This window comes from Pseudomonas sp. NFACC13-1, assembly GCF_900104425.1.
In the GTDB taxonomy this organism is placed as follows: Bacteria; Pseudomonadota; Gammaproteobacteria; order Pseudomonadales; family Pseudomonadaceae; genus Aquipseudomonas; species Aquipseudomonas fluorescens_AA.
Map to the genome: position 1 here is coordinate 1 of NZ_FMXV01000009.1, position 56176 is coordinate 56176.

Consider the following 56176-nt stretch of genomic DNA (forward strand, 5'->3'; position numbering starts at 1 on the left):
CAGCAACATTGAAATTGCCTGGCACACTGTCATCGCGAGCAAGCTCGCTCCCACATTCGCTTTTTGGGGATGAGCTATTCGCCCTTCGCCACGCCCCGCTGGGGATCATTGATCCATTCACTCCACGAGCCGGCATACAGCCGCCCCAAGGGGTACCCGGCCAGGCACAGGGCGAACAGGTTATGGCACGCCGTCACGCCGGAGCCGCAGTACGCCACCAGTTCGGTGGGCGAGCGCTCGCCCAGTTTTTCGGCGAAGCGTTGCTTGAGCTGGGCGGTCGGCAAGAAGCGTCCATCGGCGCTCAGGTTGTCGGTGAACGCGGCGCACTGGGCGCCAGGGATATGCCCGGCCACAGGGTCGATCGGCTCGACTTCGCCCTTGAAGCGCGGCAACGCCCGGGCATCCAGCAGGGTCATGGCCGACTCGCCGAGGCGTTGTTGCAGCGCTTGCGCATCGATTAACAAGCTCGCATCCGGCGCCCCCGTGAAAGTCCCACGACTGTGCTGCGGCGGATCCAGGCTCAAAGGCAAGCTGGCGGCATGCCAGGCCTTGAGCCCACCGTCGAGGATGAACACGCCATCGCGCTTGCCCAGCCAGGCCAGCAACCACCAGGCCCGCGCGGCATAAGCGCCGGGGCCGTCGTCGTACAGCACGACGTCGCTGTCGTTATCGAGCCCCCAAGCCCTGAGGCGCTCGATCAAGGCCTCGGGCTCGGGCAGCGGATGGCGCCCGGTCACGCCTTTGGTCACCGGCCCGCTCAGGTCGCGCTCAAGGTCCGCGAACGACGCCCCGGCAATGTGGCCCTCGGCATAACTGCGTTGGCCGTAATCCGAATCTTCCAGGGCAAAACGACAGTCGAGGATAACCAGCCCGGGCCGTGATCGCCGCTGTTCGAGGGTTGGGGGGCTGATGAGTTGCGCGATGGGCATGGTGAGCTCCTTTGGCTAAGTCGGGGATCGGTCCTACTGCCCTTCCTCCAGGGTCTGGGCCAGGGGGACGTAATATTCCTTGAACAGCGCATCCACCGCTTCGCGGGCCTGATCGGTCACGAAACCGGCTTCCAGCACCAGCACCTGATAGACGCCGCGCTTGATGGCCTGTTCGCTCAGGTGGCTGAAATTTTCCCGTGTGGTGCACAGGAACCGTACCCAGGACGTGAGGATGATCCAGGCATTGAGAGTCAGGGATTCGATCTGCACCCGGTCCATCTTCAGGATGCCGGCGGCAACGAAACCTTCGTAGATCGCGGTGCCGTGGATCAGGCAGCGCTGGGAAAACCGACGATAGCGGGCCGCAAGGTCCGGATCGCTGTCGAGCAGATGCTCCAGGTCCCGGTGCAGGAAGCGATAACGCCACATGGCCGCCAGCAGCTCCTGCAGGTAGAAGCGCTTGTCATCCACCGTGGCCGCCCGGCCCTGGGGCGGACGCAGGAAGCTGTCCACCAGGTTCTCGTATTCACTGAACAGCACGGCGATGATCGCCTGCTTGTTGGGGAAGTGGTAATAGAGATTGCCCGGGGACATGTCCATGTGGGCGGCGATGTGATTGGTGCTGACGCTGCGCTCACCCTGTTGGTTGAACAGCTCGAGGCTGTTCTGCACGATGCGCTCGCTGGTTTTCATTCGTGGGGCCATGGTTTGGGCTTTAATTCGACGAAGGCATTGATCGGCATCTTACGACCTATCGGTCACAGGAAAAACCCACAGCCGTTGCGGATGCCATTGACTTTCTAGAGTATAAGCTCTAGAAAACCCTCATTCTAATAACATCCGGTGCCTGACGATGCCTGCCGACGTTGCCTACCTGCACGAGTCTCAACAACAACTGGACGAACTGCGGTCGCTCTTCGATGCCCAGCGCCAGGCCTACGCTGCCCACCCAATGCCACCGGCCGAACAGCGCCGGCAATGGCTCAAGGCGCTGCGCGAGGTATTGAGCAACGAACGGCAAGCCTTGATCGACGCCATCAGCCAGGATTTCAGCCACCGCAGCGCCGACGAAACACTGTTGGCCGAGCTGATGCCGAGCCTGCACGGCATCCATTACGCCAGCCGGCACCTCCAGGGCTGGATGAAACCCTCCCGGCGCACGGTGGGCATGGCCTTTCAACCGGCCTCAGCCAAAGTGATCTATCAGCCAGTGGGCGTGGTCGGGGTCATCGTGCCGTGGAACTACCCGCTGTTCCTGGCCATCGGGCCGCTGGTCGGGGCGTTGGCGGCGGGCAACCGGGTGATGCTCAAGCTCAGCGAATCGACACCGGCCACCGGCTTGCTGCTCAAGCAATTGCTCGCCCGGGTCTTCCCCCAGGACCTGGTGTGCGTGGTGCTCGGCGAGGCAGAGGTCGGCATGGCGTTTTCCAAGTTGCCCTTCGATCACCTGTTGTTCACCGGCGCCACCAGCATCGGCAAGCATGTCATGCGGGCCGCCGCCGAAAACCTGACCCCGGTCACCCTGGAGCTGGGTGGCAAATCACCGGCCATCGTGTCGGTCGATGTCCCCATCAAGGACGCCGCCGAACGCATTGCCTTCGGCAAAACCCTGAATGCCGGGCAAACCTGTGTCGCCCCGGACTATGTGCTGGTGCCGCAGAACCGCGTCGGTGAGTTCGTCGAGGCGTATCGCGAGGCGGTGCGCAGGTTTTATCCGACCCTGGCGGACAACCCGGACTACACCGCCATCATCAACGAACGACAACTGGCGCGGCTCAATGGCTACATCAGCGACGCCACCGGCAAGGGCGCGTTGCTGATCGAGCTGTTCGAGCAAGGCCAGGGCCGCCGCATGGCCCACAGCCTGCTGCTCAACGTCAACGATGAGATGACCGTCATGCAAGACGAAATCTTCGGCCCGCTGCTGCCCATCGTGCCTTATGACCATCTGGACCAGGCGTTTGCCTACATCAATCAGCGTCCCCGCCCGCTGGCGCTCTACTACTTCGGCTACGACAAGGCCGAACAGCATCGCGTGCTCCATGAAACCCATTCCGGCGGCGTCTGCCTGAACGACACGCTGTTGCATGTCGCCCAGGATGACCTGCCGTTCGGCGGCATCGGGCCCTCGGGAATGGGGCATTACCACGGGCATGAGGGCTTCCTGACCTTCAGCAAGGCCAAGGGCGTGCTGACCAAACAGCGATTCAACGCGGCGAAGCTGATTTATCCGCCCTACGGCAAACCCTTGCAGAAACTGATTCAGAAGCTGTTTGTCCGCTGACGCGTGCCTGCCCGGGTGATCACAATCATGAACGCCAGCCTCACCGATACCCCCCCGCTGTCACGGCGCGGCCTGCTGAAATTCAGCCTCGGCGCCAGCGCCTTCCTGGCCACCGTCGGGCTGGGCGCCAGCCTGAGCGGCTGCTCGCCAAGCCAGCCGGCCGCCGGCCTGACGGCCCTGCGCGACAGCGACCTGGCGTTTTTACGCGCCGTCATCCCTGTGATGCTGGACGGCGCAGTGACCGTCGGGCAGATCCCTGCCGCCATTGACGCGACCCTGGGCAGCCTGGACAGAAGCCTGGCCCACCTGTCCCCCGCCATGCTCAAGCTCCTGCACCAGCTGTTCGATGTGCTCACGCTGGGCGTGACCCGCGGGCCACTGACCGGAGTCTGGGGCGCGTGGGAAAACGCCAGCGCCGATGACATCCGCCAGTTCCTCGCGCGATGGGAAAACAGTTCACTGGATCTGCTACAGCAAGGTCACTGCTCGTTGCTGCAATTGGTGATGATGGCCTGGTACACCCAATCCGAAGCCTGGGCGCATTGCGGGTATCCGGGGCCGCCAACGGTTTGACCAATTCAGAACCAACCCCTGTGGGAGCGAGCTTGCTCGCGATAGCGTCACATCAGCTACCGATCGATTGACTGACACACCGCTATCGCGAGCAAGCTCGCCCCCACAAGGGCCTATCGCACCCTCATAACAATAAGAGAGCCCAGAACATGCCTGTACCCGATCCCTTCCGCGAAGGCCTGGCCCGTGGCTGGACCACCTACAACGGCGCGCAGTTGACCGAGGACCTGACCCTGGAAGCCGACGTGGCCATCGTCGGCAGCGGTGCCGGTGGCGGCACCACGGCGGAAATCCTCAGTGCTGCCGGCTACCGGGTGCTACTGATCGAGGAAGGGCCGCTCAAGACCAGCCATGACTTCAAACTGCTCGAAGACCAGGCCTATAGCAGCCTGTACCAGGAAGGCCTCGGACGCATGAGCAAGGACGGCGCCATCACCATTCTCCAGGGCCGGGCCGTCGGTGGCACGACGCTGATCAATTGGACCTCCAGCTTCCGCACGCCCGACCAGACCCTCGATCACTGGGCCGCCGAGCACAACGTCAAGGGCCACAGCCGTGCTGAAATGGCGCCCTGGTTTGCACAGATGGAACAACGCCTGGGCGTGGCGCCGTGGCTGGTTCCGCCCAACGCCAACAACGACGTGATCCGCAAAGGCTGTGAACAATTGGGCTACGCCTGGCACGTCATCCCGCGCAACGTGCGCGGCTGCTGGAACCTGGGCTATTGCGGCATGGGTTGCCCGACCAACGCCAAGCAGTCGATGCTGGTCACCACCATCCCGGCCACACTGGACAAGGGTGGCGCGCTGCTTTACCTGGCGCGGGCCGAGCGCCTGACGATCAAGAACGATGCCGTCGTCGGCCTCGAGTGCCAGGCCATGGATGAGCGCTGCGTGGCGCCCAGCGGGCGGCGCATCACCGTCAAGGCGCGGCACTACGTGCTGGCGGGCGGCGGTATCAACAGCCCCGGCCTGCTGTTGCGCTCCGCTGCGCCAGACCCGCACGAACGTGTGGGCAAACGCACCTTCCTGCACTTGGTGAACATGTCCGCCGGGCAATTCGACGAGGTCATCAACCCGTTCTACGGTGCGCCGCAATCGATTTATTCGGATCACTTCCAATGGCAGGACGGAACCACCGGCAAGATGTCCTACAAGCTCGAAGTCCCGCCCTTGCACCCGGCGCTCGCCGCCACGCTGCTGGGCGGGCTCGGCCCCGAGAACGCCTTGCACATGTCCCGGCTGCCTCACACCCACGCCATGCTCGCGCTGCTGCGCGACGGCTTTCACCCGGACAGCCCCGGCGGCCGCGTCGAGTTGCGCAGCGACGGCACGCCGGTACTCGACTACCCCGTTTCGCCGTATGCCTGGGACGGCTTGCGCCGGGCCTTCCACAGCATGGCCGAAATACAATTCGCTGGCGGCGCCAAGGCGGTGATGCCCCTGCACAGCGACGCCCGCTACGTGAAGACCCTGGCCGAGGCCCGCACGCTGATCGACGGGCTTGACCTGGCCTTGTACCGCACGCGCCTGGGCAGCGCCCACGTGATGGGTGGCTGCGCCATGGGTGAAGACCCGAGAACCGCCGTCACCGACAGCCTGGGGCGCCATCACCAACTGGGCAACCTGTCGATCCATGACGGCTCGCTGTTCCCCACCAGCATCGGCGCCAACCCGCAATTATCGGTGTACGGGCTGACCGCACAATTGGCGACAGCCCTGGCCGAACGCCTGAAAAACCCATGAATATCCGGATTATTCGCAGCGTCTATAGTGCTTTCTTATCCAACAGCCGACTTGGCCGACCGAGAAGGCTGCGATACCATCCGACTCCCCAACGGACTCCCGCCAGGACGACGCGATGAACCGAGTGTTGTACCCAGGTACCTTCGACCCTATTACCAAGGGCCATGGCGATCTGGTCGAACGCGCCGCGCGCCTGTTCGACCACGTGATCATTGCCGTCGCCGCCAGCCCGAAGAAGAACCCGCTGTTCCCGCTGGAGCAACGTGTGGAACTGGCCCGCGAGGTCACCAAGCACCTGCCCAACGTCGAAGTGGTCGGCTTCTCGACGCTGTTGGCCCACTTCGCCAAGGAAAAGAACGCCAATGTGTTCCTGCGTGGCCTGCGTGCGGTCTCGGACTTCGAGTACGAGTTCCAACTGGCCAACATGAACCGCCAATTGGCACCGGACGTCGAGAGCCTGTTCCTGACGCCGTCGGAGCGCTACTCCTTCATTTCCTCGACCCTGGTCCGGGAAATCGCGGCGTTGGGCGGTGATATCACCAAGTTTGTCCACCCGGCCGTGGCCGATGCGCTGACCCTGCGCTTCAAGAAATGACCGGCAGGCGCTGCGAGCCACCTCGCAGCGCAACGCAGTCCATCGCGCCCGCGTGCACTGCGCTCGCCAATGCGGCACAATTGCGCCCATACGTTTTCAGATGCCCGGGCCCAACGCCCCGGCAGGAGCCTGCATGTCCCTGATCATCACCGACGACTGCATCAATTGCGACGTCTGCGAACCCGAATGCCCGAACGAGGCCATTTCCCAAGGCGAGGAGATCTACGTCATCGACCCGAACCTGTGCACCCAGTGCGTCGGCCACTACGACGAACCCCAGTGCCAGCAGGTTTGCCCGGTGGATTGCATCCCGCTGGACGAGGCTCATCCGGAGACTGAAGAGCAGTTGATGGCGAAATATCGCAGGATTACTGGCAAGGCTTGAGCCAGAGTATTTCGTAGGGTCTGTGCCGGCCCTATCGCGAGCAAGCTCGCTCCCACAGGAGCTTTGCTTCAGGCACTAAACACAGCAGATCCCTGTGGGAGCGAGCTTGCTCACGATGAGGCCAGCAGCAATACCCAAGATCCAGCTGCCCGCCTCACTCCTGCCGCTCAAACCCCTCCCCCACACACCCCAGGCACCGCACGAACGTGGCCCTGGCCGGGTCCACCACCAACGCCTTCCCCGCATCGCCGACCCCGCCGCCCAACGCGGTAAAGGGCAACGACACCACGAATGCCCCAGCCCCGATCACCGTAGCGGCGAGCAGCAGCGGGCGGGCGATCAGCAGGTCGCCGAGCATGGCGAAGGCCGGCGGATTCTGGATGGTGTAGCGCGGGTCGCCGCTGCCGCTGTTTGCCAGGGCAGGCAAACCGACACTCAGCAGCAGCGCTAGAACGACAGGTCGAAGCGGTTTCATCGGGCGATCCTTCGGCTAAATCAATATGACTACTGACTATAGACCGTCGGACGAATCAGCTCTGGCAGCGTGGACACCAGACACTGGCGCGCTGGCCCAGGCGGATTTCCCGCAGCCCCGTGCCACAGACCTTGCACAATTCCCCGCCCCGGCCGTAGACGAACAGCTCCTGCTGGAAATAGCCGGGCTGGCCGTCCCCACCGATGAAATCCCGCAACGTGGTGCCACCGCGCTCAATGGCATGGGCGAGGATGCGCTTGATCTCGGTCGCCAGCTTCAGGTAACGCGCCCGGGAAATGCCTCCGGCGGCCCGGCGCGGATCGATCCCGGCGGCGAACAGCGCCTCGGTCGCATAGATATTGCCCACGCCCACCACCACCGCGTTGTCCATGATGAACGGCTTGACCGCCATGGAACGCCCCCGCGACAGCTGGAACAACCGTTCGCCATCGAACAGGTCGGTCAGTGGCTCGGGGCCGAGGCGAATCAACAGCTCGTGATTGAGCGGGTCGAGGCTCCAGAGCATCGCGCCGAAACGCCGAGGGTCGGTGTAGCGCAAGGCCAGGCCGGATTCCAGTTCGATGTCCACGTGCTCGTGCTTGAGGGCGGGCATGCCAACCTCCACCAGGCGCAGGTTGCCGGACATGCCCAGATGGCTGATCAACGTGCCGACCTCGGCATTGATCAGCAGGTACTTGGCCCGCCGCTCCACCTGCATGATGCGCTGGCCCGAGAGTCGCACATCGAGATCTTCCGGAATCGGCCAGCGCAGGCGGCGGTCACGGACCACCACGCGACTGACCCGCTGGCCTTCAAGATGGGGCGCGATGCCGCGACGGGTGGTTTCGACTTCCGGCAGTTCTGGCATGAGGTTCTCGCGTCAGGCGACGCCACGCACTCAACGAGAGGCGAGGTCGCGAATTTCCTGTTTCTGGGTCTGGAAGTCGTATTCCGACAAACCGATGTAGTCGAGCACCAGGCTCCCGACGCTATCCCACTCGTGGTCTTCGGCCTGGTTGCCCAGCACCCGGTGGGACGCACAGATGTTCTCGGACATCTTCAGGATCGCCAGCAGGTTTTTCAGCTGGCTGTTGTTGCGTGAAGACTCGTCGCTGAAGACCGCCAGGGCGTTGTGGTGGTTGGCGATCGCCTGGCTGACGTGATCCGGCAGGCGCCAGGATTTGGAAGTGTAGTAACCGACCACCGCGTGGTTGGTGTTGAACGCGCGGTTCTCGGTGTCCACCACCCGGCACTCGGCGCTGGCATTGGCATAGGCCTCCTCCAGCACGCTCATGTAGTTGGGGAACTGCTTGAGCATCAACGGCACGCCGCAGTCGTGGAACAACCCCAGGGCATAGGCTTCGTCACCGTTCTCCAGGCCGACGCGCTTGGCCAGGGTCAGGCAGGTCATCGCCACGTCCTGGGCCGTATCCCAGAAGCGGTTCAGGGTGACGATGGCGTCGTCGTGCAACTCGCCCTTGATCGACTGCGCATTGATCAGGTTGATGATCGAACGGCTGCCCAGCAGGTTCACCGCGCGCTGGATCGAGGTGATCTTGTTGCGCAGGCCGTAATAGGGCGAGTTGACGATCTTGAGCAAGGCTCCCGAGAGCCCCGGATCCTGGGAGATCAACTTGGCGATGGTCTCCAGGTCCGGGTCGGGCATGTACTGCTCCATCTGCAGATCCACCATGATCTGCGGCTGGGGCGGCACACTGATCCCTTGCAGGGACTGTTGGATCTGTTCGGCGGAAAGTTCTTTGGACATGAGTACACACTCTGGGTCAGGCGGGGATTCTAACCCTTAAAGATGGATCCGATATACCGCCGGGTAGATCGGCGGAACTTTCCTTCAGGCATCGGCTTCGGACTTTACAGGGCCGACAGCCAAGCCTGCATACAGGCTTGAGTCGGCAGCCCGACCACTCAGCTTGAGGAGATTTTTCCATGCCTGGTTTCCTGAACAACAAACGTGTCGCCATCCTGGTGACGGACGGTTTTGAACAGGCCGAACTGACCGGCCCCCAGCAGGCGCTGGAACAGGCCGGCGTCAAGGTGGACATCGTTTCGGCCCGCGAAGGCCAGGTCAAAGGCTGGAACCATGACCAGCCGGCCGACGACTTCCCGATCGACCTGACCTTCAAGGCCGCCAATGTCGAGCAGTACGACGCCGTGGTGCTGCCCGGTGGCGTGCAGAACTCCGACACCATCCGCATCGATCCCGACGCCCAGAAACTGGTCAAGGGCTTCGAGGCGGCGGGCAAACCCATTGCGGTGATTTGCCATGGCGGCTGGTTGCTGGCGTCGAGCGGGCTGGTCAAGGGCAAGACCATGACCAGCTACAAGACCCTCAAGGATGACCTGGTCAACGCCGGCGCGAACTGGGTCGATCAGGAAGTGGTCAAGGACGGCACGTTGATCAGCAGTCGCCAGCCCGATGACATCCCGGCGTTCAACCGCGAGTTGCTCAGCGCGTTGTCCGCCTGAAGCCTGGGACGCTCTGCTCTGTAGGAGCTGGCGAAGCCTGCGATCTTCTGATCTTTCGCTTGGGAATTGTCCGGGGAAAGATCGCAGCCTCGTTGCACTCGACAGCTCCTACATCGCCACATGTCCAGCGCAAGCCCCGCCAAGGTTGCAACACGGTATACTCCCGCTCTTTTTTCCGGAGCGACGTCATGTCCCTGCCTAGCCTGCGCCTCAAAGCCAACGCCGACCGTCGCCTGCGCGCCGGCCACCTGTGGGTCTACAGCAACGAAATCGATGTGGCCGCCACGCCCCTGCACGGCTTCAAGGCCGGCGACCAGGCCATCCTCGAAGCTGCCGGCGGCAAGCCGTTGGGCATCGTTGCGATGAGCCCCAACAACCTGATCTGCGCCCGGCTGCTGTCCCGTGACGTGAAGCTGCCGCTGGACAAGTCCCTGCTGGTGCATCGCCTCAACGTGGCGTTGTCCCTGCGCGAGCGGCTGTTCGACAAGCCGTTCTATCGCCTGGTCTACGGTGATTCCGACCTGTTGCCAGGCCTGGTGGTCGACCGTTTCGGCGACATCCTGGTGGTGCAGATCGCCTCGGCCACCATGGAAGCCCACAAGGACGACGTGATCGCCGCCCTGACCCAGGTGCTCAAGCCCAGCGGCATCCTGTTCAAGAACGACTCCGCGGCCCGTGACGCCGAGGGCCTGAACCGCTACGTCGAGACCGTGTTCGGCCTGGTGCCGGAATGGGTGGCCCTGGAAGAGAACGGCGTGAAGTTCGAAGCGCCAGTCATGGAAGGCCAGAAAACCGGCTGGTTCTACGACCACCGCATGAACCGCGCACGCCTGGCCCCGTACGCCAAGGGCAAGCGCGTGCTGGACCTGTTCAGCTACATCGGCGGCTGGGGCGTGCAAGCCGCCGCGTTCGGCGCCAGTGAAGTATTCTGCGTCGATGCCTCGGCCTTCGCCCTCGACGGTGTCGAGCGCAACGCCGCGTTGAACGGCTTCGCCGAGAAGCTGACCTGCATCGAAGGCGACGTGTTCGAGGCCCTGAAGGAACTCAAGGCCAGCGAAGAACGTTTCGATGTGATCGTGGCCGACCCACCGGCCTTCATCAAGCGCAAGAAAGACCTGAAGAACGGCGAAGGCGCCTATCGCCGTCTCAATGAGCAAGCCATGCGCCTGCTCAGCAAGGACGGCATCCTGGTCAGCGCGTCGTGCTCGATGCACCTGCCCGAAGACGACCTGCAAAACATCCTGCTGACCAGCGCCCGTCATCTGGACCGCAACATCCAACTGCTCGAACGCGGCGGCCAGGGGCCAGACCACCCGGTACACCCGGCCATCGCCGAGACCCGCTACATCAAGAGCATCACCTGCCGGTTGTTGCCCAACAGCTGACGCCGGGCGGGGCCAGCGCCGCAGCGCTGCGCCCCGCGCACTCGAATCGCATTCTGATCGCGGCCTCGGCTGCGATTTTTTTTGCAGGCCGAATAGGTTCGCAGGAGAACTCCCACGCAATTACCAGAACCTTCCTACTCAATCTCCCCCGCGCCCAGCGGGCATGACGCATTAGGATTGAAAGCGCCCCCAGGTACGCCTTGGACCTCGTCAATGACTGATCCGCAAAATCGCCTGTCTGCCCGCAAACCGGCCACCGTCGGCTTGTTGCTGACACTGACACTGCTCGGCGTCTTTCCCATCGATGTCGTGCTGCCCTCGTTCCCCGCCCTGTCCGAGCATTTCGAACGCTCATCCGCGGACATTGCCCTGTCTGTCAGCCTGTTCGCGATAGGGATTGCCCTTTCCCAACTGCTGGTCGGCCCGCTCTCCGACGTCATGGGACGAAAAACCCTGCTATTGATCGGGATCGCCGTTTCCGCCGTGGGAGCCGCCGGTTGCGTGTTCGCCGACGGTTACGGGGCCTTTCTGTTCTCGCGTGTCGTCCAGGCCCTGGGATGCGGTTGCTTCGTGCTGTCCCAAGCGCTGATCCAAGACCTGTTCACCGGCCGGGAACAGCAGCGCCTGCGGATCTTTCTGGTCACCTGCGGGGGGATTTTCATTTCCGTTTCGCCCCTGGCAGGCACCGGGCTGCAAAGCTGGATGGGCTGGCGAGGCAGCTTCCTGGTGTTCATTGCCCTGGCAATCGGTGCATTCATCAGCGCCAGTCGTTTACTTCAACGCCCTGTGGCAGACAGCCAACCCAGGCGCCTGGATTTCATCGCATCCTATCGAAAGGTCTGCGGCGACTTCAGCTTCATGGCCTATTGGCTAACCTCGGCGCTGGCTTTTTCCTGCCACTTTTCGTTCATCGTCATTTCGCCGCTGGTCCTGATCGACCAGTTGCGCCTCTCCCCCGAGGCTTTTTCCCTGGCGCTGCTGGGCTATGGGCTGGCCTACATCGGCGGGGGCGCGGTAGCGTCCGTGCTGAGCAATCGAATCGATCCACAGACGCAAATCATCACCGGGCTGGCCCTGATCCTCGCCGCAGGCCTCCTGATGCTGGGGCTTGCCAATCAACTGGGTTTGTCAGTCACCTCCCTGTTGCTGCCCATGATCGTGTGCACCACCGGGACGACCATCGCCCGCGCAGCCGCCCACACCCAAGCCATGAACAGATTTCCCGGGCGGGCCGGCACATCCGCCTCCGCCGGCAGTGTGCTGATCTTCATCGTCGGCGGGCTGACCAGTGCCGCGATCAGCCTCACCCCGCTGGACTTGCAACTCACCCTGGCCCTGTGCCTGGTCTTGCTCAGCCTGCTGGGGCTGGCGCTCAATGCCCTGGTCCGGCAGCGTGACAGGGGGCTGTTGGCCGGCTGAACCCTGCCAGTCGTCATCCCGTGCACGACATTGGCGCCCGATCAGCGCTTTGCGTCATGTCATCCTGGCGCCAGCGGTGTAGAATCGTGGCATTCATCGCCATTCATCCCCGGCGGGTTTATGAGCTCATGCCGAGGCGCGCAGTGATCCTGCAAAGTCATCGGCCACTTCCGGACACACGGCCAAACCCGGGTGCTCCAGACGTCGACAGAAGCTCACTTCCCCATTGATACCTGATAAGTACCTGATTAGCCGCCCGGAGTGCTCCATGCCTGATTACCGCTCGAAAACATCCACCCATGGCCGCAACATGGCCGGCGCCCGTGCCTTGTGGCGCGCCACGGGGATGAAGGATGACGACTTCAAGAAGCCGATCATCGCCATTGCCAACTCCTTCACCCAGTTCGTGCCCGGCCACGTCCACCTCAAGGACCTCGGCCAACTGGTCGCCCGGGAAATCGAACGCGTCGGCGGCGTTGCCAAGGAATTCAACACCATCGCCGTGGACGACGGCATCGCCATGGGCCACGACGGCATGCTCTATTCGCTGCCGAGCCGCGAGATCATCGCCGACTCCGTCGAATACATGGTCAATGCCCACTGCGCCGACGCCATCGTGTGCATTTCCAACTGCGACAAGATCACCCCGGGCATGCTCATGGCCGCCCTGCGCCTGAACATCCCGGTGATCTTCGTTTCCGGTGGCCCGATGGAAGCCGGCAAGACCAAGCTCGCCAGCCACGGCCTCGACCTGGTCGATGCCATGGTGATCGCCGCCGACTCCAGCGCCTCTGACGAGAAGGTTGCCGAATACGAGCGCAGCGCCTGCCCGACCTGCGGTTCGTGCTCCGGCATGTTCACCGCCAACTCGATGAACTGCCTGACCGAAGCCCTGGGCCTGGCCCTGCCGGGCAACGGTTCGACCCTGGCCACCCACAGCGACCGCGAACAGTTGTTCCTGCAGGCCGGCCGGACCATCGTCGAGCTGTGCAAGCGCTACTACGGCGAAAACGACGAGTCGGTGTTGCCGCGCAACATCGCCAACTTCAAGGCGTTCGAGAACGCCATGACCCTGGACATCGCCATGGGCGGTTCCACCAACACCATCCTGCACTTGCTGGCCGCCGCCCAGGAAGCCGAGATCGATTTCGACCTGCGCGACATCGACCGCCTGTCCCGTCACGTGCCGCAACTGTGCAAGGTCGCGCCGAACATCCAGAAATACCACATGGAAGATGTGCACCGCGCCGGCGGGATCTTCAGCATCCTCGGCTCCCTGGCCCGTGGCGGCCTGTTGCACACCGACCTGCCGACCGTGCACAGCAAGAGCATGGCCGAGGCCATCGCCAAGTGGGACATCACCCAGACCACCGACGAGGCCGTGCATCACTTCTTCAAGGCCGGCCCGGCGGGCATTCCGACACAAACCGCGTTCAGCCAGTCGACCCGCTGGGAGACGCTGGACGACGACCGTGAAAACGGCTGCATCCGCAGCGTCGAGCACGCGTACTCCAAGGAAGGCGGCCTGGCCGTGCTCTACGGCAACATCGCCCTGGACGGCTGCGTGGTGAAAACCGCCGGCGTCGACGAGTCGATCCATGTCTTCGAAGGCAACGCCAAGATTTTCGAAAGCCAGGACAGCGCGGTGCGCGGCATCCTCGCCGACGAAGTGAAGGCCGGCGACATCGTGATCATTCGCTACGAAGGCCCGAAAGGCGGCCCGGGCATGCAGGAAATGCTCTACCCGACGTCCTACCTGAAGTCCAAAGGCCTGGGCAAAGCCTGCGCCTTGCTGACCGATGGCCGGTTCTCCGGCGGCACCTCGGGCCTGTCCATCGGCCACGCTTCGCCGGAAGCGGCGGCTGGCGGTGCCATCGGCCTGGTGCGCGATGGCGACAAGGTCCTGATCGACATTCCGAACCGCTCGATCAACCTGTTGATCAGCGACGAAGAACTGGCCGGGCGCCGCATCGAACAGGACAACAAGGGCTGGAAGCCGGTGGAAGTGCGCCCGCGCAAAGTCACCACGGCCCTCAAGGCCTACGCCCTGCTCGCCACCAGCGCCGACAAGGGTGCGGTGCGTAACAAGGCGATGCTTGACGGCCTGTAAGCGTCGTTCGTCGCAATAAAAAATGCCCCGCCAAGTGCGGGGCATTTTTTTGCGATGAGCGCAAATCCTGAGCACACCGACAATCGAATGTGGGAGCGAGCTTGCTCGCCATGGCGGTGTGTCAGCCAACAAGGATGCTGCTGAGCCGACGCCATCGCGAGCAAGCTCGCTCCCACAAGGGGGTGGGGCTTACTGGATATCTTCCGGCTTGACGATCACCCAGTTCTTGTCCGCCGTCACCGGCAGTCCTTCCTTGGCCTGGGCCGCGGCGTGCTTGGCCATCATGCCGTTGATCTGGGTCATGTACTTGTCCTTGCGGTTGACCCACAGGTGGATGCCGCCCTTGGCCACGTCCACATCGTGAAATAGCATGTAGCCGTCACTGCTCGGCGTGTCGCCGCCCACCAGTACCGGTTTTTTCCATTCGTCGATGTACGTCAGGATCGCCGCGTGCTTGCCGGCCATCCAGGTCGCCGGGGTCCACAGGTAAGGCGTGTATTCCAGATCAAGGTTGGCCTTCTCGTCATATTTGCCCGCGGTGATCTGCTTGCGGGCAGTGGTCAGTTCGCCGGTCTTGCGGTCCTTGAGCAACGTGGTCACGCCGATCACGTTCTGCGGCTTGAGGTTGTAGCCGTATTTCGGGTCCGCGGCGACCATGCGTACCAGCTCTTCGGAAGCGGCGGTCATGACATAGACCTCAATGCCGTTTTCCATCAGTTTGTTGTACAGCTCGGCCTGGCCGGTGAAGACTTTCGGCGGGTTGACGTTGTACTGCACCACCTTGTCGCCATCGTAATAGGTGGTCGGCACCGGCTTGCCGGACGCCATCAGCTCATCGACATAGCCCTTGAGCTCCTTGAGCGTGAAGCCCGAGAACACCTGGGCCACCCACGGATAGCAGACCATGTCGTCCACTTCGCACAGGCGGTAGTAGTAGCTGAACAGGCTTTCCTTGTGATCGGCCGTGTCCTTGAACGGCATCAGCTTCAAGGACGGGTCCAGGCTTTCGCGGGTGATGAGGCCCTTGTTCTCCATGAACGGCAGCAACGATTCCTCAAGGTCGTAGCGGTAACTGGTGTTGTCCATGTCGAACACCGCATAGTTACCCTTGTTGGCATTGGCCGCGATCATCGCGTCCAGGGCCTTGGCCTGTTCCGCCGGCCAGTGCTTGAGTTCGGTGGCGAGCACCTGGCCGGCCAGGCCAAGACTCAAGGCGACAGCGAGAAAACGAGGTGCGAGTTTCATCGGCATTTCTCCCGGGTTCAAAGAATCCGACGCTAACAAATGCTTGTGACAGTCCTCGCCTGTGGGCGACCGCTTACATCTTGATCACGCCAGTCGCGTATCCGTAAACGTCACTGCCTTATTCCATAAACGACAATCTACATGCTTTTTTAGTATTAATTCATTAGTTATCAGGCTGTTAGGCTCCCCGGCTCGCAGTCGCGGCTTCAGGCGACTGGCTAAAGTCTGATGGAGCTCTTTTGATGAATCTGCCGCTGATCCTCAATCTGCTGGTATTCCTCGCCCTGCTGTTCGGCCTGGCGCAAACCCGTCATAGCACTTGGAGCCTGGCCAGGAAAGTGCTGCTGGCACTGGTGCTGGGCGTGGTGTTCGGTATCGCCCTTCACACGATTTATGGCGCCGGCAACCCGGTGCTCAAGGCCTCGATCGGCTGGTTCGACCTGGTGGGCAACGGCTACGTGCAATTGCTGCAAATGATCGTGATCCCGCTGGTCTTCGCGTCGATCCTCAGCGCCGTGGCCCGCCTGCATAACGCCTCGTCCCTGGGCAAGATCAGCTTCCTGACCATTGGCACGCTATTGTTCACCACCGCCATCGCCGCGCTGATCGGCATCGGCCTGACCAACCTGTTCGGCCTCACCGCCGAAGGCCTGGTGGCCGGCACCCAGGAATTGGCGCGCCTGCAAGTGATTCAGAGCGACTACGCCGGCAAGGTCGCCGACCTGAACATCCCGCAACTGCTGCTTTCGTTCATTCCGCAGAACCCCTTTGCCGACCTGGCGCGGGCCAAGCCGACGTCGATCATCAGCGTGGTGATCTTCGCCGCGTTCCTCGGTGTCGCGGCGTTGCAGTTGCTCAAGGATGACGTAGAGAAAGGCCAGAAAGTGATCAACGCCATCGACACCCTGCAAAGCTGGGTGACGCGCCTGGTGCGCCTGGTGATGAAGCTGACGCCGTACGGTGTGCTGGCGCTGATGACCAAGGTAGTGGCCGGCTCCAACCTGCAGGACATCATCAAGCTCGGCAGCTTTGTCGTGGTGTCGTACCTCGGCCTGGGGCTGATGTTCGTGGTCCATGGCCTATTGGTGTCCGCTGCCGGGATCAACCCGCTGCGCTTCTTCCGCAAGATCTGGCCAGTGCTGACCTTCGCCTTCACCAGCCGCTCCAGCGCGGCCACCATCCCGTTGAGCATCGAAGCCCAGACCAGCCGCCTCGGCATCCCACGGGCGATTGCCAGCTTCAGCGCCTCGTTCGGCGCCACCATCGGCCAGAACGGTTGCGCCGGCCTTTATCCAGCCATGCTGGCGGTGATGGTCGCGCCGACCGTGGGCATCAACCCGCTGGATCCGGTCTGGATCGCGACGCTGGTGGCGATCGTGACGTTGAGTTCAGCCGGGGTGGCCGGGGTCGGTGGCGGCGCGACGTTCGCCGCGCTGATCGTGCTGCCGGCCATGGGCTTGCCGGTCGCGCTGGTGGCCTTGCTGATTTCCGTCGAGCCCTTGATCGACATGGGTCGTACGGCGTTGAACGTCAGTGGCTCGATCACCGCCGGGGCGATTACCAGCCAGGTGATGCAGCAGACTGACAAGGCCCTGCTCGATGCCGAGGAGCATGGGGAGTTGGTGCACGCTTGATGGGTGGCACCTGAACGATCGCTATCGCGAGCAAGCTCGCTCCCACACTGAATCTTCAGTGGACACAGTATTGGTGATCACTGGCAATCCATGTGGGAGCGAGCTTGCTCACGATGCTTTTAAAGCTTTTCCCACACTTCGAAGCTGTAGGCCGGCTTGTCCCCTTCCGCCGGGTTCGGCTGGTTCGAGACCAGCTCCCACTGGGTCGAATCAAATTCCGGAAACCAGGCATCCCCCTCCGGACTCAGCGCCACGCGGGTCAGGTACAGTCGATCCGCCTGTGCCAGTGCCTGGGCGTACAGCTGGGCGCCGCCGATCAACATCAGTTCATCGACGCCCTGCTCCAGGGCCCACGCCTCGGCCCGCGCCACCGCGGCCTCCAGGGTGGAAAACACTTCCGCGCCCTCCAGCACTAGGTCCGGCTGGCGACTGACCACGATGTTCAGGCGCCCGGGCAGCGGTCGGCCAAGGGAATCCCAGGTCTTGCGCCCCATGATGATCGGCTTGCCCAAGGTGGTGGCCTTGAAGTATTTGAAATCCCCCGGCAGGTGCCAGGGCATGCTGTTGTCGACGCCGATCACGCGGTTTTCACCGAGGGCCGCGATCAGACTTAAGGGGAGAGTTTTTTTCATGGCCGCGAGGATACCAGAGGCCCGGCGTACCCCGACAGGCATCACAGCGGTTATGCTCAACCCTCATTCGAGCAACGGAAGCCCCCGTGACAGCACTGCAGAACCTCTGGTTGACCGAGACGATCCGCCTGCGTGAAGAACACGCCGGCCCCCTCGAGGACCAGGAAGCCAATCGCCTGGCCCGCGCGGCGGGCGGCGATCTCTCCACCCGCATCCGCCACCGCGCCCGCTGGCTGGCCGAGCGCGATGGCCTCACCCAAGCCCTGCGCCATTGGCTGCAAGGGGCGCGCCTGGCGCTGATCGTGCTGGCGGTGCTCGCTATCGTCAGCGGTGCCGGCCTCGGGTTCGCCGCCCTCGGCGATGGGCAAACACCGGTCAATGTGTTCTGGGCACTGGGCAGTCTTCTGGGACTGAACCTGATCCTGCTCGTCGGTTGGGTCCTGGGCCTGATCTTCGCGGGCGAGCAAGGTGCAGCGCTGGGGCGCCTGTGGCTGTGGCTCAGCGAAAAACTCGCCCGCGATGCCAAGGCCGCCCAACTGGCACCGGCCCTGCTGCTGTTGTTGCAACGGCACAAACTCAATCGCTGGGCCCTCGGTGCGCTGGTCAATGGCGTGTGGCTGCTGGCGATGCTCAGCGCGCTGGTCATCCTGCTGATGCTGATGGCGACCCGGCGCTATGGCTTTGTCTGGGAAACCACCCTCCTCGGCAGCGAGACCTTCGTCGCCATGACCCGAGGCCTCGGCGCGCTGCCAGCCCTGTTGGGCTTCAGTGTGCCGTCCGTGGAGATGATCCGCGCCAGCGGCGACGGCGCCCTGGACATCGAGAGCGCCCGCCAGGCCTGGGCCGCCTGGCTGGTCGGCGTGCTGCTGGTCTATGGCGTGCTGCCGCGCCTGGGCCTGGCGTTGCTGTGCCTGTGGCGCTGGCGACGCGGTCGCGCCACATTGCACCTGGATTTGAACCTGCCGGGCTACGCCCAATTGCGTGAACGGCTGATGCCCAGCAGCGAACGCCTGGGCATCAACGACGCCGCGCCCGCGCAGCTGCACCCCATCGAAAGTGCCGTCGGTGCGATGGACAGCGACGGCGCGCTGCTGGTGGCGATCGAACTGGACGATCGGCCCTGGCCGCCCAAACTGCCCGACACCGTGAAAAGCGCCGGCATCCTCGACAGCCGCGAGTCGCGCCACAAACTCCTGGAGCAACTGTCGCGCTTTCCACCCGCACGCCTGGCCATTGCCTGTGACCCCCGCCGTTCACCGGACCGCGGCAGCCTGGCGTTGATCGCCGAGCTGGCCCGCAGCGCCAGCGCCACCCGCGTCTGGCTGTTGCAGGCCCCGCTCGGCGAAGCCCTGGACGCCGAACGCCTGGGCGACTGGCACAACGCACTGCAACAGTTGCAACTGCCCTTCGCCGACTGCATGCCCTTGAACTGGCTGGAGACCGGCCATGACTGAACCCATGAAGCCGCTGAAGCTGGCCGTGGTCGGCCACACCAACGTGGGCAAGACTTCGCTGCTGCGTACCTTGACCCGCGACGTCGGCTTCGGTGAGGTGTCCCACCGTCCGAGCACCACCCGGCACGTCGAGGGCGCACGTTTGTCGGTGGACGGCGAAGCGCTGCTGGAACTGTACGACACGCCGGGCCTGGAAGACGCCATCGCCCTGCTCGATTACCTCGAGCGCCTGGAGCGCCCTGGCGAACGCCTGGACGGCCCGGCGCGCCTGGCTCGCTTCCTCGAGGGCAGCGAGGCGCGGCAACGCTTCGAACAGGAAGCCAAGGTGCTGCGGCAACTGCTCGCCAGCGACGCCGGGCTGTATGTGATCGACGCCCGTGAGCCGGTGCTGGCCAAGTACCGCGATGAATTGGAAGTCCTCGCCAGTTGTGGCAAACCGCTGCTGCCGGTGTTGAATTTCGTCAGCAGCGCCCACCATCGCGAGCCCGACTGGCGTGAAGCCCTGGCGCGATTGGGGCTGCACGCCCTGGTGCGCTTTGACAGCGTCGCCCCGCCCGAGGACGGCGAGCGGCGCCTGTATGAAAGCCTCGCGTTGTTGCTGGAAAGCGCCCGTGGGCAACTGGAACGACTGGTCGCCGATCAACAGGCCCAACGCCTGGCCCGCCAGCAGAGCGCGGCGCGCTTGATCGCCGAATTGCTGATCGACTGCGCCGCCTGCCGACGCAGCGTGGCCAGTGATGCCGAGCTGGAACGCGAGGCCATCAGTGAGCTGCGCAACGCGGTGCGTCAGCGTGAACAGCGCTGCGTCGAAGCCCTGCTCAAGCTCTACGCGTTCCGCTCCCAGGACGCTGCCGCCAGCGACCTGCCGCTGCTCGACGGACGCTGGGGCGATGATTTGTTCAACCCCGAAACCCTCAAGCAGCTGGGCGTACGCGTCGGCGGCGGAATCGCGGCAGGCGCGGCGGCCGGGGCCGGCGTGGACTTGCTGGTGGGTGGCCTGACCCTCGGTGCCGCTGCCTTGGCCGGGGCCATTGTCGGCGGCACCCTGCAAACCGCCCGCAGCTACGGCAACCGGCTGATGGGCAAGCTCAAGGGGCAACGGGAACTGACGGTGGACGATGGCGTGCTGCGCCTGCTGGCCCTGCGCCAACGACAATTGCTGCAAGCCCTCAACCTGCGCGGCCACGCGGCGATGGACAGCATCCGCATCGCCACGCCCCAGGACAAGACCTGGCGCGAGGGCAAGCTGCCCGACGCCTTGAACAAGGCCCGGGCGCATCCACAGTGGTCGTCGCTGAACCCTCATGCGCGGTTGAGCCAGGCGGAACGGCAGGAGCGGATCGAGCAGTTGGCCGAGGAGCTCTAGATTTCCCCTGTCTGAACCGAGGATAAGGTGGACACAGTTTGTGGCGAGGGGATTTATCCCCGCTGGGCTGCGAAGCAGCTCCAAAACCTGACACCTCGGTTCCTCAGATTAATAGCGCTCAACCATTTTGGGGGCGCTTCGCACCCCAGCGGGGATAAATCCCCTCGCCACAAAAGGCTGCGCCGACAATCGTCAGCCGTTGTTCAAGGCCTTGAGGGCCGCCGCCGCTTCAGCCAACTCCAGCTCACTGAACACTTGCACCCCATGGCGCTTGAGCAATGCCGCCGTCACGCCTTCGCCACTGACCTTCACACCGCTGAAGGTTCCGTCATAGGCCAGCAGATTGCCGCACGACGGGCTGTTGGCCTTGAGCACAGCGATACGGATGCCGTGTTCACGCACCTGTTCCAGCGCTTGATACGCGCCCGACAAAAACTGCGCACTGACATCTTCACCGTCGGTAGTGATCACGGCTGCGTGGCCGTCGAGCACTTGCCCGCCCTGCCCGCCGGGAATCTCCGCCGCCGCCCGGGGCGTGGGCAGGCCGCCGGCGACTTCCGGGCACAGCGCCACGATCCGGCCTTCGTCGAGCCAGTGCCGGAGTTGATCGTACGGCCCGCTGGCACCGCCGTCGTAGCGCACGCGATGGCCGAGCAGGCAGCGACTGACCAGGATCTTTTCCATCGTCAGAACAACTCGTTGCCGCGGCGTCGGAACCACCCCGTCAAGGACAGGCGATCCCGGGTGGCCGGCAGTACTTCATGGGGGATGTCGCCCGACAGGAACACCACCAGGCAACCGCCGGTGGGCACCACGTCACGCTCCACGCCATCCTCCAGATACATGCGCAACTGGCCGCCATGCTCCGGCAGCCAATCGTCATTGAGGTAGAGCACCGCAGACACCGCGCGTCGGTCGTCATCGCGGAAGCGGTCGACGTGCTTGAGGTAGAACGCACCGGGCGGGTACAGGGCGAAATGGCTTTCGAAATCCTCCAACCCCAGGAACAACCCGCGATTCATCGCCTCGCGCAGGCTGTCCATCAGCCCCAGGTAACGGTCGCAGGCTTGCGCCTGGCCGGGTTCGATCCACTGGATGCGATCACCGCGAATGCCTTCGCGAATCTCCGAGAACGGCCCGCGTCCGACCGCTGCCGGAGCCAGCTCACCCTCGGCGGCACGCTGGCGGCATTCGGCCGCCAAGGCACGGGTCAGCGCGTCCGGCAGGAAGAGGTTCTGCTGCGACCAGCCGCGCTCGGCCAGGTCGTCGACGATACGTAACAGCAGCGGGTGATCAGAAGGTATTCGCATGGCGCGCATAGTATGCCTGTGCCTGCAAAACCGACAGCGCCACGCAGCGGCTTCGCTGCGTCGGATAGCACCACCGTAGGAACTTGATACGAATTCTCGACAAGACCCCACACCCCACGGAGAATAGTCGGCTGCTGACAGGAGTCCCTATGCGCCGTTTGCTTTTCTCACTGTTGATGTTCTGCGTTTTGCCCGCCTGGGCAGACAGCTACGACCAGTTGTACAAGGTCGCCGGCTGGCCGGAACAGCGGGCGCATTTCAATGATGCCTTGAGCGCCGCCCAGCAGCGCTATCAGAGCAGCCTGCCGCCGGCGGTGTTCCAGGCGCTGGTCAACAACAGCAATCAACGTTTCGCCCCCCAGGCCATGGACCAGCGGGCCGAGGCGCAATTACGCAGCAAGCTTCGAGACCCGAACCCGGCCCTGGCCTTTTTCCAGTCGCCCTTGGGTCGCAAGGTCGTGGCGGCCGAGTTGCTGGCGACACGGCGCGATCAATTGGCGAAAAACGCCAAGGGCCTGCCGAAGATGCAAGCCAGCGACAACCGTCTGTTGATCATCGGCCACCTGGCCCAGGCCCTGCCCGCCCGCGAAGCCGGCGCCGAAGTCAGCCTGGCGATCGCCGGCGTGGCGGCCGACAGCCTGAGTTCGATGATCCCCGGCCTGCTGGGGGCCGGCCAGGCCCAAGGCATGCTCAACGGCCAGCGCCAGCGACTGATGGAGCAGATCGGCGCGGACCTCAACAACACGTTGTTATACGTCTACCGTGACTTGTCGGATACCGAGCTGGAAGAGTTCGCCACCTTCGCCGAATCGGCCGAGGGCCAGGCTTACTATCAGGCCGCCCTGGCGGCGATTCGGGCGGGGTTGGCGGTGGGGCAGAATCTGGGGCAGTAGATAGAACTCCAGTGCCTGGGATTACGCCATCGCGAGCAGGCTCGCTCCCACATTGGATCGTGGCCGGTCGCAATATTCGATTTCACCCAATCCCCCTGTGGGAGCGAGCCTGCTCGCGATAGCTATATCCAGGTCACCCCCGGAACCGACTCATCCGCTTACTCAAGAACCCGAACATCTCCTGCCGCAACGCCAAAGCCTCATTGGCCAGATGATGCCGCCCTTCAGGCAACATCAACACCTGCGGCCGGTCGAACTTTGCGCGCAGCACTTGCAGGTTATGCGCCCAATCCACCGTCATGTCCGCTTGCCCCTGCACGATCAATGGCTGGCGCGGGCTGCTCGGGGCCGCTTCGATACGCTTGATCCATCGCGCCAATGCCCCCACCCAGGCAGTAGGCAGGCGCAGCGGTTGCAGCGGGTCGGCTTGCAGGAATGGCAGGAACTGCGGGTCGCTGGAGTTCTCGCTGAAACGCCGGGCGATACCGGTCACGAACGGCTTGAGCAAGTAATAACTCAGGCGCGACCAGCCCCAGGCCCGCGGCCGCACCAGGGGTGACAGCAGGATGACCTGGCCCTGGGCCGGACTCTGCGCCCCGTGGTTGAGCACGTGATCGACCACGATCGCCCCGCCGGTGCTTTGCCCGCACAGGTGCCAGGGGTGCGGCAGGTCCAGCGTCGCGGCCTCGGCCAACAGCCCCTGCAAGGTGGCCTGGTACTCGGCGAAATCCTCGATGCTGGCGCGTTCGCCGCTGGACAGGCCATGGCCCGGCAGGTCGCAGGCGATCACCGCGAACTTCTGCTCCAAGGCCCACTCGATCAAGTGCCGGTACAACCCCATGTGATCGTAGTAACCGTGGAACACAAACAACGTCGCCACGGCTTTCTCCGGCCACCAGACCTGGCTGACCAGCTCATACCCGCCCACCTCGAAACGCCCCAACCCTTTGCGCACACTGCGCAGGGGAAAATCCAGCCCATAGAACCGCTGGTAAGCCTGGGCTTGCTCGGACAGGGCTTGCCACCGGGCCAGCGGTTGCAGGCTGGCACGCAGGAGATCGGGGTCGAAAGTGGCAGGCATCAAGGTTTCCAGGCATGGGCGCATCGCGCGAAACAGACTTTACAGGCCTGCGATATTCATCTGTCGCGGCAAGCATGGCAAGCTACGCGGCTTCAGAGGATCGACTCCATGCGCCCGTCCCACCGCACGACCTTGCTTGCCAGCCTGCTTGCCCTCGGATGCGCCGTCGTCTTGTGGGTGGCCTACGACTGGTTCCAGGGCCGTTTCCTGCGGGCCTTCAGTCAACACACTGCGGTGTTTTCCGGCGACCCTCTGCGCCTGCCCACCGAGCTGGCCGGCCCTGGCGCGATCCGCCTGGTGCATTTCTGGGACCCGGCTTGCCCGTGCAACGTTGGCAACCAACAGCACCTGGCCGAACTGGTCGATAAGTACGTACCGCAAGGCGTTGAGTTTTATGCCGTGCAAAAAGCGGGCAGCCAAGGTCAACTGCCGGCCACATTGAACAGCCTGAAAACCCTCCCGACGCTTCCGGGTTCAAGCCAGATTCCTGCCAGCCCAGCGGTGGCGATCTGGGATCACAGCGGCCAGCTGGCGTATTTCGGCCCTTACAGTGAAGGCCTGACCTGCAATTCGAGCAACAGCTTCATCGAGCCGATTCTCGAAGCGTTGAGCGCTGGCCGGGCGGTCAATGCGACCCATACGATGGCGGTGGGTTGTTATTGTCCGTGGGTCGAGGACACATCTGCCAAAGAATAAGAAATCCCTCCGAGGGGCGATGCGCAGGAAAACAGTGGCATGCTAAACAGGGAATCAACAGCGAGACCATGGAACCGCTGTCATCAGAATAAGGAATCACCATGAAACGCACCCTCATCGCCTTCCTGTCACTGGTCGTCACCGCCATCATCGTCGCGGGCGGCTACCTCTACAGCAAGCAGCCCACCCGCCAGGGCACGATGCAGGTGCAAGGGCTCCAGGGCTCGGTGACGGTGCGCTACGACGAGCGTGGGGTGCCGCATATCCGCGCCGAGAACGAAACCGACCTGTACCGCGCCCTCGGCTATGTCCATGCCCAGGACCGGCTGTTCCAGATGGAGATCATGCGTCGTCTCGCCCGGGGCGAACTGGCGGAGGTGCTGGGGCCGAAGCTGCTCGACACCGACAAACTGATGCGCAGCCTGCGCATTCGCGAGCGCGCCGCGGCCTATGTGACCGAACAAGACCCGCAATCTCCGGCCTGGGTCGCCATGCAGGCCTACCTGGACGGGATCAACGCCTACCAGGACAGCCACACCCGGCCCGTGGAGTTCGATGTGCTGGGCATTCCCAAGCGCCCCTTTACGGCCGAAGACACCGTGAGCATCACCGGCTACATGGCCTACAGCTTCGCGGCGGCGTTCCGTACCGAACCGCTGCTGACCTACGTGCGCGATCAACTGGGCGCCGAGTACCTGAACATCTTCGACCTCGACTGGCAGCCCCAGGGCGTGCTGGCCGACGGCCCCAAGCGCGGCCTGCCCCTGGCCACCGCCGACTGGAAAGACCTCAATGCCCTGGCCCGCCTGAGCGAACAGGCCCTGGCGGAAAACGGCCTGCCGCAGTTCGAGGGCAGTAACGCCTGGGCGGTCGCCGGCAGCCGTACCCACAGCGGCAAGCCGTTGCTGGCGGGCGACCCGCATATCCGTTTTTCCACGCCGTCGGTGTGGTACGAGGCGCACCTGTCCGCGCCGGGTTTCGAACTCTACGGGCACTATCAGGCCTTGATGCCCTTTGCGACGCTGGGCATGAACAAGGATTTCGGCTGGAGCATCACCATGTTCCAGAACGACGACCTGGACCTGATCGCCGAAAAGGTCAACCCGGACAATCCCGAGCAGGTCTGGTATCGCGGCCAATGGGTGGACATGACCCGCAGCGAACAGCAGATCGCGGTCAAGGGCCAGGCGCCGGTGACGCTGGTGCTGCGCCAGTCGCCCCACGGTCCGATCGTCAACGATGCCCTCGGTGCGAACGCCGGCAAGACCCCGGTCGCCATGTGGTGGGGGTTCCTGGAAAGTCGCAATCCGATCCTCGACGCCTTTTACCAGCTCAACCGCGCCGACACCCTGGCCAAGGCCCGTGGCGCCTCGGCCGAGATCCACGCCCCCGGGCTGAACGTGGTGTGGGCCAATGCCAAGGGCGATATCGGCTGGTGGGCCGCCGCGCAACTGCCCAAGCGCCCCGCCGGCGTGAAGCCCGGGTTCATCCTCGATGGCAGCAGCCCGGAGTCGGAAAAGGAAGGTTTCTATCCGTTCAGCAGCAACCCTCAGGAAGAGAACCCGGCGCGGGGCTATATCGTCTCGGCCAACTTCCAGCCGGTGCCGGCCAGCGGCATCGAGATCCCCGGTTACTACAACCCCGCCGACCGCGGCCAGCAACTCAACCAGCAGCTCAGCGACAAGCAGGCGAAATGGGACATCCAGACCACCCAGAAACTGCAACTGGGCACCACCACCGCCTACGGCCCTCGCGTGCTCGCGCCGTTGTTGCCGGTGCTGCGTGAAGTGGTCAGCGACCCGCAGGAACGCAAATGGGTGGAGCAACTGGCCCAATGGCAAGGCGATTATCCGCTGGACTCCATCAGCGCCACGCTGTTCAACCAGTTCCTGTTCAACCTGGCCGACGCCGCCCTGCACGATGAACTGGGCGATGGGTTCTTCGACACCGCGCTGTCGACCCGGGTGATCGACGCGGCCCTGCCACGCCTGGCGGCATCGAAGGATTCACCCTGGTGGGATGACCGCACGACGCTGGGCACGGAAACCCGTGCCGACACGGTGAGCGTCGCCTGGAAGAAAAGCCTGGCGCACCTGCGGGCCACCCTGGGCGACGATGCCACGCAATGGCAATGGGGCAAGGCTCACACCCTGACCCATGGTCATCCGCTGGGCCAGCAAAAACCGCTGGACCGTGTCTTCAACGTGGGGCCGTTTGCCGCCCCTGGTACCCATGAAGTGCCTAACAATCTCTCCGCCAGGATCGGCCCGGCGCCGTGGCCGGTGACGTACGGGCCTTCGACCCGGCGCATCATCGACTTCGCCGACCCAAGCCATAGCGTCACCATCAATCCCGTCGGCCAGAGCGGCGTGCCGTTCGACAAGCATTACGAGGATCAGGCCGAGGCGTACATCGAAGGGGTCTATTACCAGGCGCACCTGGCCGAGGAAGAAGTGGTCGCCAATACCCGCGCAACCCTGAAGCTGCTGCCGGCCCGGGCGCCCTGAACCGGGCGTGCAGATCTTTTTCATCACTGAACCGGGCTTGATCGTCACGGATGGTCAAGACTAAAGGGGCTCACCTCCCCGCCTCTTTCACAGGAGTCAACGCTATGTTCAATAACTGGTCCGAACTGCTGCCCACCATCAAGAGCGCCTTTGGCGCCCTGGGCAAGAGCAATCCGAAGATGGTCAAGGCCTACATGGCCTTGGACGAAGCCGCGGCTGAAAACAACGTGCTCGATGCCAAGACCCGCGAGCTGATCTCCATCGCCGTGGCCATCACCACACGCTGCGACGGCTGCATTGGCGTACACACCGACGCCGCCATCAAGGCCGGCGCCACCCGCGAAGAAATCGCCGCCACCCTGGCCACCGCCGTGTCATTGAATGCCGGCGCGGCGTACATCTATTCCCTGCGAGCCCTGGAGGCCCATGACGCGTTGAAGGAGTGAGCGGCTGACACCTACGCCAGCGCAGCGAAATTCAGCCTGAATTGCTGCGGCGTCACACCCAGCCTGCGATTGAATACGCCGCGCATGTGCTGGGCATCGCGAAAGCCACATTGCCAAGCCACGGTCTTGAGCGGGGCGCGGGTGCTTTCCAGCATCACCCGCGCCGCGTCCACCCGGGCCTGCTCGACGAACTCCGCCGGCGTGATCTTCGCTTCCCGGGTGAACACCCGAGAGAAGTTACGCGGGCTCATGTTCGCGGCATTGGCCAGGTCGGCGATGGTCAGGTCACCGTTCAGGTGCGCCAGGACATACGCCTGGACCTGGGCCACGGTGGACGTCGGCTCAGCGTGGGGTGCGAGAAAAGGGCTGAATTGCGACTGCCCGCCCGAGCGCTGGGTAAACACCACCAGCCGCTTGGCAACACTCAGGGCCACGTCCGGGCCATGGTCCTGGGCCAGCAGGAACAAGGAAAGGTCGATCCCCGCGCTCACCCCGGCCGAGGTGTAGAGCTGGCGATCCTGCACGTACAAACGATCCGCTTCGACCCGGGTCGAGGGACACAGCTGCGCCAGCGCCGCGGCGTCACCCCAATGGGTGGTGGCGGTGCGCCCCTCCAGCAATCCGGCCCGGGCCAGCATGAAAGCGCCGTTGCAGATCGAACCAAAGCGCCGCGCCCGCCCGCAGGCTTCCCGCAGCCAGGCATCGAATACCGCGCCCAGGTGCATCAACGGCAACTGCGGTCCGCCCGCCACCAATAGCAGGTCGTACGCCTGCGAAGCGGCGCTGAAGTGCCGATGGGGATTGAGGGACAAGCCATTGGAACAAGATATCGCGCCCTGTTCGACGCCGATCACTTCAAGCCGATAATGATCCTCGGCGACCAGGAACCGATTGGCTTCGCTGAACACGTCCATGGGCCCGGTAACGTCCAGCGCCTGGACGCCTGGGAATACCACGACGGCGACGACTTTCTGCATGGTGCTCGCTTGCCTTCGAGTGGAACGACTCCAGCACCCTAGCCAATTCGCGTCTCGCAAGCCACCCTGGCACGAAACCCAGGCTTATTGGCAAGGATCGCAGCCATGGGAACATTGTTCGACTACCTCCCGGCGAACAGACTGAAACCCTCGGCGCCGCACTGGCCCATCGTCAAGAGGAGAACAGCATGAACAGCATCGCCGGCATCAAGATCCCCGACAGTACCCTCGCCCGGGCCACCACCGAATACATCCGCGATATCGAGTCCGACTTGCTGTACCACCACTCTCGCCGGGTATTTCTGTTCGGCGCCTTGAGTGGCCAGCGTCGGCAATTGGCCTACAACCCGGAGTTGCTGTATGTCGGGGCGATGTTCCACGACCTGGGCCTGGTGGCAGGTCATCGCAGCGACGATGAGCGTTTCGAAGTGGACGGTGCGAACGCGGCCGCAGCGTTTCTCAAGCCCTACGGGTTGAGTGATGACGATATCGAACAGGTATGGCTCTCCATCGCCCTGCACACCACGCCAGGCGTGCCCAAACACCTGCGCCCCACCGTCGCCCTGGTGACCGCCGGAGTGGAGATGGACGTGCTGGGCATGGACTACGCCGCGTTCCCGGCAGCGCAGCGAGACGCCGTGGTGCATGCTCATCCGCGCGGGGAAGGGTTCAAGGAATGCATCATCTGCGCCTTCGCCGACGGTTTGCGGCATCGTCCGCAGACCACCTTTGGCAACGTGAAGACCGACGTGCTGGTGGATCAGGAACCTGGGTTCAAGCCAATGAACTTTGTCGAAATCATCCGTACATCGCCTTGGAGCTCATAACCTGCCTCGCCTGTTCTTTGGCCGTACCACCGCCATCGCGAGCAGGCTCGCTCCCACATCGGAATGACGGCGGTTCGCAGACTTACAGGCAACCCAAAAAACTTGTGGGAGCGAGCCTGCTCGCGAAGGCGGACTGACACTCAACCTTTTCGTCGACTGTCGCACCGCTATCGCGAGCAAGCTCGCTCCCACAATGGGTCTGCGTTCGGCTGCGGATTTGTAGGCGACACAAAAAAACTGTGGGAGCGGGCTTGCTCGCGAAGGCGGACTGGCATTCAACCTTTTCGTCGACTGTCACGCCGCCATCGCGAGCAAGCTCGCTCCCACAATGGGGGTCTGCGTTTGGCTGCGGATTTGTAGGCGCCCCAAAAAACTGTGGGAGCGAGCTTGCTCGCGATGGCGGCCTGACAGTCAATCTCTTCATTGACTGTTACACCGCTTTCGCGAGCAAGCCCGCTCCCACAGGTAGAGCTGTGTCGGGTTAGACCGGTGCGGTCTCGGCCCGGCGGACTTCCGGTTGTTTCCAGGAGTCGGCAGCGCTTTCTTCGATGGCTTGCTGGATCGCGCGCTTGCGACTCTCTTCGGCGCGGCGGCTGAAGTACCAGACCAGGAAAGTCACCAGCGACACCGCCAACAGGATCAGGCTCGCCACGGCGTTGATCTCCGGCTTCACACCCAGGCGCACGGCCGAGAAGACTTCCATCGGCAAGGTCGTCGAGCCGGGGCCGGAGACGAAGCTTGCCAGCACCAGGTCATCCAGGGACAACGCGAAGGACATCATGCCCCCCGCCGCCAGCGACGGCGCGATCATCGGGATGGTGATCAGAAAGAACACCTTCCACGGCCGGGCACCGAGGTCCATGGCCGCCTCTTCGATGGACAGGTCCAGCTCACGCAAGCGTGCCGAGACCACCACCGCCACATAGGCCGCGCAGAACGTGGTGTGGGCGATCCAGATCGTGACGATGCCACGCTCCTGGGGCCAGCCAATCATCTGCGCCATGGCGACGAACAGCAGCAACAGCGACAGGCCGGTGATGACTTCCGGCATCACCAGCGGCGCGGTGACCAGGCCGCCGAACAGCGTGCGGCCCTTGAAGTGGGTGATGCGGGTCAACACGAAGGCCGCCAGCGTCCCCAGGGCCACCGCGGCAATCGCCGTGTAGCAGGCGATTTCCAGCGAGCGCACCACCGAGCCCATCAACTGACTGTTGTCCAGCAGGCCGACGTACCACTTGACCGACCAACCGCCCCACACCGTCACCAGTTTCGAGGCGTTGAACGAATAGATCACCAGGATCAGCATCGGTGCGTAGATGAACAGCAAACCCAGCACCAGCATCAGGCTTGAAAAACTGAAGCGCTTCATTCCTTGCCCTCCATTTCTTTGGCCTGACTGCGGTTGAACAGGATGATGGGCACGATCAGGATCGCCAGCATCACCACCGCCAGGGCGGATGCCACCGGCCAGTCTCGGTTATTGAAGAATTCCTGCCACAGCACTTTGCCGATCATCAGGGTTTCCGGGCCGCCCAGCAGTTCCGGGATCACGAACTCGCCCACCACGGGGATGAACACCAGCATGCAACCGGCGACGATGCCGTTCTTGGACAGCGGCACGGTGATTTTCCAGAAGCTGTTGAAGGTGCTCGAGCCCAGGTCCGACGCGGCTTCCAACAGGCTGGCGTCATGTTTCACCAGGTTGGCGTACAACGGCAGGATCATGAACGGCAGGTAGGAGTAGACGACCCCGATATACACCGCCAGGTTGGTGTTGAGAATCTGCAGCGGTTCGCTGATCCAACCCATGCTCAGCAAAAAGCCGTTGAGCAAGCCGTTGTTGCTGAGGATGCCCATCCAGGCGTAGACGCGGATCAGGATCGCGGTCCAGGTCGGCATCATGATCAGCAGCACCAGCACCGTCTGCATCTCTTTGCGGGCATTGGCGATGCCATAGGCCATCGGGTAGCCGATCAACAGGCACAAGACCGTGCTGATCAGGGCCATTTTCAGCGAGCCGAGGTAGGCGGCGATGTACAGCTCGTCCTCGCTCAGCATCGCGTAGTTGGCGAGGTTGAGCAGCACTTGCAGCTTCTGGTCGACGTAGCTGTAGATCTCGGTGTACGGCGGGATGGCCACGTCGGCTTCGGCAAAGCTGATCTTCAGGACGATGAAGAACGGCAGCATGAAGAACAGGAACAGCCAGATGAAGGGCACCCCGATGACCAGTTGGCGGCCACCGGGCGTTATTCGATCGAGTCGGCGTTTGAGTTTGCGCATGTTCATGAGCGAAGCACCACGCCGCTGTCGTCTTCCCACCAGACGAACACCTGGTCGCCCCAGGTCGGGCGCTGGCCACGGCGTTCGGCGTTGGCGACGAAGGACTGCACCAGCTTGCCGCTCGGCAGCTCGACGTAGAACACCGAGTGGCCGCCCAGGTAGGCGATGTCATGGACCTTGCCGCTGGACCAGTTGTGCTCGCAGGTCGGCGGCTCGGAAGTGACCAGCAGTTTTTCCGGGCGAATGGCGTAGGTCACGGACTTGTCCTGCACCGAGGTGCTGATGCCGTGGCCGACGTAGATGTTGCGGTCCAGGTCCTTGCAGGTCAGCACCGCGTGGCCTTCGGCGTCCTCCACCACTTCGGTCTCGAAGATGTTGACGTTGCCGATGAACTCGCAGACCAGCCGGCTGGTCGGGGTCTCGTAGATGTCGATCGGGCTGCCGATCTGGGCGATCCAGCCCAGGTGCATGATCGCGATACGTTCGGCCATGGTCATGGCCTCTTCCTGGTCGTGGGTCACCATGACGCAGGTCACGCCAACCCGCTCGATGATCTCCACCAGCTCCAATTGCATCTGCGAGCGCAGTTTTTTATCCAGCGCGCCCATCGGCTCGTCGAGCAGCAACAGCTTCGGGCGCTTGGCCAGGGAACGGGCCAGGGCCACACGCTGGCGCTGGCCGCCGGAGAGCTGGTGTGGCTTGCGCTTGGCGTACTGGCTCATCTGCACCAGCTTGAGCATCTCCGCCACGCGGGCATCGATCTCGGCCTTCGGGATCTTGTCCTGTTGCAGGCCGAAGGCGATGTTCTGTGCCACGGTCATGTGCGGGAACAGGGCGTAGGACTGGAACATCATGTTGATCGGCCGCTCATAGGGCGGCATGTCGGTGATGTCCACACCGTCGAGGAAAATCCGCCCCTCGGTGGGCCGCTCGAAACCGGCCAGCATGCGCAGCAAGGTGGATTTGCCCGATCCCGAACCGCCGAGCAAGGCGAAGATCTCGCCCTTCTTGATTTCCAGGGACACATCGTCCACGGCAATCGTCTCGTCGAACTTCTTCGTGACCCGGTCGATTTTGACCAGCACCTGCTTGGGTGTCTGGTCGCCCTCGAGGGCTTTCTTATAGGCGCCGGAGGCAACTGCCATTTACGAAACTCCCACAGAATTTGCAGTTCGCCCCACGCGGACGAACAAGAGTGTTGAGGTTATTTACCCGACTTGACCTTGGTCCAGCTGCGGGTCATGAGGCGTTGGATCTTGGGCGGCAACTCGGAGTTGACGTAGAGCTTGTCGACGACCGCTTGCGGTGGATAAACCGCTTCATCGGTGCGAACCTTCTGGTCCATCAGCTCGCCAGCCTTCGGGTTCGGGTTGGCATAACCGACAACGTCGCTGACCTGGGCGATGACCTCAGGCTTGAGCACATAGTTGATGAAGGCATGCGCTTGCTTGACGTTGGTGGCGTCACGCGGGATCGCCAGCATGTCGAACCAGAGATTGCCGCCTTCCTTGGGAATCACGTAGGCGATGTTGACGCCCTTGCCGGCCTCGCTGGCACGAGCGCGGGCCTGGAAGATGTCGCCGGAGAAACCGGCCGCCACGCAGATCTCGCCATTGGCCAGGTCGGAGATGTACTTGGAGGAATTGAAATAGGTCACGTAAGGCCGGATCTTGAGCAACTGCGCCTCGGCCTTCTTGTAATCTTCGGGGTCTTCGCTGTTGGGGTTCAGGCCCAGGTAATTGAGCATCGCCGGGATCATTTCGTCGCCCGAGTCGAGGAACGAAACGCCGCAGCTGGAGAGCTTCTTGATGTTCTCCGGTTCGAACAGCATGGCCCACGAATCGATCTTCTCGACGCCCAGGACCGCCTTGATCTTCTCGACGTTATAACCGATGCCGTTGGTGCCCCAGAGGTAAGGCACGGCGTACTGGTTGCCCGGGTCGTTCTTTTCCAGGCGCTTGAGCAGCACAGGGTCGAGGTTGGCGTAGTTGGGCAACTGCGCCTTGTCGAGCTTCTGGAACGCCCCGGCCTTGATCTGCTTGCCCAGGAAGTGGTTGGACGGCACGACCACGTCGTAGCCGGTACGCCCGGCCAGCAACTTGCCTTCCAGGGTTTCGTTGGAGTCGAACACGTCATACACCGGCTTGATGCCAGTGGCTTTTTCGAAATCCGCCAGGGTGGTCTCGCCAATGTAGTCCGACCAATTATAAATATGCACGGTGGAAGCGGCCTGGACACTGACGGCGAGCGTCAGGCCGGCACCGACCAGCAAGGCGTTGCGTAACAAAGAAAAGACTGGCACGTGGAGGTCCTCTTAAATAGTTGGGCCCAAGTTGCCCCCGTTACTTGGCCACGATGGACCCTGCAACAAAACCGGCGCGCAACTTACCCTCGATAAACCGATCCAGCAAAACTTTTAGTTATTGAGTGGCTCCTGTTGCCGCCGCCGCGATGCCAGCGACAACAGGAGGATGCTTCAGACCGGCTTATTTACCGGATTTGATCTTGGTCCAGCTGCGGGTCAGGATCCGCTGGGTCGCAGGCGGCAGATCGCTGATGGCGTACAGCTTGGCCTTCACTTCGTCCGATGGGTAAATGCTCGGGTCACCGGAGATTTCCTTGTCCACCAACGCGGTGGCGGCCTTGTTGCCGTTAGGGAAACGCACGCTGTCGGTGATCTGCGCCATGATTTCCGGCTGCATGATGAAGTTCATCCATTTATAAGCGGCCTCGACATTTTCGGCATCCTTGGGAATGGCGACCATGTCGTAGAACGAACCGGCACCTTCCTTGGGAATGGTGTAGGCCACTTTCACTTTGCCGCCAGCCTCGGCAGCACGGCTCTTGGATTGCTCGATATCACCCGAGTAACCCACGGCGACGCAGATGTTGCCGTTGGCCAGGTCGGAAATGTATTTGGAAGAGTGGAAGTAACCGATCGATGGACGCAACTTGAGGAACAGTGCTTCGGCCTCGGCCAGTTGCTTCTTGTCCTGGCTGTCGGTCGGGTAGCCAAGGTAATGCAGGGCCACCGGAATCATTTCGGTTGGCGAATCGAGGAAGCTCACGCCGCAGCTCTTGAGCTTGGCGATGTTCTCGGGCTTGAGCAGGGTGTCCCAGGAATCGATCTTGTCGACGCCCAATGCGGCCTTGACCTTCTCGGGGTTGTAACCGATGCCGATGGTGCCCCACATGTAAGGGAAGGCGTGCTTGTTGCCCTGGTCGCTGGCATCGCCGACGGCCTTGAGCAGGTCGGTGTCCAGGTTCTTCCAGTTCGGCAGCTTGGACTTGTCCAGCTCCTGGTAGACCCCGGCCTTGATCTGCTTGGCCAGGAAGTTGTTCGACGGCACCACGATGTCATAACCGGACTTGCCGGCCAGCAACTTGGCTTCCAGGGTTTCGTTGCTGTCGAACACGTCGTAGACGACTTTGATCCCCGTTTCTTTCTCGAACTTGGCGACGGTGTCCGGTGCAATGTAGTCGGACCAGTTGTAGACATGCAGCACTTTGTCGTCCGCCTGGACGGCGCCCGCCATCATGCCCATCAGGGACATGGCGAGGAGGGTCTTGCCAGCTATCTTCATACCTAATGCCTTCATGGATTGATGCTCCGGTTATTCTTTTTAGCCACGTTCAGTAGCCGGCTCGCGGGCAACTTGAACAGTCGGTAGTCTGGCAAGTTACAGGGCAGGCTTTCAACACAAGCCCAGCCTTTTGTTCACGCTGGGCGAGGCCCTTGCAGGCACCCCGCTCAGAGCCTAGCACTTAGCCCTGCAACGCATTGAGCGTCAGGTCCAGGCACTGCCGCGCCTTGGTCACCAATTCATCGATCTCGGCCTTGCTGATCACCAGCGGCGGCGCAATGATCATGGTGTCGCCCACCGCGCGCATGATCAGCCCGTTATCGAAGCAGAACTGCCGGCAGATCATGCCCACGCCCTTGCCTTCGTAGCGTTTGCGCGTGGCCTTGTCCTGGACCAGTTCGATCGCCCCCAGCAAACCGACCCCGCGTACTTCACCCACCAGCGGATGATCGTTCAGTTCCCGCAAACGCTTCTGCAAATAGGGTGCCGTTTCGCTGTGGACACGCTCGATGATCTTCTCGTCGCGCAGGATGCGGATGTTTTCCAGGGCCACCGCCGCGGCCACCGGGTGACCGGAGTAGGTAAACCCGTGGTTGAAGTCACCGCCTTCGTTGAGCACCGCGACCACGTCGTCGCGCACGATCAGCCCGCCCATGGGGATATAGCCGGAGGTCAGGCCCTTGGCGATGGTCATCATGTGCGGTTTCAACCCGTAATGGTCGGTACCGAACCACTCACCGGTACGGCCGAAGCCACAGATCACTTCGTCAGCCACGAACAGAATGTCGTACTTGGCGAGGATTTCCTTCATGCGCGGCCAGTAGCTGTCCGGCGGCACGATCACGCCACCGGCGCCCTGGATCGGCTCGGCGATGAAGGCCCCGACGTTGTCCACGCCGATCTCCAGGATCTTCTCTTCCAACTGGTTGGCCGCCCACACGCCGAACTCCTCGGGGCTCATGTCGCCGCCTTCGCCGAACCAGTAAGGCTGGGCGATGTGGACAATGCCCGGGATCGGCAGGTCGCCCTGCTCGTGCATGTAGGTCATGCCGCCCAGGCTCGCGCCGGCGACGGTCGAACCGTGATAACCGTTCTTGCGGCTGATGATGACTTTCTTGTTCGGCTGGCCCTTGATCGCCCAATAGTGGCGGACCATGCGCAACATGGTGTCGTTGCCCTCGGAGCCGGAGCCGGTGAAGAACACGTGGTTCATGCCTTCAGGGGCGATGTCGGCGATGGCTTTGGACAATTCCAGCACCGGCGGGTGGGCCGTCTGGAAGAACAGGTTGTAGTACGGCAGTTCGCGCATCTGCTGGCTGGCGGCGTCAGCCAGTTCCTCGCGGCCATAACCGACGGCCACGCACCAGAGGCCGGCCATGCCGTCGAGGATCTTGTTGCCTTCACTGTCCCAGAGGTAGACGCCCTTGGCGTGGGTGATGATGCGCGGGCCTTTCTCTTTGAGCTGCTTGAAATCGCTGAACGGCGCCAAGTGATGATCGTTGCTCAGGGCCTGCCATTCACGGGTTTGCGGGTTATTGCGGGTCATGCGAATTCTCCTGTTATCGGTGGGGGCGAAGCTGCCTGACGCAGCCTCGCCCGGCGCTTCAGACGGCAAAGAGCAGGAATTCCCGCTCCCACGAACTGATGACGCGCTTGAAGTTTTCATGCTCGGCCCGCTTGACCGCGACGTAGCCCGTGATGAATTTCTTGCCCAGGTATTTCTCGATGGTGGTGCTGTTTTCCATGCGTTCCAGGGCGTCTTCGATGGTCAGCGGCAAACGCAGGTTGCGGCGTTCGTAGCCACGGCCCACCACCGGCGCGCTCGGGTCGATGCCTTCGACCATGCCGATGAAGCCACACAGCAGGCTGGCGGCAATCGCCAGGTACGGGTTGGCGTCGGCGCCCGGCAAGCGGTTTTCCACCCGACGGTTCTGCGGCCCGGCATCCGGCACGCGCAGGCCCACGGTGCGGTTCTCTTCGCCCCATTCCACGTTCACCGGTGCCGAGGTGTCCGGCAGGAAGCGGCGGAACGAGTTGACGTTGGGGGCGAACAGCGGCAACAGCTCGGGGATAAACTTCTGCAAGCCACCGATATGGTGCAGGAACAGATCGCTCATGGTCCCGTCTTCATTGGAGAAGACGTTCTTGCCGGTTTCCTTGTCGATGATGCTCTGGTGCAGGTGCATCGCACTGCCCGGCTCGCCGGTCATGGGCTTGGCCATGAAGGTGGCGGCCACGTCGTGCTTGAGTGCCGCCTCGCGCATGGTGCGCTTGAACACCAGGATCTGGTCGGCCAGGGACAGGGCATCGCCGTGACGGAAATTGATTTCCATCTGCGCCGTGCCGTCCTCGTGGATCAGGGTATCGAGGTCCAGCTCCTGCAGTTCGCACCAGTCGTAGACGTCTTCGAACAGCGGATCGAATTCGTTGGCCGCTTCGATCGAGAAGGACTGGCGACCGGTTTCCGGGCGGCCGGAGCGACCAATGGGCGGTTGCAGCGGAAAGTCCGGGTCGTCGCTGCGCTTGGTCAGGTAGAACTCCATTTCCGGCGCGACGATAGGCTGCCAACCTTTGTCGGCATAGAGCTTGAGCACTTTCTTGAGCACGTTGCGCGGCGACAGCTCGATGGGGTTGCCCTGCTTGTCGTAGGCGTCGTGGATGACCTGGGCGGTGGGCTCAATGGCCCAGGGCACAAGGAACACAGCGTTCTCGTCCGGGCGGCAGATCATGTCGATGTCAGCCGGGTCGAGCAGTTCGTAATAGATGTCGTCTTCGACATAGTCGCCCGTAACGGTCTGGAGCAGAACGCTCTCGGGCAGGCGCATGCCTTTCTCGGCGATGAACTTGTTGGTCGGCGAGATCTTGCCCCGGGTGATACCGGTCAGGTCGCCAATCATGCATTCGACTTCTGTGATCTTGTGGTCTTTCAACCAATCGGTGAGCTGGTCGAGGTTGTTACTCATAAATGCCTCTAGGCGTGAGTTTCCTGACGGCTATTAGTCGTCAGGCGTTGTTTGACGCATCCGCGTCGCGTTGTGTTGCCCTTGCTCGGCAGGCATCGCCAAATGCCTGGAAAATCGCAAGGTAGTGCGGGTTAGAGCTTACCTCCCATTCAGGGTGCCATTGCACACCTAAAGCAAAAGCCTTGCCTTCTGGCACTGAAACAGCCTCGATCAGGCCATCGGGCGCCACCGCTTCGGCCCGCAGCCCGGGCGCCAGGCGCTCGATGCCCTGGCTGTGGATCGAGTTGACCTCAATCGACTGGGGCAGCCCCAGGCCTGCCAGTATGCCGCCAGGCTGGATGTGCACGGCGTGGGCCGGACCGTATTGGACCTCCACCGCTTGAGTATCGTCTTCACGATGATCGATGAACGTTCCGACTTCATGAACTTTCTGATGCAGGCTGCCGCCAAAGGCTACGTTCATCTCCTGGAAACCACGACAAATGCCCAGCACCGGGACGCCCGCCTCGACAGCGGCGCGGATCAGCGGCAGGGTGGTGGCGTCCCGCGCAGGATCATGGGCAGTGCCCGGCGCGCTGGCTGGGCCCTGATAATGAAAAGGTTCTACATTGGAAGGAGAGCCGGTCAGAAGAATGCCGTCCAGGGCGTCCAGAATATCGGACGGAGAGAACAGATCCGCCAGGGACGGGACCAGCACTGGCAAGCCCTTGGCGGCTGTCGCGACAGCCCGGGCATATTTATCGCCGCTGGTGTGATAAGCATGCAGACCGATCTGCCTGGAGCAGGTGGTGACGCCGATTAACGGCAGGCGAGACATGAAGCACCCCGGTATTATTGCTGTTATGGGTTTGAATCGAGCTTAGCCTTGTTCATTTTTTTACACAACACCCCCGTAAAAAATACAACACGGCCCGCTCAAGCCTGCGGGCGCCAAGGCCCCTAAAGGGAAAAAAACGCCCTAAATTGCCTCAAAAAAGCCCTGCAGGTGCTTTTTTAGGGCAAAAAAGGCCCTGCTTGACTTCGGCATGCCGTTCGGGTTGACTGGCTTTCGAAGAGATCAATGATTGATATTTTTAACAACAAAGGTGTTGCATCATGTCGGTACCCCCGCGTGCCGTTCAGCTTAACGAAGCGAACGCGTTCCTTAAGGAACATCCTGAGGTTCTGTACGTTGACCTTCTGATTGCGGATATGAATGGTGTGGTGCGCGGCAAGCGCATAGAACGCACCAGCCTCCACAAGGTTTACGAGAAAGGCATCAACCTGCCGGCCTCTTTATTTGCTCTGGATATCAATGGCTCTACGGTGGAAAGCACCGGCCTGGGCCTGGACATCGGTGATGCTGACCGGATCTGTTATCCAATTCCTGACACCCTGTGCAACGAGCCTTGGCAGAAGCGCCCGACTGCGCAACTGTTGATGACCATGCACGAACTCGAAGGCGAACCTTTCTTCGCCGACCCGCGTGAAGTCCTGCGCCAGGTCGTGACCAAGTTCGATGAACTGGGCCTGACCATCTGCGCCGCATTCGAGCTGGAGTTCTACCTGATCGACCAGGAGAACGTGAATGGACGCCCACAACCGCCTCGCTCGCCGATTTCCGGCAAACGCCCACATTCGACACAGGTCTACCTGATCGATGACCTCGACGAATACGTCGATTGCCTCCAGGACATTCTGGAAGGGGCCAAGGAGCAAGGCATTCCCGCCGACGCCATCGTCAAGGAAAGTGCCCCGGCGCAGTTCGAAGTGAACCTGCACCACGTGGCCGATCCGATCAAGGCTTGCGACTATGCGGTCCTGCTCAAGCGCCTGATCAAGAACATCGCCTACGACCATGAAATGGACACCACCTTCATGGCCAAGCCGTATCCGGGCCAAGCGGGCAATGGGTTGCACGTCCATATTTCGATTCTGGATAAAGACGGCAAGAATATCTTTGCCAGCGAGGATCCCGAGCAGAACGCCGCACTGCGTCACGCGATCGGCGGTGTGCTCGAGACCCTGCCCGCGCAGATGGCTTTCCTCTGCCCGAACGTCAACTCCTACCGTCGTTTCGGCGCACAGTTCTACGTGCCGAACTCGCCGACCTGGGGCCTGGACAACCGCACCGTGGCCTTGCGCGTGCCGACCGGTTCGGCCGATGCCGTGCGCCTGGAACACCGCGTCGCCGGTGCCGATGCCAACCCGTACCTGCTGATGGCGGCCGTGTTGGCGGGCGTGCACCATGGCCTGGTCAACAAGATCGAGCCCGGTGCGCCGGTGGAAGGCAACAGCTACGAGCAAAACGAGCAAAGCCTGCCGAACAACTTGCGCGATGCCCTGCGCGAGCTCGACGACAGTGAAGTCATGGCCAAGTACATCGATCCGAAATACATCGATATCTTCGTGGCCTGCAAGGAGAGCGAGCTGGAGGAGTTCGAACACTCCATCTCCGACCTCGAGTACAACTGGTACCTGCATACCGTGTAAGCGGTTGCGGTAAAAAAAGAAACGCCGCAGGCCTTCGGGGCTGCGGCGTTTTTTTTGCACTTGGGTGGATGGCCGCCTTCGGCGGATCGCGAGCAAGCTCGCTCCCACACTGTGTTAGGTGATGCCTTCAACATCCCGGCCACCGCCATCCCCTGTGGGAGCGAGCTTGCTCGCGATGGGGCCCTTTCAGTCAACACTCATCAGTGCCTGTCCCACCGCCATCCCCCTGTGAGAGCAAGGCAGCCGGGAAGACAACACCGGACCCGGCTCGTACAATGCCCGGCAGCCCCGCAGGAGAGCTTCATGACACGCATCGCCACACCCCGCAAACCCCGCGCACGCAGCCAGGCACGGATCGACACCATTCTCGATGCCGCCCGTACGCTGCTTGCCGCCGAAGGCGTGGCCAGCCTGTCGATCTACAGCGTCGCCGAGCGCGCCGGGATCCCGCCCTCTTCCGTGTACCACTTCTTCGCCAGCGTCCCGGCCCTGCTCGAAGCCCTGACCGCCGACGTCCACGCCGCTTTTCGCGCGGGCCTGCAAGCACCGATCGATCATGCGGCGCTGAACCATTGGCACGACCTGTCACGGCTGGTGGAACAGCGCATGCTCGCCATCTACAACCAGGACGCCGCCGCTCGCCAACTGATTCTGGCCCAGCACGGCCTGACCGAAGTCACCCAGGCCGACCGCCAACACGACCTCGAGCTGAGTGACTTGATGCACAAGGTGTTCGACCACCATTTCGCCCTGCCGCCCCTGCCCGGCGACGTCGATGTGTTCGCCCTGGCCATGGAGCTGGGCGACCGCGTCTATGCCCGCTCGATACAGCAGCACGGTCAGATCACCCCGCGCATGGCCGAAGAGGGCATGCGAGTGTTCGATGCGTACCTGGGGCTGTACCTGCCGCCGTATCTACCCAAGCGTGAAACGCCCTGAATCGTGGCGAGGGAGCTTGCTCCCGCTGGGCTGCGCAGCAGCCCCCTCCCTACCTCACCAAAGCCGCATCACAGACCGCCAAGAAACCAAAAAGCCCCGAAGGGCTCACGCCGTCCGGGGCTGTGGGTGAAGCATCGTTCACAACTTGGCGATAGACACCTCGGTGGATTTGACGAAGGCGATCACTTCGCTGCCGATCGCCAGTTCCAGCTCCTTGACCGAGCGGGTGGTGATGACCGACGTGACGATGCCGGAAGCGGTCTGCACGTCGATTTCCGACAGTACGTCGCCTTCGACGATTTCCTTGATGGTGCCTTTGAACTGGTTGCGTACGTTGATGGCTTTGATAGTCATGGTGTCGATTCCTGTCTGGATGAAGTTATTGCGCCCAACGCAACTGCGTGGGCAAGGGTGAAACGGGTTCGGGGTCCGGCGGTTGGCCGGGCAAGGACAGCACACGGTTGAGGACTTCGGTTTCCAGGCTCGCCAGGCGATGAGAGCCGCGAGCCCGTGGACGCGGCAGGTCGATGGCCAGGTCGAGGCCGATCTGGCCGTCCTCGATCAGGATCACCCGATCGGCAATCGCCACCGCTTCGCTGACGTCGTGGGTCACCAGCAACACCGTGAAGCCGTGCTGCCGCCAGAGGTTTTCGATCAGTTGCTGCATCTCGATACGGGTCAGGGCGTCCAGCGCTCCCAAAGGTTCGTCGAGCAACAACAGCCGGGGCTTATGAATCAATGCGCGGGCCAGGGCCACCCGTTGCTTCTGGCCGCCGGACAGCGCCGCCGGCCACTCATGGGCGCGGTCGGCCAGGCCTACCGCTTCCAGTGCCTGCAACGCTTGCGGGCGCCAATTGCCCTTGAGGCCCAGGCCGACGTTATCGATGATTTTTTTCCAGGGCAGCAAACGTGCCTCCTGGAACATCAGCCGCGTGTCTTCCCGTGCATCGCTCAACGACGCCGAACCGGCCAACAGCTGTCCACCGGTGGGCTGATCGAGGCCAGCCAATAAACGCAGCAAGGTACTTTTGCCGCAGCCACTGCGACCGACCACAGCCACGAACTGACCGGCCGGAATATGCAGATCGATATCGCGCAATACCTGGCGCGTGCCGAAGGTTTTTTGCAGCTTGCGCACCGCCAGCGGGATGCCACGCAGCAGATGCGCAGGTTGTTGGGCGGTCATGCCACACCTCCCTTGTTCACTTGGTACGCCGGGTGCCAGCGCAGCCAGACCCGCTCAAGCCCGCGAGCGGCCAGGTCGGCCAATTTGCCCAGCACGGCGTACAGGAGAATCGCCAGCACCACCACATCGGTCTGCAGGAACTCCCGGGCGTTCATCGCCAGGTAACCGATGCCGGAGCTGGCCGAGATGGTTTCCGCCACGATCAGCGTCAGCCACATGAAACCCAGGGCAAAGCGCACGCCCACCAGGATCGAAGGCAAGGCACCCGGCAGGATCACCTGGCGAAACAGGCTGAAGCCGGACAAGCCGTAGCTGCGGGACATCTCCACCAGCGCCGGGTCGACGTTGCGAATCCCGTGGTAGGTGTTGAGGTAGATGGGAAACAACGTGCCCAGGGCCACCAGGAAAATCTTCGCCGACTCATCGATGCCGAACCACAGGATCACCAGCGGAATCAGCGCCAGGTGCGGGACATTCCTGACCATTTGCACGGAGCTGTCCAGCAGGCGTTCGCCCCATTTCGACAAACCGGTGATGAAGCCCAGGGTCAGGCCGATGCCGCCGCCGATCAGGAAACCGACCGCTGCGCGCCAACCGCTGATCGCCAGGTGCGTCCAGATTTCGCCGCTGCGCACCAGGTTGACCCCGGCTTCGATCACGGCCACCGGTGCCGGGAGGATCCGCGTGGACAACCAGCCGGCCGATACCGACAGTTGCCAGACCGCCAGCAACAGCAGCGGCACCACCCAGGGCGCGAGGTTGTGGATGATTTTCTTCATGGCCGCCTCAGCTCTGGGACGCGGCTTTGGGCAGGATGTCGTTGGCGACCATTTCGCCGAACGGGCTCACATAACCCTGGCTTTTCGGCAGCTCAGGGCGCTCCACGTCCAGGTGCGGGAACAACAGTTCCGCCACGCGATAGGACTCTTCCAGGTGTGGATAACCGGAAAAGATAAAGGTGTCGATGCCCAGGTCGGCGTACTCCTTGACTCGCGCCGCCACGGTCGGGCCATCGCCCACCAGCGCCGTACCGGCACCGCCGCGCACCAGGCCGACGCCGGCCCAGAGGTTGGGGCTGACTTCCAGCTTGTCGCGACGGCCACCGTGCAGGGCGGCCATGCGTTGCTGGCCCACCGAATCGAAGCGCGCCAGGGAGGCCTGGGCACGGGCGATGGTGTCATCGTCCAGGTGGGAGATCAGCCGGTCGGCCGCCTGCCAGGCTTCGGCGTTGGTTTCCCGCACGATCACATGCAGGCGAATACCGAAGCGCACGGTACGGCCCAGCTTCGCCGCCTTGGCCCGTACCTGGGCGATTTTTTCCGCCACGGCCGCGGGCGGCTCGCCCCAGGTCAGCACCATTTCCACTTGCTCGGCCGCCAGGTCCTGGGCGGCTTCCGACGAGCCGCCGAAATACAGCGGCGGACGCGGTTGCTGGATCGGCGGATAGAGCAGCTTGGCGCCCTTCACACTGATGTGCTCGCCATCGTAATCCACGGTCTCGCCTTCCAGCACCCGGCGCCAGATGCGGGTGAACTCCACTGAGGCCTGGTAGCGTTGCTCGTGGTCGAGGAACAGGCCATCACCGGCCAGTTCGTCCGGGTCACCGCCGGTCACCAGGTTGAACAACGCCCGCCCGCCGGACAAGCGGTCGAGGGTCGCGGCCTGACGCGCCGCCACCGTTGGGGAAATGATCCCGGGGCGCAGGGCCACAAGGAATTTCAAGCGCTGGGTCACGGGAATCAACGACGCGGCCACCAGCCAGGAATCCTCGCAGGAACGCCCGGTGGGGATCAGCACACCGCCGAAGCCCAGTCGATCCGCCGCCTGGGCGACCTGCTGCAGGTAACCGTGATCGACGGCGCGGGCGCCTTCGGCAGTGCCAAGGTAATGGCCGTCGCCGTGGGTAGGCAGGAACCAGAAGATATTGAGGCTCATGGAGTGGTCTCCTAAAGGAATCGAATTACTGCGCGTTCGCAACGGCCGCCGGCGGCGTCCAGATCACGTCCTTGATGCTCAAGGGCTTGGGAATCAATTTGAGCTGGTAGAAGCTGTCGGCGATTTTCTGTTGTGCCGCCACCACGTCCGGCGTGAGGAACAGCGCCCCATAGCCTTGGCGTTTCACCGACGTCAGGGTGATGTCCGCCGGCAGGCCCAGCAGCGGAGAGACCTGCTTGGTCACGTCTTCAGGGTTGGCCTTGGACCACTCGCCGACTGCGCGCACTTCCTCCACCAAGGTCGTGATGACCTGCGGGTGCTTCTGCGCATAGGGTTTGGTGGCGAGGTAGAACTGGTGGTTGTCGACGATGCCCTTGCCGTCACGCAGGGTGCGTGCCTGCAACTGTTGTTCGGCGGCAGCCTGGTACGGGTCCCAGATCACCCAGGCGTCCACGCTGCCCCGTTCGAATGCGGCACGGGCGTCGGCCGGCGGCAGGAACACGGTCTGGATATCGGAATACTTGAGGCCCGCGTCTTCCAGCGCCCGCACCAGCAGGTAGTGGACGTTGGAGCCTTTGTTCAGCGCGACTTTCTTGCCCTTCAGGTCTTGCACCGACTGGATGGCCGAGCCCTTGGGCACAAGGATGGCTTCACTGGTGGGCGCCGGTGGTTCGTAAGCGACATAAAGCAGATCGGCGCCCGCGGCCTGGGCAAACACCGGCGGGGTTTCACCGGTCACGCCAAAGTCGATGGAGCCGACGTTCAAGCCTTCCAGCAGCTGCGGGCCGCCGGGGAACTCGGTCCATTGCACGTCCACGCCTTGGGCGGCGAGGCGTTTCTCCAACGAGCCCTTGGCCTTGAGCAGCACCAGGGTGCCGTATTTCTGATAACCGATCCGCAAGGTCTCGGCTTGAGCTTGAGCGATGACGCCGAGGGACACAGCCGCAGCAAACAGAGCGACCAGCCCGCGACGCAAAATGACAGTGCGCATGGCGCCTCTCCTTTCTGCTGTGGGGTTTTGGCTGCACCTGCTGGGCCGTTGGCGGCTGAGTAAGGTGAGTTGAATCAGGGTGTTCGGGGTTCAAATGCTCCAGCGAGCACTCAGCAAACGTTCGTTCAATACATTGGGGTCCAGCGGCCTGGGCCGACGGGCCATGGCACTGAAAAACTGTTCCAGCGCCTCGTCCAGGCGCTGTTGCAGGGCCGGCGTCAATTGCGCCTGGGCGCTGCCCTCGCCGTAAGCGATCTGGCTGTCTTCGGCAAAGATCCCGTGGAGCATTTCCTGGGCCTTGAGCGCCGACAACACCGGCTTGAGGGCGTAGTCCACCGCCAGCATGTGGGCGATGCTGCCGCCGGTTGCCATCGGCAACACCACTTTATGGGCCAGGGCGCGCTCGGGCAGCAGGTCCAGCACCGTCTTCAGCGCGCCGGAAAAAGACGCCTTGTACACCGGCGTGGCGATCAACAGGCCATCGGCGTTTTCGATCTGCCGGAGCAGGTCGACCACCTTCGGACTGTCGAAACGGGCATGGAGCAGATCTTCGGCCGGGAAGTCGCGCACCTGATAGCTCACCACTTCCACACCTTGCTGCTGCAACCAGCGTTGCGAACGTTCCAGCAGCACCCCTGAGCGGGAGCGTTGGCTGGGACTGCCACCGAGTGAGACGACCAACATGCCTACCCTTCCTTAACTGTCACGTGCGATTCGCGGCGGGCGATCTCGCTGCATGGGTCAAACCATAACAGGGGATTCATATATCTTTAAATCATATTTATTCATTTGGTTATGCAATTTTGAGATATACGATGTCCTTTTCCTTGTCGCAATAAAAAAGGCCGTCGAAACGGCCAAAACCCTTGGTGCACAGAAAGCCCAACCTGTGGGAGCGAGCTTGCTCGCGATGGTGTCGGATCTGCCAGCGTCGATGTCGACTGATACACCGCCATCGCGAGCAAGCTCGCTCCCACAGGTTCGGATCAGATGATGCGTCAGCGATTGGGTTGCGGGGTGAGGCGCAGGTAGGGTTTCACGGCGCGATAGCCCTTGGGAAAGCGCCGCTTGAGTTCCTCTTCATCCTTGAGCGACGGCACGATCACCACTTCATCACCGTCCTGCCAGTTGGCCGGGGTGGCGACTTTGTAGTTGTCGGTCAGCTGCAGGGAATCGATCACCCGCAGGATCTCGTTGAAATTGCGCCCGGTGCTGGCCGGGTAGGTGATGGTCAGGCGAATCTTCTTGTTCGGGTCGATCACGAACAGTGAGCGCACGGTCAAGGTGTCGCTGGCGTTGGGGTGGATCAGGTCGTACAGGTCCGACACCTTGCGGTCGGCATCGGCCAGGATCGGAAAATTGACCACGGCGTTCTGGGTCTCGTTGATGTCCTCGATCCACTTGTGGTGCGAGTCCACCGGGTCCACCGAGAGGGCAATGGCCTTGACCCCGCGCTGGGCGAACTCGTCCTTGAGCTTGGCGGTGAGGCCCAACTCGGTGGTGCATACCGGTGTGAAATCCGCCGGGTGGGAAAACAGCACACCCCAGCTGTCGCCGAGCCATTCGTGGAAGCGAATCTTGCCGGCGCTGGAATCCTGTTCGAAGTCGGGGGCGATGTCGCCGAGTCTGAGGCTCATGGTGCGGCTCCTGGATGAGGTTGTCGTGAGCCCAACTTTGCACCGGTTTCGATTGATTTAAAAAGAATAAATATCCATTTATCTAGATCATTAGTGAATATAAAAAACTGTTCACTGGCGCCATTCCGTCCACCGGCCCAAGATCGACATTGAGGTTCGAGAAGGCCTCGAGTTGCTGAAAGAGGAGAAGTTTCGGGGAGGGCTACAGGGGTGGGTCCGACTCGAAAAAACGTAAAGCCCCGCCCGGCGTGATGCCGGGCGGGGCTTTTTTTGTTTTGTACCCACACTACGGAAATTATTGACGCGATTTCAGGACGAGCGGCTAGGATAGGCAACATGAACACTCAAGCCTTGTTGACTCATCTGCAAAACCAACTCCCTGGTCTGCTGGCGGTTTACCTGTTTGGTAGCCATGCACAGGGCACCGTCGGGCCTGACAGTGATGTCGATTTGGCTGTGCTCTTGTCCGGCGAGGTTGACCCTGTGTCGTTATGGCAGCTTTCAGGGGATTTGGCGGATATCGCTGGCAGTCCGGTGGATCTGATTGACCTACGTGCGGCAACCACCGTCATGCAATATCAGATCGTGACCCGAGGCCAGAGACTCTGGGCCAGAGACGTACAGGCGGGGTTATTCGAAAGTTTTGTTCTCAGCGAGAAAACAGCCTTCGACGAAGCTCGAGCAGGCTTGCTCAAGGATATTCAGGAAGAAGGGCTGATCAATAAAGCAGCGAGTATCGAGCGTTGCATCGCCAGGGTACGGGAGGAATATGAGAAGGATCCCGCTACCTTCGCGACTGATTTCACTCGTCAGGACTCGGCCATTCTGAATATCCAACGTGCGTGTGAAGCGGCGTTGGACATGGGGCAGCACTTGATTCGCCGGGAGCGACTGGGCGTCCCGCAAAGCGCCCGGGATGTGTTCGAGTTGCTTTTCCAAGGTGGCTGGCTGGTTGAAGGCCTGGTGAAAAATCTGAAGAACATGGTGGGCTTCAGGAACATCGCCGTGCATGACTATCAAGCCCTGCAACTGCCGATCATGGTCGCGATCATTACCCAACACCTGGACGATTTCCTGGCGTTCAGTGCATTCATCCTGCGTAAAGACGCGACGCAGTCCGCACCTTAGCGGACAGCTGGCGGAGAAAATGCGCAGATCAAAACGCAAAAGCCCCGCCGGGCGCACTGCCGGGCGGGGCTTTTTTTACTTTTCTACGTCTTACAGGAAGTTGTAAGTGTAGTTGAAGATCAGGCGGGTCTGATCCTGGTCGGCAATACCAGTGCCGCTGCCACGGTAAGAACCGTAACGCAGGGTCGTGCCGAAGCCCTTGAGCGGACCTTGCTGGACAACGTAGTCCAGACGCATGTCACGTTCCCACTCGGAAGTATCGCTTCCGCCAGTAGCGGACTTGATGTCATCGCCGTGCAGGTAGGCAATCGCTGCCTTCAGGCCTGGAACGCCCAGGCCGGTAAAGTCGTACGAGTATTGACCAAAGGTGGTGTTCTCACCTGCACGGATGAACTGCTGGATCATGCTGTCGGTGAACAGGTAGAAGCTCGAACCACCCGCGCCTTCGTTACGACCGGCGTCATTGAGCAGGCTGCCCTGGTTCAGGTAGACGAAGCCACCATCATCGCCAACTTGTTGATGGCCCAGCAGGAACGCGCTGCCGCCCAGGGTATAGGTGAACATGGCGCTCCAGGTCTTGTTATCGACCTCGCCCGGGTTCTTGGCGTAGCCACCGTTGTTGTTGAAGCGATAGCCCGGGTCGCCGTTGCGGCCATCCGAGCTGCTGTCGAAGTAACGCAGGTCAGTCTTGAACGACTGGCCTTCGCTGATCGGGAAAACGTGTACCGCACCCAGGAAGTGCTGTTTGTAGTAATCCTGCAGGTTGGCGTAGTAGTACTGCAGGGTCAGGTCTTTGGTGACCTTCCAGTCGGCACCGGCGTAACGGAACTGGTTGCTGTCCTCAGTACCGCCGTTCACGGCCAGGCCAGTGCTGTTGGTCCCGGCACGACCCTGCGCATGCTCCAGTTGGCCGGCGTTGAACGTGACGTTGTCCAGGTCCTTGGAGGTGATCGTGCCACCTTCAAAGGTTTGCGGCAGCAGGCGGCCATCGTTGGCGACCAGGATCGGCAGGTTAGGCTGCAGTGCGCCACCCAGGTGAGCCTCGGTCTTGGAGAAAAGCGCCTTCACGTTGCCCGATGCGCGGCTCCAGCTGTGTTCGGCAGAGCCGTCGGAGTCACTTGGGGAAAAGGAGTTGTTGTCTGGGTGTTGACCCTTGCCACCGTCGAGGTGAAGACCGACCAACGCCTGGGCGTCGATACCAAAACCCACCACGCCTTGAGTGAAGCCGGATTTGTAGTCGAACTTCAGGCCAGTGGCGGCCTCACGCTGGTCGCTACCGCCTTCATGGTTATCGTTGTCAAAGTACATGGTGCGAGAACTGACGGACGCCTTGCTGTCCTCGATAAAACCCGCTGCGCCTGCCTGCTGCGCCAAAACCCCAAAGGCCACAGCCAGGGCCAAGGTAGACTTGTTCATGCTTCGCTCCTCTCGTTTTCTAATTCTTGTGTTCTTTGGTCCTGGATCGATCGTCCGGAATCCGCGGATGCGCGATTAGCGCCAGACCGTGACTAACAAGTCAATCGTAACCATTTGTGACTACGACCAAGGTCTAACCCTGCTACACCGGCCCGCAGGATAATGGATTCTCTATAAATCCAAAAAGAATTGTTTCATTACTTTTCAGCTCTTTTCGACATATGGTTACCCTCAACGCGTCAAGCCGTGAAAAGGCTTATCGGCGACGTTGAGGATTACTGAATGGTGTTTTAGCGGCTTTTGCGAGGTCCGCTCATCCTGCGGCGAAATAGCTCCGGCGCCTCCAATGGCTTCGATCCTGATCACGACGGCGCGCGCGCGGTGCGATCTTGAGCGTTCCAGACTAGCTGCTCATTGTCTGAAATCAAGGTCGCGGTGGCGCATGGGTTCAGGCCGGGCTCTACAGGGCCTTTTCGAATATCTTCGAATTACGCTGATAGTTGTAGAGCGACGCCCGCGCTGCCGGCAGACGATCGACGCTGCTGGGCTCGAAACCGCGTTCGCGGAACCAGTGGGCAGTCCGGGTCGTCAGTACGAACAGCGTCTTGAGCCCTTGGGCGCGGGCCCGGGTTTCGATTCGCTCCAGCAGTTCATCGCCCCGGCCACCGTGGCGGTATTCCGGATTCACCGCCAGGCAGGCCAGTTCCCCGGCATCCGAATCGGCGATCTGATACAGCGCCGCGCAGGCGATGATCATGCCTTCGCGCTCGACTACGCTGAACTGTTCGATCTCGCGTTCCAGCACTTCGCGGGAGCGACGCACCAGAATCCCCTGCTCTTCCAGCGGGCTGATCAGGTCCAGCAGGCCGCCAACATCTTCGATGGCCGCTTCGCGCACCACCTCGAATTGCTCCTGGGCCACCAGCGTACCGCTGCCATCGCGGGTGAACAGTTCAGCCAGCAGCGCGCCATCCTCGGCATAGCTGACGATATGGCTGCGTGCGACGCCGCCACGACAGGCCTGGGCCGCCGCATCCAGCAGTTCGGCCTGATAGTCGCTGCCCAGGCGCTGCATATGGCCCGGGACCTGTTGCGGGCGCAATTCCCGAACCAGCCGTCCGTCCTCGCCGATAAGCCCTTGCTCGGCGCCGAACAGCAACAACTTGTCGGCCGCCAGGTCGATGGCTGCCCGGGTGGCGACGTCTTCACAGGCCAGGTTGAAGATCTCCCCGGTGGGCGAATAACCCAACGGCGACAGCAACACGATGGAGCGCTCGTCCAGCAGGCGGTTGATGCCCTTGCGATCGACCCGGCGCACTTCACCGGTGTGGTGATAATCCACGCCTTCGAGCACCCCGATGGGACGCGCGGTGACCAGGTTGCCGCTGGCGACCCGCAGCCGCGAGCCCTGCATGGGCGAGGAGGCCATGTCCATGGACAGGCGTGCCTCGATGGCGATGCGCAACTGGCCGACGGCGTCGATCACGCACTCCAGTGTCGCCGCATCGGTGATGCGCATGCCGTGGTGGTAATGGGGCGTCAGGCCCCGTGCCGCGAGGCGGGTCTCGATCTGCGGACGCGAACCGTGGACCAGCACCAGGCGCACGCCGAGGCTGTGCAGCAGCACCAGGTCATGGACGATGTTGCCGAAATTGGGGTGTTCCACCCCGTCGCCGGGCAGCATGACGATGAAGGTGCAATCGCGGTGGGCGTTGATGTAGGGCGAAGCGTGACGAAGCCAATTGACGTATTCGGGCATGAACCTGGACCTGTAATAAATAACAGCCAAAAAAAGACGAAACAGAACGCACAACGGGCTGATGGTTATCGTCGGAACAGGCTTGGCGACACGCGCGCTCTCCTCATGTGATGAATACGGGCCCGCAAGGGCGCAATTTAACCGGCCGTGGCCGGCGTCAGGCAGTAATGGCCGATCAACTGCCGCAGCAACTGTACGGTAGGTTGCAAACGTGACATTTCAAGGTACTCGCCCGGTTGGTGGGCACAGGCGATATCGCCAGGACCGAGCACCAGGGTTTCGCAGCCAAGGCGCTGAAGATAAGGCGCTTCTGTGCCGAACGCCACTGCTTCGGCGCGATGGCCGGTCAGTCGTTCGGCCACGCGGACCAACTCGGCGTCCTCGGCCTGCTCGAACGGCGGCACTTCGGGGAACAGCGGCGCATAGTCGATCTTGACCTGGTGTCGCTCGGCAATCGGCTCGAGCTTCTGCCGGATCGCCGCCCGCAGCACTTGCGGGTCCATGCCCGGTAACGGGCGCAGGTCGAATTCCATGGAGCACTGGCCGCAGATCCGGTTGGGATTGTCGCCACCGTGGATGCAACCGAAGTTCAGGGTCGGTTGCGGCACGCTGAACTGCGGATTACGGAATTCACGCTGCCATTGCAGGCGCAGGCCACGCAGTTCACCCATGGCATCGTGCATGGCTTCGAGGGCGCTGTGGCCCAGGCTTGGGTCGGAGGAGTGGCCGCTGCGCCCGAGAATATCGATGCGCTCCATCATCACGCCCTTGTGCAGGCGAATCGGGCGCAGGCCGGTCGGCTCGCCGATCACCGCCGCGCGCCCCAACGGTCGGCCGGCATCGGCCAGGGCCCGGGCGCCGGCCATGGAGCTTTCTTCGTCACAGGTCGCGAGGATCAGCAGCGGTTGCTTGAACGGTTGGTCCAGCAGCGGCTTGACCGCTTCGATGGCCAGGGCGAAAAAGCCCTTCATGTCGCAACTGCCCAGGCCCACCCAACGGCCATCGACCTCGGTGAGCTTCAATGGATCGGTCTGCCATAACGCACCGTCGAACGGCACCGTGTCGCTGTGACCCGCCAACACCAGGCCGCCGGGACCACTGCCGAAACTGGCCAGCAAATTGAATTTGCCGGGGCTGACCTGCTGGACATCGCAGGAGAACCCCAGCTCGGTGAGCCAGCCTGCCAGCAGCTCGATCACGGCACTGTTGGACTGGTCGAGCCCGGGTTGGGTACAGCTGACCGAAGGCGTGGCGATCAGGGCAGCGAATTGATCTTTCATGGACGGCAAAGGCATCGCTGACTCCAGGCTTACAGATTGATGTCCATCATAGAACCATCCGGCGCAAGGAATAAACCGTCGCGGCGCGTAGGATGAGCGAGTCCTGTACACTGCACGGCCTTGGCAGCCACACCTTCCCCCGGCTGCGCAACCGATCCCTGGATTTTCCGGCCATGCAGAAAGAAACCGAAATCAAACTCCGCGTCAGCCGCGAGACCCTGGCAGCCTTGCGCGAGCATCCGCTGCTGAAAAAACGCAACAAGAGTGGCTGGGAACGCCACGAATTGATGAATCAGTATTTCGACACGCCAGAGCGCGACCTGGCCCGGGCCAAGGTCGCCCTGCGCCTGCGTCGCGACGGTGAAGAGGTGATCCAGACCCTCAAGACCCGCGGCCAGAGCGTCGCCGGCCTGTCCGAACGCAATGAATACGACTGGCACCTGCCCAAGGCCAAGCTCGATTTGAAGAAGCTCGACGGCGAATGCTGGCCCGAGGCCCTGGCCGAACTGGACAAGAAAACCCTCAAGGCCATCTTCACCACCGATTTCGTCCGCGAACGCGCTGAAATCGCCTGGGGCCGTGGCAAAAGCAAGGTGGTCATCGAAGCCGCCCTGGACCTGGGCCACGTCGTGGTGGGCAAGCAGAAGGAAGAAATCTGCGAACTGGAGCTGGAATTGCGCGAAGGCGAGCCCGCCGCCCTGCTGGAGCTGGCCGCCGAGCTGGCCGCGACCCTGCCCTTGATGCCGTGCGACATCAGCAAGGCCGAGCGTGGCTATCGCCTGCATGACGCGGGCAGCTATGCCTTGAGCCTGCCAGCCCCGCAGTTGACCGCCGAAACGCCGCTGGATGACGCCTTCGCCGCGCTGAGCTGGCATTTGCTCGGCAGCAGCCAACGCCTGGCCGAACAATACCGTTTCAATGGCCACTGGCGCCTGCTGCAGGACTGGGTGGAAAACCTCGCCGAACTGCGTGCCCTGCTCAGCAGCCTCGGCCAGGCCGCGCCACGCCAGTCGACCCACGACCTGCGCCTGGCCCTGGACGCGTTGCTGGAAGACTGGCGTCCGCTGGTCCAGGCTGGCCTGGACGACGAAGACGTGCGCAAGGCCGCGCCGGAGCAGTTCCTTGAAGAGCTGCAAGACCCGCGCTGGGGCCTGTTTTCCCTCAATACTTCACGCTGGCTGCTGGCCCGCAGTTGGGCCGCCGAGCGCAACACCCGTGGCAATCGCCAGGGCGCGGCGCAACTGGGCAGTTGGCTGCCGCGTCTGCTGGGCGAAGAATCCTCGTCCCTGCAATTGCAACGCTATCAGCAGCAGCCGGAAGACCTCGCCGAGCAACTGCCGCGTATCGAACGCATCCAGGCCTGGCTGCACCACGCCCGTCATGTGCTGGAAATCCCGGAAATGGACCGCCTTTACGGTGAGCTGAACAAGCTGGCGCAACTGGCCAACCAACCCATCACCGACGAAACCCTGGATGCACGCAAGCAGCAGGCGATTGCGGTGTACCAGAATCGGGCCTGGAAGACTTTGCTGCGGCTGTGATGCCGTCATCGCGAGCAAACTCGCTCCCACAGGGGTTCAGCGTTGCAACCACCTCCAGTGGCCGCTGAAGATCAACTGCGGGAGCGAGCTTGCTCGCGATGGGGCCAGCACATCCTCCACAGAACTCAGCGCACCACCGGCAAACTCGTCGTCGACTTGATCTCCGACAGCGCCACGATCGAATTCACTTCCTGGATCCCCGGCACCATCGACAGCTTTTCGAAAAAGAATCGCTCATAGGCTTCGATGTCCGCCGTGACGATGCGCAACAGAAAATCCACGGCGCCCATCAACACGTAACACTCCAGCACTTCGGGGAAGCCGCGAATCGCCTCGGTGAACTCGGTGAAGTTCGAACGGCCATGGGCGTTGAGTTTCACTTCGGCGAAGATCTGCGTGTTGAGACCGATTTTCTTGCGATCCAGCAACGTCACCTGACCGCGGATGACGCCCTCCTCCTTCATCCGCTGGATCCGCCGCCAGCACGGCGATTGAGACAAGCCGACCTGCTCGGCGATTTGCGCACTGGACAGCGAGGCATCCTCTTGCAGCAGCGCCAGTATCCGGCGGTCGTAGCTATCCAGTTCGCTTTGCATAAATAAACCCACAGCAAATTGTTTTGAGAATCATACGATTCGAAAAATCGTCAGAACCACTCATCTTAGATAAGAAATACCCCGCGCCCCATGTAAATATTTCTCCCGCCCCAGGAGACCCGCCATGCCCCCACTCGAAGCCGTTGCCACAACCACGACCCGCGCCGACGTCTGGCACGCCGCCAATGCCCATTGCCGGGTGCAGTACCAGATGCTGGCCGAGGCCGAGCCGGACCTGCTGTGCCGGGCGTTGAACCTGTTTGCCTTGCAGGGCCTGACGCCACGGCACGTGCGCGTCGAGCGCCTCGACGATCTGCTGTCCCTGGACATCGGCCTGGACGGGCTGAGTTGGCATCGAGCCCAGGTGATCGCTGAAAAATTACGTAACCTGATCGGCATGTGCTCGGTGGACCTGCAAAGCGTTGAATTTACGGGGGTTGAGCCGATCCAGGCGGCCGGTTGAGCGGCCCATGGGCAAGACCTGGTAACGCATTGGTCGGGTAGTGGCCCAACGGACCACAGGGTCGGGACTATTCTTTTGCAGACCGAGCGAGGACGCCGAAGCGTCTGTATCGCGGCTTTGCTGCAATTGTCCAATAGGAACCCGCATGTCCACCAAACACGCCACTCAGGACCGCTGGCTGGACCTCAATGATCTGCTGCGCCAACTGGTCACCCAGGGCTTCATCAGCCAGGACTCGGCCGAAACCGCGCTCAACGCCCGCCGACGCCACAGCGCCAATAGCCAGCTGCATCCGCTGGAGTTCATTGCCAACCAGCACCTGGACGATCTCAGTCGACCCGGCAAGCGCCTGGACCTGGAGAACCTGACCCTGTGGTTGTCCCAGCAGGCCGGCCAACCCTACATGCGCATCGACCCGCTGAAAATCAACGTGGCGGCCGTGACGCCCTTGATGTCCTATGCCTTTGCCCAGCGCCACAAGATCCTCGCGGTAGCGGTCGATCGTGATGCCGTCACCGTCGCCAGCGCACAGCCCTACGTCAGCAGCTGGG

General features: G+C 62.4%; 53 protein-coding genes and 1 pseudogene (1 of these 54 cut by a window edge). 24 read left to right on the forward strand and 30 right to left on the reverse strand.

Annotated features, from left to right (window positions below; genetic code table 11):
- Positions 1-74: 74 nt before the first annotated feature.
- Both BLQ55_RS13440 and BLQ55_RS13445 read right to left on the reverse strand, forming a co-directional pair.
- Entirely contained in the window at positions 75-929 is an 855-nt protein-coding gene (locus tag BLQ55_RS13440) for a sulfurtransferase (protein ID WP_092254367.1), read from the reverse strand.
- A gap of 33 nt (positions 930-962) precedes the next feature.
- The gene (locus tag BLQ55_RS13445; protein WP_060740184.1) at positions 963-1634 is read right to left on the reverse strand and encodes a TetR/AcrR family transcriptional regulator; all 672 of its coding nucleotides are present in this window, start codon (positions 1632-1634) and stop codon (positions 963-965) included.
- Positions 1635-1782: 148 nt separating this feature from the next.
- On the opposite strand from BLQ55_RS13445, the gene BLQ55_RS13450 reads away from it, so the two are divergent.
- The 5 genes from BLQ55_RS13450 to BLQ55_RS13470 all read left to right on the forward strand — a co-directional run bounded on the left by BLQ55_RS13450 (position 1783) and on the right by BLQ55_RS13470 (position 6511).
- Positions 1783-3213 carry a coniferyl aldehyde dehydrogenase gene (locus BLQ55_RS13450; protein WP_092254369.1) on the forward strand — a complete coding sequence of 477 codons (1431 nt, stop codon included), beginning with the start codon at positions 1783-1785 and terminating at the stop codon, positions 3211-3213.
- A gap of 27 nt (positions 3214-3240) precedes the next feature.
- A complete protein-coding gene (locus tag BLQ55_RS13455; RefSeq protein ID WP_092203106.1) occupies positions 3241-3786 on the forward strand; it encodes a twin-arginine translocation pathway signal protein in 546 nt (181 codons plus the stop codon).
- A 149-nt stretch (positions 3787-3935) separates the two neighbouring features.
- Complete coding sequence (locus tag BLQ55_RS13460; protein WP_092254371.1) at positions 3936-5531, forward strand: GMC family oxidoreductase; 1596 nt, start codon at positions 3936-3938, stop codon at positions 5529-5531.
- A gap of 115 nt (positions 5532-5646) precedes the next feature.
- The gene (gene coaD / locus BLQ55_RS13465; RefSeq protein WP_003177462.1) at positions 5647-6126 is read left to right on the forward strand and encodes a pantetheine-phosphate adenylyltransferase; all 480 of its coding nucleotides are present in this window, start codon (positions 5647-5649) and stop codon (positions 6124-6126) included.
- Positions 6127-6259: 133 nt separating this feature from the next.
- Positions 6260-6511, forward strand: a complete 252-nt coding sequence (locus BLQ55_RS13470; RefSeq protein WP_009683359.1) for a YfhL family 4Fe-4S dicluster ferredoxin — start codon at positions 6260-6262, stop codon at positions 6509-6511.
- A gap of 154 nt (positions 6512-6665) precedes the next feature.
- Here BLQ55_RS13470 and BLQ55_RS13475 read toward each other — a convergent pair whose 3' ends face one another.
- Genes BLQ55_RS13475 through BLQ55_RS13485 form a run of 3 tightly spaced genes read right to left on the reverse strand, consistent with a single transcriptional unit; the run spans position 6666 to position 8700 of the window.
- Positions 6666-6986, reverse strand: a complete 321-nt coding sequence (locus tag BLQ55_RS13475) for a hypothetical protein (protein WP_060740179.1) — start codon at positions 6984-6986, stop codon at positions 6666-6668.
- Positions 6987-7041: 55 nt separating this feature from the next.
- Positions 7042-7854: a bifunctional DNA-formamidopyrimidine glycosylase/DNA-(apurinic or apyrimidinic site) lyase gene (gene mutM / locus BLQ55_RS13480; protein ID WP_092254373.1), complete on the reverse strand. Its 813-nt coding sequence runs from the start codon at positions 7852-7854 to the stop codon at positions 7042-7044.
- 30 nt (positions 7855-7884) lie between these two features.
- Positions 7885-8700, reverse strand: a complete 816-nt coding sequence (locus BLQ55_RS13485) for an HDOD domain-containing protein (RefSeq protein WP_176814214.1) — start codon at positions 8698-8700, stop codon at positions 7885-7887.
- 233 nt (positions 8701-8933) lie between these two features.
- On the opposite strand from BLQ55_RS13485, the gene BLQ55_RS13490 reads away from it, so the two are divergent.
- The 4 genes from BLQ55_RS13490 to ilvD all read left to right on the forward strand — a co-directional run bounded on the left by BLQ55_RS13490 (position 8934) and on the right by ilvD (position 14387).
- A complete protein-coding gene (locus BLQ55_RS13490; RefSeq protein WP_092254377.1) occupies positions 8934-9473 on the forward strand; it encodes a type 1 glutamine amidotransferase domain-containing protein in 540 nt (179 codons plus the stop codon).
- A 188-nt stretch (positions 9474-9661) separates the two neighbouring features.
- A complete protein-coding gene (locus BLQ55_RS13495; protein ID WP_003206543.1) occupies positions 9662-10858 on the forward strand; it encodes a class I SAM-dependent rRNA methyltransferase in 1197 nt (398 codons plus the stop codon).
- Positions 10859-11071: 213 nt separating this feature from the next.
- Positions 11072-12277, forward strand: a complete 1206-nt coding sequence (locus BLQ55_RS13500) for an MFS transporter (RefSeq protein WP_092254379.1) — start codon at positions 11072-11074, stop codon at positions 12275-12277.
- 268 nt (positions 12278-12545) lie between these two features.
- Entirely contained in the window at positions 12546-14387 is a 1842-nt protein-coding gene (gene ilvD / locus BLQ55_RS13505) for a dihydroxy-acid dehydratase (RefSeq protein WP_072405931.1), read from the forward strand.
- Between the two features lie 189 nt (positions 14388-14576).
- On the opposite strand, the gene BLQ55_RS13510 is transcribed toward ilvD, so the two are convergent.
- Positions 14577-15632 (reverse strand): HAD family hydrolase, encoded by a 1056-nt coding sequence (locus BLQ55_RS13510; RefSeq protein WP_092203118.1) that lies wholly within the window; start codon positions 15630-15632, stop codon positions 14577-14579.
- A gap of 242 nt (positions 15633-15874) precedes the next feature.
- Here BLQ55_RS13510 and BLQ55_RS13515 point away from each other — a divergent pair, with 242 nt between their 5' ends.
- Entirely contained in the window at positions 15875-17266 is a 1392-nt protein-coding gene (locus tag BLQ55_RS13515) for an L-cystine transporter (RefSeq protein WP_092254381.1), read from the forward strand.
- Between the two features lie 119 nt (positions 17267-17385).
- Here the strand turns inward: BLQ55_RS13515 and BLQ55_RS13520 are convergent, their stop codons facing one another.
- Positions 17386-17898, reverse strand: a complete 513-nt coding sequence (locus BLQ55_RS13520) for a dihydrofolate reductase (protein WP_092203287.1) — start codon at positions 17896-17898, stop codon at positions 17386-17388.
- Between the two features lie 86 nt (positions 17899-17984).
- Between BLQ55_RS13520 and BLQ55_RS13525 the strand changes: the two genes are divergently transcribed.
- Together BLQ55_RS13525 and BLQ55_RS13530 are read left to right on the forward strand one after the other, a co-directional pair.
- The gene (locus tag BLQ55_RS13525) at positions 17985-19352 is read left to right on the forward strand and encodes a DUF2868 domain-containing protein (protein ID WP_092254383.1); all 1368 of its coding nucleotides are present in this window, start codon (positions 17985-17987) and stop codon (positions 19350-19352) included.
- Positions 19345-20718, forward strand: coding sequence for a GTPase/DUF3482 domain-containing protein (locus tag BLQ55_RS13530; RefSeq protein ID WP_092254385.1), 1374 nt, complete (start codon positions 19345-19347; stop codon positions 20716-20718). Before BLQ55_RS13525 ends, BLQ55_RS13530 begins: the two co-directional genes overlap by 8 nt.
- Before the next feature lie 192 nt (positions 20719-20910).
- On the opposite strand, the gene BLQ55_RS13535 is transcribed toward BLQ55_RS13530, so the two are convergent.
- Both BLQ55_RS13535 and BLQ55_RS13540 read right to left on the reverse strand, forming a co-directional pair.
- Positions 20911-21402, reverse strand: coding sequence for a 2-thiouracil desulfurase family protein (locus tag BLQ55_RS13535; RefSeq protein WP_092254387.1), 492 nt, complete (start codon positions 21400-21402; stop codon positions 20911-20913).
- A 2-nt stretch (positions 21403-21404) separates the two neighbouring features.
- Complete coding sequence (locus BLQ55_RS13540) at positions 21405-22037, reverse strand: 2OG-Fe(II) oxygenase (protein ID WP_092203128.1); 633 nt, start codon at positions 22035-22037, stop codon at positions 21405-21407.
- A gap of 140 nt (positions 22038-22177) precedes the next feature.
- Between BLQ55_RS13540 and BLQ55_RS13545 the strand changes: the two genes are divergently transcribed.
- Positions 22178-22921, forward strand: coding sequence for a DUF2059 domain-containing protein (locus tag BLQ55_RS13545; protein WP_092203131.1), 744 nt, complete (start codon positions 22178-22180; stop codon positions 22919-22921).
- Between the two features lie 133 nt (positions 22922-23054).
- Here BLQ55_RS13545 and BLQ55_RS13550 read toward each other — a convergent pair whose 3' ends face one another.
- Positions 23055-24002 carry a phospholipase BipL gene (locus BLQ55_RS13550; protein WP_092254389.1) on the reverse strand — a complete coding sequence of 316 codons (948 nt, stop codon included), beginning with the start codon at positions 24000-24002 and terminating at the stop codon, positions 23055-23057.
- Between the two features lie 108 nt (positions 24003-24110).
- Here BLQ55_RS13550 and BLQ55_RS13555 point away from each other — a divergent pair, with 108 nt between their 5' ends.
- From BLQ55_RS13555 to BLQ55_RS13565, 3 genes are all read left to right on the forward strand, one after another.
- Positions 24111-24698 carry a DUF6436 domain-containing protein gene (locus BLQ55_RS13555; protein WP_092254391.1) on the forward strand — a complete coding sequence of 196 codons (588 nt, stop codon included), beginning with the start codon at positions 24111-24113 and terminating at the stop codon, positions 24696-24698.
- A 101-nt stretch (positions 24699-24799) separates the two neighbouring features.
- On the forward strand, positions 24800-27205 hold the full coding sequence (locus BLQ55_RS13560; protein ID WP_092254393.1) for a penicillin acylase family protein: 2406 nt from the start codon (positions 24800-24802) through the stop codon (positions 27203-27205).
- A gap of 104 nt (positions 27206-27309) precedes the next feature.
- Entirely contained in the window at positions 27310-27651 is a 342-nt protein-coding gene (locus BLQ55_RS13565) for a carboxymuconolactone decarboxylase family protein (RefSeq protein WP_092254395.1), read from the forward strand.
- A gap of 11 nt (positions 27652-27662) precedes the next feature.
- Here BLQ55_RS13565 and BLQ55_RS13570 read toward each other — a convergent pair whose 3' ends face one another.
- A complete protein-coding gene (locus BLQ55_RS13570) occupies positions 27663-28628 on the reverse strand; it encodes a GlxA family transcriptional regulator (protein WP_092254398.1) in 966 nt (321 codons plus the stop codon).
- A gap of 188 nt (positions 28629-28816) precedes the next feature.
- Here BLQ55_RS13570 and BLQ55_RS13575 point away from each other — a divergent pair, with 188 nt between their 5' ends.
- A complete protein-coding gene (locus tag BLQ55_RS13575; RefSeq protein ID WP_092203141.1) occupies positions 28817-29455 on the forward strand; it encodes an HD domain-containing protein in 639 nt (212 codons plus the stop codon).
- Between the two features lie 481 nt (positions 29456-29936).
- Here BLQ55_RS13575 and BLQ55_RS13580 read toward each other — a convergent pair whose 3' ends face one another.
- The 8 genes from BLQ55_RS13580 to BLQ55_RS13615 form a co-directional block, all read right to left on the reverse strand.
- Entirely contained in the window at positions 29937-30824 is an 888-nt protein-coding gene (locus BLQ55_RS13580) for an ABC transporter permease subunit (RefSeq protein ID WP_092203143.1), read from the reverse strand.
- Positions 30821-31741: an ABC transporter permease subunit gene (locus tag BLQ55_RS13585; protein ID WP_057449505.1), complete on the reverse strand. Its 921-nt coding sequence runs from the start codon at positions 31739-31741 to the stop codon at positions 30821-30823. Before BLQ55_RS13585 ends, BLQ55_RS13580 begins: the two co-directional genes overlap by 4 nt.
- Positions 31738-32880, reverse strand: coding sequence for an ABC transporter ATP-binding protein (locus BLQ55_RS13590; RefSeq protein ID WP_092203145.1), 1143 nt, complete (start codon positions 32878-32880; stop codon positions 31738-31740). Before BLQ55_RS13590 ends, BLQ55_RS13585 begins: the two co-directional genes overlap by 4 nt.
- A 59-nt stretch (positions 32881-32939) precedes the next feature.
- Positions 32940-34037 (reverse strand): polyamine ABC transporter substrate-binding protein, encoded by a 1098-nt coding sequence (locus BLQ55_RS13595; protein ID WP_060740158.1) that lies wholly within the window; start codon positions 34035-34037, stop codon positions 32940-32942.
- Positions 34038-34221: 184 nt separating this feature from the next.
- A complete protein-coding gene (locus BLQ55_RS13600) occupies positions 34222-35319 on the reverse strand; it encodes a polyamine ABC transporter substrate-binding protein (protein WP_092254401.1) in 1098 nt (365 codons plus the stop codon).
- Between the two features lie 181 nt (positions 35320-35500).
- Positions 35501-36865 (reverse strand): aspartate aminotransferase family protein, encoded by a 1365-nt coding sequence (locus BLQ55_RS13605; protein ID WP_092203149.1) that lies wholly within the window; start codon positions 36863-36865, stop codon positions 35501-35503.
- 58 nt (positions 36866-36923) lie between these two features.
- Positions 36924-38282, reverse strand: a complete 1359-nt coding sequence (locus BLQ55_RS13610; protein ID WP_060740155.1) for a glutamine synthetase family protein — start codon at positions 38280-38282, stop codon at positions 36924-36926.
- A gap of 40 nt (positions 38283-38322) precedes the next feature.
- Positions 38323-39099, reverse strand: coding sequence for a gamma-glutamyl-gamma-aminobutyrate hydrolase family protein (locus BLQ55_RS13615; RefSeq protein ID WP_092254405.1), 777 nt, complete (start codon positions 39097-39099; stop codon positions 38323-38325).
- 278 nt (positions 39100-39377) lie between these two features.
- Between BLQ55_RS13615 and BLQ55_RS13620 the strand changes: the two genes are divergently transcribed.
- Both BLQ55_RS13620 and BLQ55_RS13625 read left to right on the forward strand, forming a co-directional pair.
- Positions 39378-40754 (forward strand): glutamine synthetase family protein, encoded by a 1377-nt coding sequence (locus BLQ55_RS13620; RefSeq protein ID WP_025216023.1) that lies wholly within the window; start codon positions 39378-39380, stop codon positions 40752-40754.
- Positions 40755-41057: 303 nt separating this feature from the next.
- A complete protein-coding gene (locus tag BLQ55_RS13625; RefSeq protein ID WP_092203153.1) occupies positions 41058-41693 on the forward strand; it encodes a TetR/AcrR family transcriptional regulator in 636 nt (211 codons plus the stop codon).
- Positions 41694-41831: 138 nt separating this feature from the next.
- Here the strand turns inward: BLQ55_RS13625 and BLQ55_RS13630 are convergent, their stop codons facing one another.
- The 7 genes from BLQ55_RS13630 to BLQ55_RS13660 all read right to left on the reverse strand — a co-directional run bounded on the left by BLQ55_RS13630 (position 41832) and on the right by BLQ55_RS13660 (position 47442).
- On the reverse strand, positions 41832-42047 hold the full coding sequence (locus tag BLQ55_RS13630) for a TOBE domain-containing protein (RefSeq protein WP_003177394.1): 216 nt from the start codon (positions 42045-42047) through the stop codon (positions 41832-41834).
- A gap of 25 nt (positions 42048-42072) precedes the next feature.
- Positions 42073-42879 carry an aliphatic sulfonates ABC transporter ATP-binding protein gene (gene ssuB / locus BLQ55_RS13635; protein ID WP_092203155.1) on the reverse strand — a complete coding sequence of 269 codons (807 nt, stop codon included), beginning with the start codon at positions 42877-42879 and terminating at the stop codon, positions 42073-42075.
- Positions 42876-43658 carry an aliphatic sulfonate ABC transporter permease SsuC gene (ssuC, locus tag BLQ55_RS13640; protein ID WP_092203157.1) on the reverse strand — a complete coding sequence of 261 codons (783 nt, stop codon included), beginning with the start codon at positions 43656-43658 and terminating at the stop codon, positions 42876-42878. Before ssuC ends, ssuB begins: the two co-directional genes overlap by 4 nt.
- A 7-nt stretch (positions 43659-43665) precedes the next feature.
- Positions 43666-44814, reverse strand: a complete 1149-nt coding sequence (gene ssuD / locus BLQ55_RS13645) for an FMNH2-dependent alkanesulfonate monooxygenase (RefSeq protein ID WP_060740150.1) — start codon at positions 44812-44814, stop codon at positions 43666-43668.
- Positions 44815-44839: 25 nt separating this feature from the next.
- Entirely contained in the window at positions 44840-45805 is a 966-nt protein-coding gene (locus BLQ55_RS13650) for a sulfonate ABC transporter substrate-binding protein (protein WP_092254409.1), read from the reverse strand.
- Positions 45806-45895: 90 nt separating this feature from the next.
- Positions 45896-46489 carry an NADPH-dependent FMN reductase gene (ssuE, locus tag BLQ55_RS13655; protein WP_092254412.1) on the reverse strand — a complete coding sequence of 198 codons (594 nt, stop codon included), beginning with the start codon at positions 46487-46489 and terminating at the stop codon, positions 45896-45898.
- Between the two features lie 314 nt (positions 46490-46803).
- Positions 46804-47442 carry a peroxiredoxin gene (locus BLQ55_RS13660; protein WP_092203165.1) on the reverse strand — a complete coding sequence of 213 codons (639 nt, stop codon included), beginning with the start codon at positions 47440-47442 and terminating at the stop codon, positions 46804-46806.
- Positions 47443-47778: 336 nt separating this feature from the next.
- On the opposite strand from BLQ55_RS13660, the pseudogene BLQ55_RS32165 reads away from it, so the two are divergent.
- Both BLQ55_RS32165 and BLQ55_RS32170 read left to right on the forward strand, forming a co-directional pair.
- Positions 47779-48162: pseudogene (locus tag BLQ55_RS32165) on the forward strand (nucleotidyltransferase domain-containing protein); the annotation flags it as partial.
- Entirely contained in the window at positions 48142-48570 is a 429-nt protein-coding gene (locus tag BLQ55_RS32170; RefSeq protein ID WP_176814215.1) for a type VII toxin-antitoxin system HepT family RNase toxin, read from the forward strand. The pseudogene BLQ55_RS32165 and the gene BLQ55_RS32170, both read left to right, overlap by 21 nt.
- A 90-nt stretch (positions 48571-48660) precedes the next feature.
- Here BLQ55_RS32170 and BLQ55_RS13670 read toward each other — a convergent pair whose 3' ends face one another.
- From BLQ55_RS13670 to argE, 3 genes are all read right to left on the reverse strand, one after another.
- The gene (locus tag BLQ55_RS13670) at positions 48661-49986 is read right to left on the reverse strand and encodes an OprD family outer membrane porin (RefSeq protein WP_092203171.1); all 1326 of its coding nucleotides are present in this window, start codon (positions 49984-49986) and stop codon (positions 48661-48663) included.
- 460 nt (positions 49987-50446) lie between these two features.
- Positions 50447-51745: an amino-acid N-acetyltransferase gene (argA, locus tag BLQ55_RS13675; RefSeq protein ID WP_053126389.1), complete on the reverse strand. Its 1299-nt coding sequence runs from the start codon at positions 51743-51745 to the stop codon at positions 50447-50449.
- Positions 51746-51882: 137 nt separating this feature from the next.
- A complete protein-coding gene (argE, locus tag BLQ55_RS13680; protein WP_092254415.1) occupies positions 51883-53040 on the reverse strand; it encodes an acetylornithine deacetylase in 1158 nt (385 codons plus the stop codon).
- Positions 53041-53198: 158 nt separating this feature from the next.
- On the opposite strand from argE, the gene BLQ55_RS13685 reads away from it, so the two are divergent.
- Complete coding sequence (locus BLQ55_RS13685) at positions 53199-54566, forward strand: CYTH domain-containing protein (protein ID WP_053189063.1); 1368 nt, start codon at positions 53199-53201, stop codon at positions 54564-54566.
- 125 nt (positions 54567-54691) lie between these two features.
- On the opposite strand, the gene BLQ55_RS13690 is transcribed toward BLQ55_RS13685, so the two are convergent.
- Positions 54692-55162, reverse strand: a complete 471-nt coding sequence (locus BLQ55_RS13690; protein ID WP_092203176.1) for an Lrp/AsnC family transcriptional regulator — start codon at positions 55160-55162, stop codon at positions 54692-54694.
- A 124-nt stretch (positions 55163-55286) separates the two neighbouring features.
- On the opposite strand from BLQ55_RS13690, the gene BLQ55_RS13695 reads away from it, so the two are divergent.
- Together BLQ55_RS13695 and BLQ55_RS13700 are read left to right on the forward strand one after the other, a co-directional pair.
- Entirely contained in the window at positions 55287-55625 is a 339-nt protein-coding gene (locus BLQ55_RS13695; RefSeq protein ID WP_092254418.1) for a hypothetical protein, read from the forward strand.
- A gap of 145 nt (positions 55626-55770) precedes the next feature.
- On the forward strand, positions 55771-56176 hold the 5' portion of the coding sequence (locus BLQ55_RS13700; RefSeq protein WP_072405963.1) for a type IV pilus assembly ATPase TfpB. Its footprint extends 1379 nt past the window's final position; 406 of the gene's 1785 nt are visible here — the first part of the coding sequence; its start codon is at positions 55771-55773; its stop codon lies off the right edge, out of view.

Coding starts and splice junctions, on each gene's coding strand:
- BLQ55_RS13515 (WP_092254381.1), top strand. CDS start 15,875: ATGAATCTGCCGCTGATCCTCAATCTGCTGGTATTCCTCGCCCTGCTG.
- BLQ55_RS13460 (WP_092254371.1), top strand. CDS start 3,936: ATGCCTGTACCCGATCCCTTCCGCGAAGGCCTGGCCCGTGGCTGGACC.
- BLQ55_RS13580 (WP_092203143.1), bottom strand. CDS start 30,824: ATGAAGCGCTTCAGTTTTTCAAGCCTGATGCTGGTGCTGGGTTTGCTG.
- BLQ55_RS13590 (WP_092203145.1), bottom strand. CDS start 32,880: ATGGCAGTTGCCTCCGGCGCCTATAAGAAAGCCCTCGAGGGCGACCAG.
- BLQ55_RS13690 (WP_092203176.1), bottom strand. CDS start 55,162: ATGCAAAGCGAACTGGATAGCTACGACCGCCGGATACTGGCGCTGCTG.
- BLQ55_RS13540 (WP_092203128.1), bottom strand. CDS start 22,037: ATGCGCGCCATGCGAATACCTTCTGATCACCCGCTGCTGTTACGTATC.
- BLQ55_RS13555 (WP_092254391.1), top strand. CDS start 24,111: ATGCGCCCGTCCCACCGCACGACCTTGCTTGCCAGCCTGCTTGCCCTC.
- BLQ55_RS13470 (WP_009683359.1), top strand. CDS start 6,260: ATGTCCCTGATCATCACCGACGACTGCATCAATTGCGACGTCTGCGAA.
- BLQ55_RS13570 (WP_092254398.1), bottom strand. CDS start 28,628: ATGCAGAAAGTCGTCGCCGTCGTGGTATTCCCAGGCGTCCAGGCGCTG.
- argA (WP_053126389.1), bottom strand. CDS start 51,745: ATGCCCGAATACGTCAATTGGCTTCGTCACGCTTCGCCCTACATCAAC.
- BLQ55_RS13650 (WP_092254409.1), bottom strand. CDS start 45,805: ATGCGCACTGTCATTTTGCGTCGCGGGCTGGTCGCTCTGTTTGCTGCG.
- BLQ55_RS13475 (WP_060740179.1), bottom strand. CDS start 6,986: ATGAAACCGCTTCGACCTGTCGTTCTAGCGCTGCTGCTGAGTGTCGGT.
- BLQ55_RS13670 (WP_092203171.1), bottom strand. CDS start 49,986: ATGAACAAGTCTACCTTGGCCCTGGCTGTGGCCTTTGGGGTTTTGGCG.
- BLQ55_RS13535 (WP_092254387.1), bottom strand. CDS start 21,402: ATGGAAAAGATCCTGGTCAGTCGCTGCCTGCTCGGCCATCGCGTGCGC.
- BLQ55_RS13520 (WP_092203287.1), bottom strand. CDS start 17,898: ATGAAAAAAACTCTCCCCTTAAGTCTGATCGCGGCCCTCGGTGAAAAC.
- argE (WP_092254415.1), bottom strand. CDS start 53,040: ATGCCTTTGCCGTCCATGAAAGATCAATTCGCTGCCCTGATCGCCACG.
- BLQ55_RS13495 (WP_003206543.1), top strand. CDS start 9,662: ATGTCCCTGCCTAGCCTGCGCCTCAAAGCCAACGCCGACCGTCGCCTG.
- BLQ55_RS13560 (WP_092254393.1), top strand. CDS start 24,800: ATGAAACGCACCCTCATCGCCTTCCTGTCACTGGTCGTCACCGCCATC.
- BLQ55_RS13510 (WP_092203118.1), bottom strand. CDS start 15,632: ATGAAACTCGCACCTCGTTTTCTCGCTGTCGCCTTGAGTCTTGGCCTG.
- BLQ55_RS13455 (WP_092203106.1), top strand. CDS start 3,241: ATGAACGCCAGCCTCACCGATACCCCCCCGCTGTCACGGCGCGGCCTG.
- BLQ55_RS13490 (WP_092254377.1), top strand. CDS start 8,934: ATGCCTGGTTTCCTGAACAACAAACGTGTCGCCATCCTGGTGACGGAC.
- BLQ55_RS13575 (WP_092203141.1), top strand. CDS start 28,817: ATGAACAGCATCGCCGGCATCAAGATCCCCGACAGTACCCTCGCCCGG.
- ilvD (WP_072405931.1), top strand. CDS start 12,546: ATGCCTGATTACCGCTCGAAAACATCCACCCATGGCCGCAACATGGCC.
- ssuB (WP_092203155.1), bottom strand. CDS start 42,879: ATGACCGCCCAACAACCTGCGCATCTGCTGCGTGGCATCCCGCTGGCG.
- BLQ55_RS13695 (WP_092254418.1), top strand. CDS start 55,287: ATGCCCCCACTCGAAGCCGTTGCCACAACCACGACCCGCGCCGACGTC.
- ssuD (WP_060740150.1), bottom strand. CDS start 44,814: ATGAGCCTCAATATCTTCTGGTTCCTGCCTACCCACGGCGACGGCCAT.
- BLQ55_RS13620 (WP_025216023.1), top strand. CDS start 39,378: ATGTCGGTACCCCCGCGTGCCGTTCAGCTTAACGAAGCGAACGCGTTC.
- BLQ55_RS13440 (WP_092254367.1), bottom strand. CDS start 929: ATGCCCATCGCGCAACTCATCAGCCCCCCAACCCTCGAACAGCGGCGA.
- BLQ55_RS13450 (WP_092254369.1), top strand. CDS start 1,783: ATGCCTGCCGACGTTGCCTACCTGCACGAGTCTCAACAACAACTGGAC.
- BLQ55_RS13530 (WP_092254385.1), top strand. CDS start 19,345: ATGACTGAACCCATGAAGCCGCTGAAGCTGGCCGTGGTCGGCCACACC.
- BLQ55_RS13445 (WP_060740184.1), bottom strand. CDS start 1,634: ATGGCCCCACGAATGAAAACCAGCGAGCGCATCGTGCAGAACAGCCTC.
- BLQ55_RS13500 (WP_092254379.1), top strand. CDS start 11,072: ATGACTGATCCGCAAAATCGCCTGTCTGCCCGCAAACCGGCCACCGTC.
- BLQ55_RS13630 (WP_003177394.1), bottom strand. CDS start 42,047: ATGACTATCAAAGCCATCAACGTACGCAACCAGTTCAAAGGCACCATC.
- BLQ55_RS13685 (WP_053189063.1), top strand. CDS start 53,199: ATGCAGAAAGAAACCGAAATCAAACTCCGCGTCAGCCGCGAGACCCTG.
- BLQ55_RS13660 (WP_092203165.1), bottom strand. CDS start 47,442: ATGAGCCTCAGACTCGGCGACATCGCCCCCGACTTCGAACAGGATTCC.
- BLQ55_RS13565 (WP_092254395.1), top strand. CDS start 27,310: ATGTTCAATAACTGGTCCGAACTGCTGCCCACCATCAAGAGCGCCTTT.
- BLQ55_RS13585 (WP_057449505.1), bottom strand. CDS start 31,741: ATGAACATGCGCAAACTCAAACGCCGACTCGATCGAATAACGCCCGGT.
- BLQ55_RS13625 (WP_092203153.1), top strand. CDS start 41,058: ATGACACGCATCGCCACACCCCGCAAACCCCGCGCACGCAGCCAGGCA.
- BLQ55_RS13610 (WP_060740155.1), bottom strand. CDS start 38,282: ATGAGTAACAACCTCGACCAGCTCACCGATTGGTTGAAAGACCACAAG.
- BLQ55_RS13545 (WP_092203131.1), top strand. CDS start 22,178: ATGCGCCGTTTGCTTTTCTCACTGTTGATGTTCTGCGTTTTGCCCGCC.
- coaD (WP_003177462.1), top strand. CDS start 5,647: ATGAACCGAGTGTTGTACCCAGGTACCTTCGACCCTATTACCAAGGGC.
- BLQ55_RS13600 (WP_092254401.1), bottom strand. CDS start 35,319: ATGAAGATAGCTGGCAAGACCCTCCTCGCCATGTCCCTGATGGGCATG.
- BLQ55_RS13550 (WP_092254389.1), bottom strand. CDS start 24,002: ATGCCTGCCACTTTCGACCCCGATCTCCTGCGTGCCAGCCTGCAACCG.
- ssuC (WP_092203157.1), bottom strand. CDS start 43,658: ATGAAGAAAATCATCCACAACCTCGCGCCCTGGGTGGTGCCGCTGCTG.
- mutM (WP_092254373.1), bottom strand. CDS start 7,854: ATGCCAGAACTGCCGGAAGTCGAAACCACCCGTCGCGGCATCGCGCCC.
- BLQ55_RS13615 (WP_092254405.1), bottom strand. CDS start 39,099: ATGTCTCGCCTGCCGTTAATCGGCGTCACCACCTGCTCCAGGCAGATC.
- ssuE (WP_092254412.1), bottom strand. CDS start 46,489: ATGTTGGTCGTCTCACTCGGTGGCAGTCCCAGCCAACGCTCCCGCTCA.
- BLQ55_RS13605 (WP_092203149.1), bottom strand. CDS start 36,865: ATGACCCGCAATAACCCGCAAACCCGTGAATGGCAGGCCCTGAGCAAC.